Below are 56,685 nucleotides of genomic sequence, written 5' to 3' on the forward strand. Positions count from 1 at the left end.
ACGGCCTGGTGTTCGGCAACCGGCTCGGCACGATGCTGGCCTGGACCGGAGTACTGGCGGTGCAGACCGTCTGTGCCGTCTACGCGTTCCACCTCGACGGCGAACGACTCCGGCCGCTGTGGGCGCTTCCGCTGCAGCAGGTCGTCTACCGTCAGCTGATGTACCTGGTGCTCACCCAGGCCTGCCTCACCGCGGTCAACGGATACCGACTGCCCTGGCAGCGACTCAGGCGCAGCGGAGACGTGATGCTGCCTCCCCAGCCGTCGGCCCGGGAACCGTGACTGTCCGTCGGGCGGTTGTGGTGGGATCATGACAGGCCGACGACCCAGGGGAGCGCGCGTGAGCACAAGCCCGGCCGGCAGAACGGTCCTGGTCACGGGAGGCAGCGGGTTCGTGGCCGCGCACCTCGTGCGGCAGCTCCTGGAACGCGGCCACCAGGTGCGCACGACCGTGCGCAGCACGGCGAACACGGCGAAGGTCGCCCCCCTGCGCGCCCTTCAGGACGAACACCCCGGTCGGCTCGACCTCTTCGAGGCGGACCTGCTGAAGGAGGGCTCCTTCGACGAGGCGATGAAGGGCTGCGCGGTCGTCTTCCACGTGGCCTCGCCCTTCCTGATGCCCGAGCGGATCAAGGACGGGCAGCGGGACGTCGTCGACCCGGCCCTGAGGGGCACCCGCAACGTCGTCGCGTCCGTCGACCGCACAGAGAGCGTCGAGCGCCTGGTCTTCACCTCCACGGTCGGCGCGATCTTCGGCGACTACGCGGACGTCGACCACATGGACGACCGCGTCCTGTCGGAGAAGTACGTCAACACCACCAGCACGGTGGAGAACAACCCGTACCACTACGCCAAGACGGTCGCCGAGAAGGCCGCCTGGGACGCCGAGGCCGCGCAGAGCCGCTGGCGCATGGTCTCCCTCAACCCCGGCCTGATCCTGGGCCCCTCCCTCACCCCGGCCTCCGACTCGGGCAGCCTGTTCCTCCTCGACGAGCTGTTCAAGGGCTACTTCTTCTACGGCGCCCCCGACTTCAGCTTCACCACGGTCGACGTACGGGACGTGGCCGCGGCCCACATCGCCGCCGCCGAACACCCCGAGGCCCACGGCCGGTACATCCTCGCGGCCGAGGAGATGACCTCCTTCCACCAGATGGCCACCCTCCTGCGCAAGCACCACCCCCGAAGCCTGCGGCTGCCCCGCACGGCCCTCCCGCACTGGCCGGTCCGCATCCTGGGCCCCGCCTTCGGCCTCTCCCAGGACTACATCCGCCACCACCTCGGCATCCGCTTCCGCGTCGACAACAGCAGAAGCACCGGCGAACTGGGCCTCACCTACCGCCCGATCGAGGAGACCCTGGTGGACCACTACCGCTCCTGGCAGGAGCAGCGCCGCTAGCCGGGACCGAACGTCCACACATTGCCCGCCGGGCGGCCGTCGCGCCGCAGGACCGTGCCGAGCAGCTCGGTGAGCTGCTCCTCGACCTCGGCGACGAGGTCCGCGCCGAAGACGCAGAGGGACTCCTCCCGGAAGTTCCCGTAGGTGCCCATGCGGAGATCGGCGGTGACCTGGACGACGTTCTCGTCGATCAGGTAGGAGCAGCCCAGCCACGGGGGCCGGCCCGGACCGCCGACCCGCGTGGGGTCGTACCGGGCGCCGCCGATGTACCACTTCAGGCGGTACAGCCGGTCGCCGGGCCGCCCGCAGGCCCGCAGCCCGCGCGCGATCACCTTCTCCACCTCGGCGAGCAGCGGGTCCCGCCTGGTGTGGTCGACGGCCGCCATGTGCCAGGTGACCGACCCCGGGGGCTCGGCGATGCCGTCGTAGGCGGTCGCGTACGTGACCTCGAAGTGATTCTCGAACCGCTTCCAGATCTCGTCGTGCTCCGGGTCGTCCAGCAACTGCTTCGCGGGCCGCTCCCGGGCCGGTTCACCGGGCGGTGCCCAGCGGTACGTCGTGACCTCGGCGGTCCGATGGAAGCCGGCCCCGAGATGGACGTCGACCAGCTCGCCGCCCGCCTCGGCCACCAGGTACCGGGCCGGGTACCGGCCCCACTGCCCCCGCCCGGCCCACCGAGCCGCCGCGTGCAGCAGCTCGGGGCGGGGTCCGGTGATCCCGCCGATCGACGCGAAGTCCGTACCCGGGACCCGCTCCAGCCAGACCTCGTCGACGGGCCGCCCGTGCCGTTCCACGACCAGGACCTCCATCTCGGCCTCGGCCGCCCGCGCGATCCCGTCGGCCTCCAGCTCCCTCAGCGGCCTGCGCTGCCCGGGCGCGGCGGCGGCCGACGACCGGACGGGTTCGCGCTCGGCGTGGGTGAGGCCCAGCCAGCGGGAGCGTACGGCCGAGGGGTCCTCCGGTGCCGGTACGTCCGCGATGTCGGCCACCAGCAGGCAGCGCGCCGGGCCCGCGGTGAACCCGGCCTCGACCAAGGCCCGCGCGAGCGCCGGGGTGTCGTGGGAGTACACCTTCCACTCCACCGGCTCCACCCGCGCCGCGCACACCTCCTGCTGCCGGCGGACCAGGTCCGGCAGGTCCACCCCGGACAGGTCCCGGTGCTCCACGACCGCGTGTGTGCCGTAGTGCACCCGCACGACCGGCCCGTCCTCCTCGGCGACCGCACCCCAGGGACCCCAGGGCAGTTCCCGGGGCACCCGGCCGCGCAGTCGGTCGTCGTGGACGGACAGCAGCTCTTCCGCGGTCACTCGGTGTTCTTCCCCCGGTTCACGATCCCGGCCAGCCGCCGGTAGGAGTCCAGCAGCGCCTCACGGTCGTACGTGCTGGTCGTGACGAGGATCTCCTGCGCGCCGGTCTCCTTCAACAGGGTTTCCAGCTCGTCGGCCACCTGCTCCTCGGTGCCCGCGACATGGCCGGTCAGGCCGGACTCGTAGACGCCGCGCTCCTTCGCGGTCATCGCGCGGGCCTCGACCCGCTCGGCGGGCGGCAGCGGTGGGAAGGTGCCGTGGGTGCGGGAGTACGCCATCGACCAGGCCTCCGGCAGCAGCAGGCGGCGGGCCTCCTCGGGGGTGGCGGCCACCGCGACCGTGCCCGAGACGACGACGTAGGGCTCCGGCGCCCAGGGGGAGGGGCGGAAGTGGCCGCGGTAGTGGTCGATGCCGCGCCGCATCCGCTCCCGGTCGCGCAGGTCCCCGATCACCATCGGCAGGCCCGCCCGGGCGGCGATCGCCGCGCCCTCGCCCATCGCCAGCACGAACGGCGGCACGGTCAGCCCCTCCGCCGGGTACGCGTGCACCCGGGTCGGTGAGGTGCCCCGGAACCAGCCGAGGAGTTCGTCCAGCTGGGCCGCGAAGTCGCCGGCGTCGTCCTTGTCGCGGCCGAGCGCCTTGCGCACCCCGTCGGTGAAGCCCACCGAGCGGCCCAGCCCCATGTCGATCCGGCCGGGGAAGAGGGACTCCAGCACGCCGAACTGCTCGGCCACGACCAGGGGCCGGTGGTTGGGCAGCATCACCCCGCCGGTGCCGACCCGGATCGTGCGGGTCGCGCCGGCCACGGCGGCCGCGAGGACGGTGGGTGCCGACCCCGCGACCCCGGGGACACCGTGGTGCTCCGAGACCCAGAACCGGTGGTAGCCGAGCCGCTCGGCCTCCCGCGCCAGCGCCACCGTGTCCCGCAGTGCCTTTGTCGCCGTGTGCCCCTCGCGGACGCGGGAGCGGTCGAGGACGGAGAAGCGGGCCGAGGCGATCACGGAGCTCATGACTCGTTCAACACCCGCCGGCCCGCGGGATTCCCGGGAGTCCCCTCAAGGCGCGATGTTGTGGTTCAGCCGGAACAGGTTCCCCGGGTCGTAACGCCGCTTCAGCTCCCTCAGCCGGGTGAAGTTGTCGCGGTAGTTGGCGCGGACGCGGTCCTGGTCGTCGCCGTCCATGAAGTTCACGTAGCCGCCGTCCATGGCGTGCGGTACGAGCGCCCCGTGGAAGGCGCGCACCCAGTCCTTCTGCGCCTCGCACTCCTCCCGGGTGGCCAGGGTGGGGCTGAGCGCGATCGAGAAGTCGGCGTCCCGGTAGGAGAACGCGGTGTCCCGCGGGCCGACGCGGTGGCAGGCGCCGTCCACGGGGAAGACGACCGTCACGCTCTGGATGGACGGGGTCGTGGCGCCGTACTCGACGAACGCGTCGATCACGCCGTCCGGCAGGCTTTGGGTGAAGGCGCCCTTCCAGTAGTGGAAGAGACCGGCGGGGACCAGGTCGTCGAAGAGGGTGTTGATCACCGGGTAGGGCATCCGCTCGAGATGACGTCCCACCACCGGCCCCAGCGCGGCGAGCCGGTCGCGGACCCGGTCGTCCTCGTCCTCCGGCCCGGTCCAGCAGGCGACGACCCCGCACAGCGGCCGCCCGTGCCAGCGCTCGGGCAGGAACGGCACCGGCGGGCCGAGCCCCACGACGAGCACCGCGCCGAGCTTCTCGTCGCCCTCCGCGACCAGCTCGCGGTAACGGCGCAGCACATCCGGGTCGAGCGGGTAGAACGTCGGCCCGCCCAGGACGTCGGCGATCGGGTGCAGCCGGTACGAGAAGGACGTGACGACCCCGAAGTTGCCGCCGCCCCCGCGCACGGCCCACATCAGCGCGCCGTTCTCGTCGGCCCGCTCGTCGGTGCAGGTCAGAAAGGAGCCGTCGGCCGTCACCAGGTCGACCGAGGCGAGGTTGTCGCAGGCCAGACCGCAGCGCCGGGCCAGATGCCCCATGCCTCCGCCGGTCGTGAGACCGCCCACGCCGGTGGTGGAGACGATTCCGCCGGTGGTGGCGAGACCGAAGGCGTACGTGGCGTGGTTGACGTCCGCCCAGGTGCAGCCGCCCTCCACCCGGGCCCGGCGGTGGTCGGGGTCGACGCGGATCCCGCGCATCCGCCCGAGGTCGAGGACGACCCCGCCGTCGCAGGTGCCGTAGCCGGGGACGCTGTGGCTGCCGCCGCGCACCGCGAGCGTCAGACCCTGGTCGCGGGCGAAGTCCACCGTGGCGATCACGTCGCCCGCGTCGACGGCCCGGACGACGAGCGCGGGCCGTTTGTCGTGCATCGCGTTGTAGACCCTCCGGGCCTCGTCGTAGTCCGGGTCCCCGGGCTCGACGACCTCGCCGCGCACGGCCCCGCGGAGCCGTTCGAGCAGCCGGTGGTCCAGGGTGGGTGTGTAGGTGCTCATGGCCGCCACCCGCTCTCTCGATGAGGTGCGTACCCCTCCGGTCTAGACCCCCGATGGGGCGCCCTCATCGCCGGAACCACCCATTCCGAGCGGGCGTGGCATGGGCAGAACGGCCCATGCCGTGCCCCTCATGCCAGCCCGTGCGTGCACGCGTACGCGGTCGCCGCCGCCCGTGAGGACACGCCGAGCTTGGCGAAGATGTTGTTGAGGTGCCGGGCGACAGTGTGCTCGCTGATCACCAGCTCCGCGGCGACGGCCCGGTTCGTGTGGCCCGCGGCCACCAGCCGCAGCACCTGGACCTCGCGCTCGGTGAGCCCGCCCGGCGGCCGTTCGCGCATCGCGCCGAGCAGCGCCGCCGCCCGGCGCTCGTCCGGTACGGCGCCCAGCTCCTCGAACACCCGATGGGCCGCCCGCAGCTCCAGCCGGGCACCCTCCTCGTCCCCGGCGGCGCGCTCGGCGGCGGCCAGCGTCATCCGCGTCTGGGCCGCCTCGTACGGCACCCCGAGCTCCAGCCAGAGCGCCAGCGCCCGGTGCAGCCGGTCCCGGGCACGGTCGAGGTCACCGGCCGCCAGCGCCACCGCGCCCTCCGCCGACGCGGCGCCCGCGTGCGGCAGCGTCACCGTCGAGCCGCTCAGCCGCTGCCACTCCAGGGCGAGCTCCCGCAGCTCCCCGGCCGCCGCACCCGCCTCGTCCGTCCGGCCGAGGGCGAGGGACACCTCCACCCGGGCGGCGAGCAGCCGGCACCGCTCCAGCCGGCCCCGCTGCGCCGGAGGGTGCGCGAGGGCCGCCGCCGAAGCCTCCGCCCTGCCCTGGGCCAGCCGCAGCAGCGCGAGACCGGGCTGCGGATCAAGCCCCAGCTCGTGTGCCCTTGCGTACGCCTCCTCGGCCGCGTCCGCCTCGCCGCGCCGCCGCCTGACCTCCCCGACCAGGTAGAACACCTCGGCGGCCGGCCATCGCTCGTACGGCAGCAGCTCCTCGCAGGTGCGTACGGCCTCGTCGAGCGCCCGCGACCAGTCGCCCCGCAGCTCCAGCACCTCCACCCGGTGGATCCGGCACAGCCCCCGGAAGTTGTTCTCGGCGGGCATCGACGCGCACCACCGCATGGCGGCGTCGGTCCACTCGACGGCGCGGTGCAGGTCGACGCAGGCCATGCACTGCTGCAGGCCCAGGCAGTAGATCCAGCCGGTGAAGAAGGCGCTCAGCTCGCCCGCCGCCGCCGAACACATCGCTTCGTCGAGCACGTCGAGGCCCTCGGCGATCCGCCCCCGCGCGACCAGCACGGACGCCCGCGCCTGCACGCTCATCGCGTGCAGGTCCGGGCTGTCGCAGCGCCGGGCGATCGCGGCCATCCGGCGCGCCGAGGCCATCGCCTCGTCGAACGCGCCGCGCGCCTGCGCCGCCTCGGTGTCGACCCAGGCCAGATAGCACTGCTCCGCGCACTCGGGTTCGCCGCCGAGGTGCTCCCGGGCCCGGTGCAGCCAGCCGGCGGCCACCGCCGGGCGTCCGGCCAGCTGGTGCTCGTAGTGCAGAAGCCAGGCCATGAGCCCGGCCTGCCGGCCGGCGCCCGCCGCCGTGTAGCCGGAGTAGGCCCGCGTCCGCTGCTCGATCGACTCGTCGATCCGGCTCGTCCACCAGGCGGCGTCCGCGAAGCCGGCGTGGTCGTCGGGGGTGAGCCGGGCACCGTCCAGCGCGGACAACAGACGGTAGGCATCGGCCCACGCCTCCCGGGACACGGCGTCCCGGGCCTGCCGCAGAGGGTCCGTGGCCGTCGCCGTGTCCATGGGCGTCGGCGTGTCCGCGGTCGTGGCCGTCACCGTGTCCGTGGCCCGGGCCGTCCGCCCGGCCCTCCGCTCCCTCACACGCGGCTCCCTTCTCGCTCGGCGCGAGCAGGACCGTCCTCCTCAGGATAGGCGGATCCGCACGCGGTGAGCGGGGGCCCGCGCAGTCCGTCGCGGCCCGCCGGGAGCTCCGGCTCAGCCGCCGGGGCGCAGCAGTCCGCGCTCGTAGGCCCTCACCAGGTGGGACAGCTTCCGCTTGGGCACGGCCATTTAGGGTGGGGGTGTGACCGACAGCAGCAGGCGGCCGCTCGCCGTGTTCGATCTGGACAACACGCTGGCCGACACGGCCCACCGGCAGCGGTTCCTGGAGCGCAGGCCGCGCGACTGGGACGCGTTCTTCGCGGCCGCGCCGCAGGACCCGCCGATCCCGCAGGGCGTCGCGCTGGTGCTGGAGAGCGCCGAGGCGTGCGAGATCGTCTACCTCACCGGCCGGCCCGAGCGCTGCCGGCGGGACACGAAGGAGTGGCTCGCCGCGCAGGGACTGCCCGAGGGGCGTATCCACATGCGGCGCGACGCCGATCGGCGGCCCGCCCGGCGCACCAAGCTGGAGATCCTGCGCCGCCTCGCCCGGGACCGGGAGGTGCGGGTCCTGGTGGACGACGACGAGCTGGTGTGCGAGGACGCCGAACGGGCCGGTTTCACCGTCGTCCGGGCGCGCTGGACGGCCCCGGCGCCCGAACTGCGCGAGGCGCAGGAGCGGGAGGGGCGTACCTAGGGCTGTCCCCGGGGTCGGGCGGTCAGTCCGAGTCCTCCAGGCGGAAGCCCACCTTCAGTCCCACCTGCCAGTGCGCGATGTCGCCGTTCTCGATCTGTCCGCGCACCTGGGTCACCTCGAACCAGTCCAGGTTGCGCAAGGTCTGCGAGGCGCGGCCGATGCCGTTGCGGATGGCCTGGTTGATGCCCTCCGGCGAGGTGCCGACGATCTCCGTGACCCGGTAGGTGTGGTTCGACATCAGGTGCTCCTCTCGGCCGTGACGGCGGCGTCACGTCTGTCACGCGTCACTCCACCGTGCCCCAACCCGCGCCGCCCCGCCATGCCACACCGGGACCGAAAAGCCTATTTTCTTACCCTTGTGGTGATATAAGGATCATGTGAGGAATGTGATCTGTGAGTGGGGGTTTGAAGGAGACCATGCGCCGCTTCAGAATCGCGATGTCCCGACAGGCGCCGGTTCCCGTGGCGCGCCAACCCGTCCATCGCGAAGAGACACGGGCACTCTGGTACGGCCCCTTCTCGGTCTGTGTGGACCTGCTGGCCGCGGCCCTGCCGGTCGCGGCGACGATCGTGGAGGTCCATGAACCCCACCCCCTGCGCCTGGCGGCCGCCGCCGCGCTGCTGTGGCCGCTGATCGGCGTGGTGAGCAAGCGTTACACACCCCTGGCCTGGGGCGACGGAGGCGGACTGCGAGCCGTCGCACGGGACTGGCTGGTCCTGGTCGGCGCCCTGGCGACGCTGCGTGTGATCTGCGGACTGGACAGCGTGCCCGACGAGGCGTTCACGGCGCTCATCCCCGCACTGGTGTGCACGGGCGTCTGCCAGAAGGTGATCCACCGTCATCTGCTGGCCGCCCGCCGCAACGCCCGCGCCCTGCGCCACGTCCTGGTCGTCGGCGAGGCCTCGGCACTCGACGCCGTCGTCGGACAGCTCGCCCAGCGCACCGACCACGAGTACGTCATCGTCGGCGCCTGCCCGGTGGGCGAGGACGAGGTGACCTCCGGGGTGCCGGTGTGCGTACGGCTGCCCCGCGAGGCGCCCGAGGCACCCGAGTCGGACGCCGCCGTCGTCCTCGGCGCGGCCGACGAACTCGGCGCCGACCTGGTCTTCGTGGCGCCGGGCCCCCACCTGTCCGGCGAACGGATGCGCCGGCTGTCCTGGGCGCTGTACGACCGGGGCCGTTCGCTCATGGTGCTGCCCGGCATCACCGACGTGTCCCGCCGGCGGGTGCGGCTGACCTCGGCGGCGGGCCTCACCCTGCTGCACATCGCCCCGCCGCTGCAGCGCGGTGCGCACAGCGTCACGAAGGCGCTGGTGGACCGGGTGGGCGCCCTGCTGCTGATCCTGCTGCTCTCACCGCTGCTGCTCGTGCTGGCACTGGCCGTCCGGCTCGGCTCACCGGGCCCGGTCCTCTACCGCCAGACCCGGGTCGGCCGGCACGGAATGCGGTTCGCCATGTGGAAGTTCCGCACCATGGTGGTCGACGCGGACCGCCTCAAGAGCGGGCTGGAGGGGGAGAACGAGAACGACGGGCACATGTTCAAGATGCGGCACGATCCCCGGGTCACCCGGGTGGGGCGCGTCCTGCGCCGCTACTCGCTGGACGAGCTGCCCCAGTTGTTCAACATCGTCTTCGGCCACATGTCCCTGGTGGGTCCCCGGCCGCCGCTGCCCGAGGAGGTCGTGAAGTACAACGGCATCGAGATGCGCCGGCTCAACGTACGGCCGGGCCTGACCGGCCTGTGGCAGATCAGCGGACGCTCGGACCTGTCCTGGCGCGAGACGGTCGCCCTCGACCTGCGCTACGTCGACAACTGGTCGCTGTCCGGGGACGTGAACGTCATGGCCCGCACCGTACGCGCGGTGCTCAACGGCCAGGGCGCGTACTGACGCCGGGCGTGGCCTCCCCCGGGGGCCACGTCCGCCATCCGGGCAGGTCTGCCGCCAACACGCGGTTCACCGGAGGTGATCCGTCCCCGGGGCCGTGAAGGATCGCGTCATGGTACAGACCACATCCGTCCGGGACGCGACGCACCGGCCCGCCGTGGCGCGGCACCTGCGCGGCTTCACGGGCGCCGGATACGACAAGGGGCGCCCGCTGCCGACGCAGGCCGCCTGGTTCGCCGTCCAGCATCTGCTCTTCGCCAAGTGGTGGTTCCCCGCCCGCTGGCGGCCACCGCTGTTGCGCGCCTTCGGCGCCCGCGTCGGACAGCGGGTGCTGATCCGGCGCGGGGTGCGCGTCCACTGGCCGTGGAAGCTGGACGTCGGTGACGACGTCTGGATCGGCGAGGACGCCTGGATCCTCAACCTCGAACCGGTCGTCATCGGCCACGACTGCTGCGTCTCCCAGAGCGCGCTGCTGTGCACCGGCAGCCACCGCCGGCGCAGCGCCACCTTCGAGTTCGACAACGGCCCCATCAGGCTGGAGCCGGGCAGCTGGGTCGCGGCCCGGGCGGTCGTGCTGCGCGGGGTCACCGTCGGCCGGGACGCCGTGGTCGGGGCCGGCGCCATCGCCCACCGGAACGTACCGGCGGACTCGGTCCTGACGGCGGGAGGCGCCGTATGAGACTGGTCCACGTGGTCACGCTCGTCAGCGACGACGGGGCCTTTGGCGGTCCTACGAGCGTGGCGGCCGCCCAGCTCGAGGAGTGCGCCGCGCGCGGTCACGACGTGACGCTGGTGGCGCTGTGGCGGGCCAAGGGTACGGCCCGGGCCCCGGAACGGGTCGGAGCCGGGGGAGTCGTTCCCTTCGTCTCCCGCCCGGCCTGGCGCGTCGTCCCCGGCCGGGGCTGCCTCGGACTCATGCACCCCCTGCTGCTGTGGGACCTGTGGCGCACCCTGGGCCGCGCCGACGCCGTCCACCTCCACGCGGGCCGCGACCTGGTCTCCCTCGCCGGGCTGGCCATGGCCCGGCTGCGGCGCAAGGACTACGTCACCCAGACCCACGGCATGGTCGAGCCCCGTACGGCCCCCGTGGCGCGGATCTTCGACCGGCTGTTCGTGCCCCTGCTGCGCGGCGCCCGCGGCTGTCTCGTGCTCACCGAGCGCGAGCGGCGCGAGCTGGCGGAGGTACTGGGCCCGGACGGGCCACCGTTGCTCTCCCTGCCCAACGGCCTGCGCGTGTCCGCCGGACGGGACACCGACCGGCCGCGCGCCGGCCATGAGGTGATCTTTCTGGCCAGGCTGCACCCGCGCAAACGCCCCGAGGCGTTCGTCGAGATGGCCGCCCTGGTCCACAAGGAGTTCTCCGACGCGCGCTTCACTCTCTACGGAGCCGACGAGGGGTCACTCCCGGGTGTACGGCGGCTCATCGGAGACCGGGGGATCGGCGACGTGGTCTCCTACGGCGGCGCGCTGGACCACTCGGCCGCACTGGAGGCCTACCGAAGGGCCGCCGTGTACGTCCTGCCCAGCGTGCAGGAGCCGTTCCCGATGACGGTCCTGGAGGCCCTGGCCGAGGGAACTCCCGTCGTCTGCACGGACAGCAGCGGCATCGCGGCCGAACTGGCCCGCAGGGAGGCCGCCCTGGTCACCGACGGCAGCCCGGAGGCCCTGGCCGACGCGGTGTCCCGGCTGCTCGCCGACGCGGAGCTGCGCCACCGGCTGGCCGAGGCCGGCCGACGGGCGATCGACGAGGTCTTCTCCATCCGCGCGGTCGTCGACCGGCTGGAGCACCTCTACCGGAACCGTCCAGGACGGACATGACAAAGCGGTTCGGCCGCACGAAGCGGCCGAACCGCCTCCGGTCCAGCACGACGATGGTCGGTCGAACCGCGGCGGGACGGTGCCGCGGGGGTCGGTCGAACCGTGGCCGGATGAGTGCCACGGGGTTGGTCGAACCGTGGCCGGAAAAGCGCCACGGGGTCCGCCGAACCGCAACACGGATCAACGCCACGGCGGTCGGCCGAACCGCTTCCAGTTCAGCACGACGATGGTCGGTCGAACCGCGACGGGACGGTGCCGCGGGGGTCGGCCGACCGTGGCCGGACGAGTGCCACGGGATCGGCCGAACCGCCGTACGGATCGACGCCGCGGCGGTCGGCCGATCCACCGTCGGTTCAGCGCCACGAGGAGCGGCCGACCCGCCGCACGGTTCAGCGCCACGGGCTCGGCCGTATCGCCCCCGGTTCAGCGTCGCGGGGCGCTGGTCCTGCTCGCTCTGCGGAGGATGGCCTCGAAGCGGGAGGCGCAGTCCTCCAGGGCGAACTCCCGTTCCGCCAGGGCACGGCTCTCCTTGCCCAGCGACTCGGCCCGTGCCGGGTCGGACAGGATCTCCCGTGCCCAGGCGACCGCCTCGTCGAGCGCGGACTCCTCCGGCGGGAACACCGCCGACCCCGCCCGGCGCAGCAGCTGCGCGGCCAGGTTGGCCGCGGGCATCAGACCGAGCACCGGGCGCCCGGCACACAGGTACGACAGCGTCTTGGACGGCACCGAGAACTCCCCGGCGTCCGCGCCCAGCAGCACGACGAGGAGGTCGCCCGAGCCCAGGACCTCGGGCAGCCGCTCGTACGGCTGGAAGGGCAGCAGGGTCAGCTCGACCCCCCGCGCGGCCGCCTCCTTCCTGAGGACGGGTACGGCCGGGCCGTCGTTGACGACGACCAGCCGCACCGGGGTGCCCTTCTCGCACAGCCGCTCGGCCAGCCGCACCAGCAGGGCCGGGTTGTGCTTCAGGCCCAGCGTGCCCGAGTACAGCACGGTCCGTACGCCGTCCAGACCCTGCTCGGCCGACCAGGCGTTGGCCCGGGCCACCGGCACGATCTCGTCCAGCGGCGCCCAGTTGGGAATGACGGTGACCTTGCCGGCCGTACCCCACTCGCGGTGGATGCGCACGAACGACTCGGCGATCACCACGACGGCCGCGGCCTGCCGCGCCGACCACTTCTCGCCGGCCCCGAAGACCTTGGCGGCGACGCCCATGGACCTCGCGACACCCTCGGCGGCGAAGCTCTTCAGCGCCACGGCCGTCACGTCCTGGTGCCACAGCACCCACGGGATGCCCATCCGCCGCAGTACGCCCGCCGCCACCACCAGCACCGGGATCGGCAGGTTGGACAGCAGGGCCACGTCGGGCCGCTCCTGCCGTACCTGCCGGGCCAGTTCGAGGCCCAGCAGCGTCTCCTGGCGCAGCCGGCGGACGTAGGCGTCCTTCTTCAGCGCGGTGCCGTCCCCGATGGTGACGAAGCGCAGCCCGGGGGTGTCCCCGCCGAGATTGCCCTTGCCGGAGACGTAGGCCGTGCAGGTCGAGTGGACGACGTCGTGACCGCGGCGCGCCAACTCACGGCTCAGCTGGGCCTGGAAGGGATGGCCGCTGTAGTCGTGGACGAGGATCCTCATGCGTTCTCCGTCCCCTCGTGCTCGGTCGGGCGTCACTGCTGGGAGCGCTTGACCTGGTCGTAGACCCAGGCGTAGGTCGTCTCCAGGCCGTCGAGCAGGGTCACCGACGGCTCCCAGCCGTGGATCTCACGGATCAGGTCGTTGTCGGAGTTGCGGCCGCGCACGCCCTGCGGGGCGTCGAGGCGGTAGGCGCGCTCGCAGCGCACACCGGCGATCTCCTCGACGATGTCGACCAGCTGGTTGATGGTGACCAGCTCCGACGACCCGAGGTTGACCGGGACACCGCTGTCCCCGTTCATGATCATCTGGCTGCCGTGCAGGCAGTCGTCGATGTACATGAACGAGCGGCTCTGCAGTCCGTCGCCCCAGATCTCGATCCGGTGGTCGCCGCTCAGGGCCGCCTCGGCCACCTTCCGGCACACCGCGGCCGGTGCCTTCTCCCGGCCGCCGGTCCAGGTGCCCTGCGGGCCGTACACGTTGTGGTAGCGGGCGACGCGGGTGACGAAGCCGTAGTCCTCGGCGTAGTGCCGGCACATGCGCTCGGAGAAGAGCTTCTCCCAGCCGTAGCCGTCCTCCGGCTGCGCCGGGTAGGCGTCCTCCTCCCTGAGCGCGGTGACGTCCGGGTCGGTCTGCTTGGCGGCGGCGTACACGCAGGCGGAGGAGGAGTAGAAGTAGCGCTCCACACCGGCCTCGTGCGCCGCCTGCAGCATGTGGGTGCTGGTCAGCACGGACATCATGCAGGCGGCCTTGTTGTTCTCGATGAAGCCCATGCCGCCCATGTCGGCGGCCAGCATGTACACCTGCCGCGCGTCCCGCACGCCCGCGCGGGCGCTGTCCAGGAGCGACAGGTCGGCGACCACGTTCTCGGCGTCCGGGTGGACCTGGTACCACTCCTGGCGCGGCTTGATGTCGATGGAGCGGACGGTCAGGCCCTGGGCGAGAAGGTCGCCCACCAGGTGACCGCCGATGAATCCCCCGCCCCCGGCGACGACGACGTCTACCTGCTGGCTCATGCACAACTCCTCTGAGATTCGGGAGATCTGAGAGATCTGTTGGCCGATAAGCTATGCAGACTTGTCATGATTTGGGGTAATTGGCACGCCGAGAATTTAGCGATTTCTGCGCGCCTGGGCTGATTAGCGCGATGTAAGCGCTATATATCCTTCAGTGATGTTTCAGCCTAAATATTCGCTCGACGGAGAGGCCGGGATGCAGGACGCTCGCGTCCGCAGTGTGGCTGCGGTCTCCCTCTGGGCCGTGGTGCTGACGGTCCTGCTGCCGGGGCTGATCCTCCAGTCGCACGGTGTGCACGTGTCGGCCGCACTCGCTCTGCAAGGCGTGGTCGTGGCGCACGCCGGTGGTGCGCTCGCCCGGGTGCTCACCTCGTCCCGGGTGCGGTTCGTGGCGCTGGGCTTCTGGGTCTTCGCCTACGTCTGGCTGGGCCTGGCGGCCCTCGCGATGCTCGCCGTCGACGCGTATCCCTGGCCGTACCGGACCGACGAGGTGACCACCCTCGGGGCCGTGGCCCTCGTCGAGCTGGGGCTCCTCGCCTACAGCGCGGGAACGGCCCTCGCCGCCCGCCGGGAACGCGCTCTCCCGGACACCCGCCCACCGGGGCTCCTCGAACGCGTCCTCTCCCGTCGGCTCACGCCCTGGCGCCTGCTCGCCATGTGCGCGCTCGCCCTCGGCTTCGCCGCCGCCCTGATCGTCGACCAACCCGACCGACTGGGCGCGTACTTCACCAGCCGTCAGGCCATCACCGAGGCCGGCGGCGAGGACGCCTCCCTGCGGTCCCTGCTCAGCTGGTCGCTGTCGGTGCCCGCGTTCTGGGCGCTGCTCGGCCTGCTGCGGATTCCGCGCCGGCCCGGCGGCGACCGCTGGCTGCGCGCGGTGCGCTGGCTGCTTCTGCCGGTGCTGCTCGCGCTCAACGTCGTCGTCAACAACCCGATCAGCAAGCCGCGGTTCTGGGCCGGCATGGTCCTGCTGACCCTGCTGTTCTCGGTGCCCCGGCTGTGCCGGCCCCGCGCCTTCCGGATCACGGCCGCCGCGATCCTCGCGGCGCTGCTGTTCGTCTTCCCCTACAGCGACTACTTCCGCTACAGCGACCGGGAGGACGTCGCCGTCGTCTCCCTCGCCGACCAGTTCACCGCCAACGGCGACTTCGACGCCTTCCAGCAGGTGCAGACCGGGGTCGACTACGTGCACGACCACGGCTTCGCCCCGGGGAACGTGCTCGGCCCGCCGCTGTTCATGGTGCCGCGCTCGATCTGGCCGGAGAAGCCCTCCGACACCGGCATCGCCCTGGCCGAGTACGCCGGATACGAGTTCCACAACCTCTCCGCGCCCCTGTGGATCGAGAGTTACCTGTGGGCCGGCCCCTTCGCCGTGATCCTCGTGTTCGGTCTGCTGGGCGCACTCGGCCGACGGGTGGACGACGTCCGCCACCGGCTGCGCGAGAACCCGGGGGCCCTCGCGGCCCTGCTCGTCCCGGCCTTCGCCTTCTACCAGATGGTCTTCCTGCGCGGCAGCCTGCTCGCGATCGCGGGCCCGCTGACCCTGCTGCTGGCCGTCCCGCTGCTCATCACCACCCCCATCGCCGGGGCATCCCGGTTCCGCTCATCGGCGATGCCGACCGCACCCCCTCGTCATGCATCGATCCCCGGAACAGGAGGGCACCCGTGACCGGCCCCATCCACCTCGACGACCGGTACGAAGAGCCGGACCAACTACGCGACCAACTGCGCCGCATCCTGCGCCACCGCACCCTGATCGCGCTGGGCCTCCTCCTGGGACTGCTCGGCGGGCTGGCGCTGGCCCAGTACCGCGCGCACACCTTCGCCGCCACCAGCGAGGTCCTGGTGCGCTCCACCACCGACCCGTTCGGCGCGGTGGGTGTCTCCGCTGACAACCAGGTCAGTATGACCACCGAGCAGCAGATCGCCACCAGCGCGGAGGTCGCCCGCCGCGTGGCTCACATCCTGGGCCGGCCCGAGAGCCAGGCGAACGGGCTCGCCGCCCGGCTGCGCGTCACCAACCCGATGAAGTCCCGGGTGCTGCGCTTCGAGTTCACCGCCGGGACCCCGCAGCGCGCGGCGCGCGGCGCCAACGCCTTCGCCGAGGCCTACCTCGCCGACCGCAAGGGCCGCAACGACGCCGCGGTGGAGCGTGCCACCGACGCCCTGGACGAGCAGATCCTCGTCCTCAACCAGCAGCTGGCCAAGGACCAGCTGGAGCGGCCGGACTCCAAGACCGCCGCGCAGAGTCAGCTCTACAACCTGCAGAAGCGCGTCCTGGACATCAAGTCCCGTGACACCGACGCCGGTGACGTCGTCCGCCGTGCCTCCGCCCCGACCATGCCGGTCGGTCCCGGCCTGCGGATGCTGCTCGCCCTCGGCCTGGTGTGCGGTCTCCTGCTCGGCGTGGTGCTGGCCTGGCTGCGCTCCACGATGGACTCCCGGATCCGGTCGGTCGGCGAGCTGCGCGCCGCGCTGAACTCGCCGGTGCTCGGCATCCTGCCCGACGACGAGGAGGCGGGCGAGGATCTGCTGAAGGTCGGCCGCTCGGGCGGGGCCCGCGCCGAGGCGTTCCGCGCCCTGGCCTTCCGCCTGCGCAGGAACGCCGGCTCGTCGGGCCCCGGCCAGCTCCTCGTCGTCGCCCCGCGCGACGCCGAGGCCGCCGAGGAGGTCGGTGCCAACCTGGCCGCCGCCCTCGCCGAGTACGGCGGAGAGGTGCTGCTGGTCGACGCCGACCCCGACGCCTCCGAGCTCTCGGACCGCCTGCCGCTGATGCCGTACGAGGCGCCCACCCTGGAGGAGGCGTTCCTGCCGAGCGGGAGCGTCCTCGTCGACATCGACGTGTCCGGACGGTTCGCCTTCCGCTCCGGCGGCGGCGCCGCCGCGCTGTCCCGGCTGGGTGTTCCCTCCGAGGTCAACCGGGCGCTTCCGGGCGCCGATTCCTCCACCGTCGTCGTCACCGGGCCCTTCCTCACGCACGCCGACGCGCTCGCCGCCGCCCAGCGCGTCGACGGCGTCCTGCTGGTCGTCGGCCTGGGCACCACCCGGCACGACGAGCTGAAGCAGGTGCAGGAGCTGATCGACTGCTCCGGCGGACGCCTCCTCGGCACCGTGCTCGACACGGCACGCCCCCGCCGGCGTCTGCTCCTGCCGCGCCGCCGCCCGAAGTACCGTCCGGCGACCCACGCCACGGCGCCGATGGAGCTTCCCGCGCAGGACAGCACCTTCACGGTCGCCCGCCGGTGACCGCTCCCGAAGCGACCGCTCCCCCCCGCGCCGAGGCCCCGGCCCCGCGCGGGGTGGCGGCGGTCGCCCGGGGAGGATGGTGGGGGATGGCGGGTTCCGCCGCGAACGCCGTGTTCTCCTTCCTCCTGGTCGGCCTGGTCACCCGAGCCGTGGGAGCGGACGGGTCGGGCGTGATCTTCACCGGCGTCGCCCTGTTCACCATCCTCAGCAACACCTGCAAGCTCGGCGCCGACGCCGGGCTCATTCGTTTCGTGCCCCGGGACCTCGCCCTGCACGACGGCCGCTCGGTGCGCGCCCTGCTGCACATGGCCGTCCTGCCCGCGGCCGTGGCCTCCACCGCGGCCGCCCTGCCGCTGCTGCTGTCGCCCACCGTGGCCACCGTGCTGCTGCCCCAACTGCCCCCGGCCGACGCCGTCGCGCTGGTCCGGCTCTTCGGGCTCTTCCTGCCCGTCGCCACGGTGGGCATGGTCCTGCTCGGCGGCACCCGGGGATACGGCACGGTGGTGCCGTTCGTGGGCGTGGAGCAGATCGGAAAGCCGCTGCTGCGCCTGCTGATCGCCCTTCCCGTGGCCTTCTTCCTGCCCAGCCTGACGGCCCTGGCCTCGGCGTGGCTGCTGCCGGCGCTGGCCGGTTCCGTCGCCGCCTGGTTCGCCCTGCGGCGCTGCCGGGCCGGCCGGAGCGCGACACCCCCCGCTCCCGGCGAGTCCGTGTCCTGGCGGACGTTCTGGGCCTTCGCCGCGCCCCGCGCGGTCTCCTCCGTCTTCGACATCAGCGCGGTCTGGGTCGGTGTCATCCTGCTGTCGGCCCTGGCCACGGCCTCGGAAGCGGGCGTCTACACGGCCATCGGCCGGGTCGTCACCGCGGGCACCCTCCTCCAACTCGCCGTCCGGCTCGCCGTCGCCCCGGAGATCAGCCGGCTGCTCGCCCTCGGCCAGGACGGCGAGGCACACTCCCTGCACCGCGTGTCGACCTGCTGGATCGTGCTCTTCTCCTGGCCGCTGTTCGTCCTCGTCGCGGGCTTCCCCCACACCTTCCTGTCCGCCTTCGGACCGGAGTTCGTCCGGGGCGCGCCCGCCCTGGTCGTGCTGTGCGCCGCCTCCATGGTCAACGTCGCCGTCGGCAACGCCCAGACCGTGCTCCTCATGGCCGGCCGCAGTTCCTGGCATCTGGCCATCACCGCCGTCGCGTTCACGGTCCAGCTGACCGTCGGCCTGCTCGCCGTCCCGGCCTGGGGCGTGCTCGGTGCCGCCGCGTCCTGGGGCGCGGCCATCGTCGTGGAGAACCTCGCCGCGGCCCTGCTCATCCGGCTGCGCCTCGGCTTCACGACCGTGGACCGCGGCTACTGGACCGCCCTCGCCGTCGGACTGACCGTCTCCGTGGTGCTGGGGGCCGCCCGTACGAGGGGAGGTGACACTCCGTCAGGACTCGCCGTAGGGATGGTCTTGGGAATGTGTGTATTTGCTATTAGTTTGTGGAGATATCGGACATCGCTGAGGGTGAGCGAACTGGTCGGAGTGCTGCGCCGCCGCGCCGCATGAGACCGGCCACGGCCGCAGCGTTCCGCCCCACCCGGCGGGCGTCCCTCCCTCCGCACCACTCCCAACCACTGTCACCCGGGGTTCCCTTGCACCTGAGAAAGCTCCGCTCGAAGCCGGTCACCAGGGTCGCCGTCACCGCCCTCGTGTGCACCACCGCCCTGCTCGACGCCTCCCTCGCCGCGGCCGCCGACGGCCCGAAGACGCTCGCCGCCGACGCCCTGCCCACCTACCAGACCGAGGGCATCGTCTGGTCGCTGGCCGCCGCGAACGGCGTCGTCTACGTCGGAGGAACCTTCGACGCGGTCCGACCGCCGGGTGCCGCACCCGGCCAACGCCTGGTGGGGCGCCACAACTTCGCCGCGTTCGACGCCGTGACCGGCAAACTCCTGCCCTGTGCCCCGTCCTTCACCGGGCACAACCACACCGTGCGGGCCATGAAGGCCTCGGCCGACGGGCGGGTGCTGTACGTCGGCGGTTCCTTCGAAAGCGTCGGATCCGAGAAGGCGGCCAACGTGGTCGCGATCAACACCTCCGACTGCTCCGTGCGCAAGGAGTTCAAGCCGGCGGTCTCGTCGACCGTCCGGGCCATCGAGACCACGGACCGGGCCGTCTACCTGGGCGGCGACTTCGGCCGGGTCTCCGGCCAGCAGAGGAACCGCATCGCCGCCGTCTCGCCCCAGGGCGCGCTGCTGCCCTTCAAGGCGGACCTCGACCAGCCGGTGCGCTCGATGTCGGCCGCGCTTCCCTACGGACGCCTCTTCGTCGGCGGTGACTTCGAGCGGGTCAACGGACAGCCCGCCCGCTCCCTGGTCGCCCTCAACCCCGTCACCGGCAACACGGTCCTCACGTATCCGGGCTGGTTCCCGAACCAGTCGTCGGTGAAGACGATCGCCCAGGACAAGTCCCGCTTCTTCGTCGGCGCCGAGGGCCACGGGCCGGGCATCTACGACGGCCGGATCGCGGGTCGGCTCGCCAACGGGACCATGGTGTGGAACGACACCTGCCGCGGCGCCACCCAGTCCCTCGTGGTCTTCAACGGCGTCCTCTACAGCGCCTCGCACGCCCACAACTGCAACGAGACACCCGGCGGCTTCCCCGAGCGGGGCGACCGCCAGCACTTCCTGGCCCAGCGGGTCGAGGACCGCAGGATCCTGCACTGGTTCCCCGACACCGACGGTGGCCTCGGGGAGCAGGTCGGTCCCCGCACCCTGGCGGTGTCGAAGGGCGTCCTGTGGGCGGGCGGTGAGTTCACCGAGGTCAACGGCGCGCCCCAGCAGGGCCTCACGCGCTTCGGGAGCAAGGACACCGGAGCACCCGAGGTGCCCGCCCTGTCCCTGGCCACGTCCGAGCCCGGCAGGGTGACCCTCGCCTGGCGAGCCTCCTGGGACCGCGACGACGCCTCCCTGACGTACCGGATCTACCGGGACGGGAAGCAGGTGGCGCGGCAGACCAAGTCCTCCACCTACTGGGACCGTCCGAGGATCACCTGGACCGACTCGGTGCCCGCCGGTTCGAAGCACACCTACGCCATCGAGGTGACGGACGGAACGAACACCTCGTCCAAGTCCCGTTCCCTGACCGTCAACGTGCCGAAGAAGCCCGCGCAGCAGACGGCCGCCGCCCCGACGGAGACCACGCAGCGAGAGGTGGGTGACGGGCGATGACCCGCATCGGATTCGCGCCCGGCGTCTACGACCTGTTCCACATCGGCCACCTCAACATCCTGCGCGAGGCCCGCCGGCACTGCGACCGGCTCGTCGCCGGAGTGGCCTCCGACGACCTGACGGCACGGCTGAAGGGAAAGGTCCCGGTCGTACCGATCGCCGAGCGGCTCGACATCGTCCGCAGTCTGCGCTTCGTCGACGACGCCATCGTGGAGACGGAGCTCGACAAGCTGATCACCTGGAAGCGTGTCGGCTTCCACGTCATCTTCAAGGGCGACGACTGGCGGGGGACGCCCAAGTGGGAGGAGTACGAGCGGCGGTTCGGGCAGGTCGGCGTCGAGGTCGTCTACTTCCCCTACACCATGCACACCTCCAGCACCCTGCTGCGCAGTGCCCTGCGGATGCTGGCCGCGCACGAGCCGCCGGCGATCCCGTCAGCGCAGCTCGCGGAACCACTTCACCAGGAAAGCGGCCAGGAAGACGACGTGTGCCAGCAGCAGCGCGCAGTACACCGCAAGGAAGACGTCCTGACTGCCCAGGAATAGGAAACTGAGGCAGGTCAGGCCGTAGTCGACCGGCAGCAGCAGGACGGAACGCAGTGCCGGGGGCGACCCGGGCGGAACCTCGCCCGGGGTCCGCCGCTTGAGCTTCTCCGTCAGGATCCCGGCGAAGAAGATCACCACGGCGGCGAGCTGGAAGACCATGGGCGCCAGCAGCCAGACCGGGCTGGGCAGGGTGAAGAACCGGTAGAACGACACCAGCACCACCAGGTGCAGGGCGACGATCTTGACGCAGTCCAGGACATGGTCGAGCCACTCGCCCGACGGGCTCCCGGAGCGTTGCCCCCGCGCCAGCTGACCGTCCGCCGAATCCAGGACGAACCCCACGGCCAGGGCCGCGCCCACGCAGACGGCCATCCTCGGCGAGGGCGGCAGCAGGGCCACCGCCGCCAGGGCCGGGAAGGTGAACAGGGCGCCGAGGACGGTCAGCTGATTCGGCGTCGCCCCCATCTGATAGGCCAGCGCCGCAAGGACCCGGCCGGCCGGACGGTTGACGAACCGGGTGTAGAGCGAGACCCCCTTCGCGGGCTTCTGTGCCGCTGACAGATGCCTGAGAACCTCGACGAACTCGGCCATTTTCCTCCTTATTTGATGAAATTTAATGAAAACGCTGGAAAGAAGGCAATTATGGCAGAACGGGGAGGCGGGATGTCCCGTGTCAGCCGTCGGCAGCTTCTGCGTGGCGGAGTGAGCCTGCTGGGCGCGACGGCCCTCACCGCCCACAGCGCGTCCGCCGCGTCGGGACCGGGAGTGGGCCCGGCCGGTCCCGGGCAGGGACCGGCCGCCGCCGGCCTGCTGTCGCGCGTGATCAACGTCCGCGACCTCGGAGCGGTGGGCGACGGACGCGCCGACGACAGCGCCGCGTTCGAGTACGCCTACCAGCTCGCCGCCGACCGGGTCTCCCGAGGCGTCGGCCGCACCGTGATCGAGATCCCGCCCGGCGAGTTCCTCATCACCCGCCCGCGCGCCCTGCTGAACGGAGCCGCCCCGCTGCGCCCGGTCAACGGCCTGCGCTTCGCCGGCGCGGGCAAGCGCATGACCACCCTCGTCTTCCGCCCGCCCGTCGGACCCGGCTCCTATCTGTGCCGCAACGAGGACATCTGGTCCAACCTCTCCTTCGAGCGCATCCAGTTCCGCTCGGCCACCCCGGGCGCCTCCTTCCTCAGCTCGTACTCCACCGGACAGGCGCAGGACTACCGGTTCTCCGAGTGCGAGTGGATGGGGGAGTGGGAGTACGGCGTCTCCCTGGACGGCACGGACACCAACTCCGAGATGCGCTGGGAGGCGTGCCGGGTCGGCGGCGCGTACCGCAGGGCGTTCCTCTACTCGGGCCTCACCGGCCGCGAACAGGACCCCAACGACCAGGACCAGTTCCTCAACTACTGGTTCACCGACATGAAGGTCGAGTACGAGTGGGGCAACTTCCTCGAGTTCCCCTATGGAGGCTCCATCACCTGCCGGGGCGGCTCGTACATCGTCACCGGCACCCGGCCGCAGAGCCCGGAGTACGGCACCACGAGCACGTTCTTCCGGTTCCCCGTCGCCCAGCACCACGACTCGGTGCAGCGCTTCCACGCCCAGGACATCCGGTTCGAGGTGCGCAACCCGGACGTACGGATCATCGACAGCACCTGGAAGAGCGGCACGATCCACTTCAGCGACTGCGACGACACCGGACAGGCCTTCAAGGACTTCGCGGCCGAGGCCCGGCCCCACCGCTACGTCGTCGGGCCGCGCGGCCCGCTGGTCCGGTACGACTCCTGCCAGCTGGTCGGCCGCCACGAGTACCGGACGGACGGCGCGCGCGACTCCCTGCCGACCCTCGCCCGCTACGACATGTGTCTGCTGCGCAGCCACCCGGAGGACGAGTTCGCCGTCACCGACGGCGCGGGCAGGCCCGGCTTCGTCACCTTCGTCGACTGCCTGGACGGGCCCGGCACCGTCGACCCGGCCGCCCCCGGGACACCGGAGACGGCGAACGGCGGCGCGACGGCCCCGGCCGACCCCCAGGCGCCGCCCGCCGATCCGGTCACGTCCGAGAGCCAGGCACCCGCCGATCCGGTCAGGTCCGCGCCCCCGGCGCCGGTCCCCGCCCAGACACCGCCGCCCGCGACGACTCCCTCAACGGGCTGACGGGCCCAAGGCCGGCGGTGTGGTCACCGCCGGCCTCGGCGTACCGGCTCCGTGGGACAGGGGCGGCAGGACGGCGGCGAGTCGTAGCCCTCACAGCCGGAACAGCTCCGCGGCGTTGTCGTGGCACACGGACCGCAGCCAGTCCTCTCCGAGCTCCAGCCGCTCCAGCGCCTGGAGCTGTCGCACGTACGGGTAGGGGATGTTGGGGAAGTCGGAGCCGAGCAGGATGCGGTCGCCGAGCGCGGACAGCCGGGGCAGGGCCCGGCGGGGGAACGGCATCAGCGCCTCGGCGAAGTCGGTGAACGCCATCGTCGTGTCCAGCCGCACCTCGTCGTACCGCTCGGCGAGGCCGAGGAACTCCTCGTACTCGGGCATCCCCATGTGCGCGACGACCAGCCGCAGCCGGGGATGGCGCGCCAGCACCCGAGCGATCGGCTCGGGGCCGGTGTGCTTGCCCGGCGCGGGCCCGGAGCCGCAGTGGATCACCACGGGGATCCCGGCCTCGGCCAGCGACCCCCATGCCCGGTCGAGGAGTTCGTCGGCCGGGTCGTACGCCCCCACCTGCACGTGCGCCTTGAAGACGCGCGCACCGGCGTCGACGGCCTCCCGGACGTACGCCTCGACGCCCGGCTCCGGGTAGAGGGTGGCGGTGTGCAGACAGTCGGGGTTGCGGCGGGCGAAGTCGGCCGCCCAGCCGTTCAGCCACCGGGCCATGCCCGGCTTGTGCGGGTAGAGCATCGCGGTGAAGGCCCGTACGCCGAACTCCCGCAGCAGGGCGGTGCGTTCGGCCTCCTCCTTCCGGTAGGTGATCGGCCACTCGAGCCCGCCGGTCAGCGTTCCGAGCGCGTCGAAGTAGTCCCAGACCTTGCGCAGGACGCGCTCGGGCATGAAGTGCGTGTGGACGTCGACCAGCCCGGGAAGACCGAGCCGGCCCCAGAAGCGGCGGACCTCACCGCTCTCCATGGCGTGGGCGGGGTCTGCGGCGTCGCCAGGCGTCACGCGGTGATCGTTCATGGCGCCCACGATCGGCGCTCGTGACGCGGCGGGTCCACTCCCTTGCGCGAAAGATCGGTGAGGAATCCGTCACCGGCGCTCCGGGTGTCGTACCGGAGCAGGACCGGCGGCCCGGACATGTACTGCGGTTTCAGTAGGTGGTCCTCCGGATGCGGGAGGCGGCAGTGCCAGTAGCCGCACGACGACGACAGGGCCTTGGCCACGACAGCCTGATCCGGGTAAGCGAGAGCGGATGTGGGGTTCCCTGACGTGGCTACTTTTCTGTATCGACTGGGCCGTCTGGCCTTCCGGCGGCGCGGTGGGGTCGCCTTGATGTGGTTGGCCGTGCTGGCCGCCGTCGGACTGGGTGCCCTGCGGGCGCCGGGAGCATCCGACGAGGAGTTCTCGATGCCGGGCATCGAGTCCCAGAAGGCGTACGACCTGATGCAGGAGCGCTTCCCCGGCGCCGCCGCCGACGGCGCAACCGCCAGGATCGTGTTCGTCGCCCCTGACGGACAGAAGGTCACCGCGACCGCCCACAAGAAGGCGATCGAGGAGGCGGTGGACGCCCTGGGCGACGGCTCGCAGGTGGCAGGTGTCGCGGATCCCTTCACGGCGAAGGCGGTCAGCGAGGACGGCTCCACCGCGTACGCCACCGTCACCTACAAGGTGAAGTCGTCCGAGGTCACCGACGCCAGCCGTACCGCGCTGGAGAAGGCCGCCGACCAGGCACGGGAGGCCGGCCTGACCGTGGAGGCGGGCGGCTCGGCCATGGACAGCGGCGGCGGACCCGGTGGCGTCGCCGAGATCATTGGCATCTCGGTGGCGGCCCTCGTCCTGCTGGTCACCTTCGGCTCACTGGCCGCCGCCGGGCTGCCCCTGCTGACGGCGATCCTCGGCGTCGGCGTGAGCATGTTCACGATCGCGGTGCTGGCGGATACCCTCGGGCTGTCCACGAGCACCGGCACCCTGGCCATGATGCTGGGCCTGGCCGTCGGCATCGACTACGCGCTGTTCGTGGTCTCCCGCTACCGCGAGGAGCGCGCCAAGGGGCATGCCCCGGAGGAGGCTGCCGGTCTCGCCGTCGGCACGGCCGGGTCGGCGGTCGTCTTCGCGGGCCTGACCGTGGTCATCGCGCTGGCCGGGCTGACGGTCGTCGGCATTCCGATGCTGACCAAGATGGGCCTGACCGCCGCCGGCGCGGTCGTCGTCGCCGTGGTCATCGCCCTGACCGTCGTGCCCGCTCTGCTCGGCTTCTGGCCGAACGCCGTGCTGTCGGGCGCCGTACGCAAACAGGGCCGGTTCCGCTTCAAGAAGGCGGCAGGCCGGAGCGGGGACGACAACCGCGGAACCCGCTGGGCCCGCTTCGTGCTGCGCCGCCCGATCCCCGTCCTGCTGCTGGGCGTCGTGGGCCTCGGCGCCCTCGCGATCCCGATGACCCAGCTGGAGCTCGGCATGCCGGGCGACGAGGCCAAGTCCACCTCCACGACCGAGCGCCGCGCCTACGACGCCCTCGCGGAGGGCTTCGGTCCCGGCTTCAACGGGCCGCTCACCATCGTCGTGGACGCCAAGGGGGCCGGCGACGCCAAGGCCGCGGTGAACACGATCAACCGGAGGATCGCCGACACGAAGGGCATCGTCTCGGTCGCCACCCCCCACTTCGACGACGCCGGGGACACGGCCGTGTTCACCGCGACACCGTCCACCAGCCCGACCGACGAGCAGACCAAGACCCTCGTCAAGACCATCCGCGGCGAACGTCCCGCCATCGAGACCGCGGCCGGTGCGTCGTACGAGGTCACGGGCACCACGGCGCTGAACATCGACATCGCTGCGAAGGTCCAGGGCGCGCTGGTGCCGTATCTGATCACCGTCGTCGGTCTGGCCGTCGTCCTGCTGCTGGTGGTCTTCCGGTCCGTGCTCGTCCCCCTGAAGGCGGCGCTCGGCTTCCTGCTCTCGGTGCTCGCGGCCCTCGGCGCGGTCGTCCTGGTCTTCCAGCAGGGCCACGGGGCGGGCGTGTTCGGGGTGGAGCAGACCGGGCCGATCATGAGCCTGATGCCGATCTTCCTCGTGGGCATCGTCTTCGGCCTCGCCATGGACTACGAGGTCTTCCTCGTGTCGCGCATGCGGGAGGCGTACGTCCACGGCGAGCCGGCCGAGCGGGCGGTCGTCTCGGGCTTCCGGCACAGCGCCCGGGTCGTCGTGGCCGCCGCACTCATCATGATCGCCGTCTTCGCGGGCTTCATCGGCGAGAGCGACTCCATGATCAAGATGATCGGCTTCGGCATGGCCACCGCCGTGCTCCTCGACGCCTTCGTCGTCCGGATGGCGCTCGTGCCCGCCGTCCTCGCCCTGCTGGGGGACCGGGCCTGGTGGCTGCCGAAGTGGCTGGACCGGCTGCTGCCCCGGGTCGACGTGGAGGGCGAGGCCCTCACCCGGCGCCCGGCCGACGCCACGGACCGCCCCTCCGACCCCGACCCGACCCCGGACGAGCCGGTCGAGGCACGCGTCTGAGAGGCACGCTTCCGACCGGGCCCCTCCCGGCCGCTCCAGGGCCGCCCGTGGCGAAGACCACGGGCGGCCCGTGCGGCGCCGAGCGCCGTACGTCGTCCACCATGGGCTCAACGCCCTTCCCCCGGAGAGACAGATGACCACCAGCCCGGAGCGTCCATCGGGACGCAGGTTCACCGTTACGGACATGGTCCTGGTCCTGGGCCTGCTCGGCTGTGTGACCCTCGGTGCCTCGATCACCATCCCCGGCATCAGCCAGCCGGACCAGGAGTGGCCCGCCGAGGTCCTGGCGGTCGTCGCCTGTCTCGCTCAGCTGAAGGCACGCGATCACCCGCGCACCGCGGTCGTCGTGGCCACGGTCTGCACGGTGATCACCCTGGGCCTGGGCTATCTGCTGACACCCCTGCTGCTCGCCCCCCTGATGATCGCCCTGTACCGGCTGGCCGCCATCACCGACCCCAGGACCTCGTGCGTGTTCGGTGCCGTGACCATGGCCGTGGTGGTCGCCGCGGCCGTGTCCGACAGACCCACGACCGAGATGATCCTGCTGCGCACCGTCGGCCCCGTGCTGTGGCTGATGCTGCCGCTGGTCGGCGGCAGCCGGGACCGCCTGCGCCGTGACTACGTGGATTCCGTGCAGGCGCGCGCCGCGTACGCCGAGCGCACCCGTGAGGAGGAGGCGCGACTACGGGTCGCCGAGGAGCGGATGCGGATCGCCCGCGAGCTCCACGACGCCGTGGCCCACCACATGGCCGTCGCCAACGCGCAGGCCGGCACCGCCCGCCACCTCACCCCCACCCACCCCGAGCAGGCACAGAAGCTGCTCGACGATCTGACCGCCACCACGTCCTCCGCGCTGCTCGAACTCCGTGCCACCGTCGGGGTGCTGCGCCAGAACGGCGACCCCGACACCGACCCCCTCGAACCCGCCCCCGGCCTGGACCGCCTCCCCGAGCTGATCGCGACGTGCGAAACCGCCGGCGTCGAGGTCACGGTCACCACCGAGGGCGAACCCCGGCCCCTGTCGCCCGGGGTGGACCTGACGGCGTACCGGATCATCCAGGAAGCCCTCACCAACGTCACCAAGCACGGCGCGGGCACCGGGGCGAGGGTCCGGCTGGCGTACTCCGAGTCCCGCCTGCTCATCTCGGTCACCAATGACGGAACCGCCGCCGCGTCCGTCCCGGGCGGCGGTTACGGTCTGATGGGCATGCGTGAGCGTGCCCACTCCGTCGGTGGCGACCTGCGCGCCGGTCCTCGCCCGGAGGGCGGCTTCGAAGTCACCACCGCGCTGCCGCTGCACCCCCTCGCCCTGGAAGAAGACAAGGCAACCCTGTGAGCATCCGCGTTCTGCTCGCCGACGACCAGGCCCTGCTGCGGGGCACGTTCCGGCTGCTGATCGACTCCTGCGCCGACATGGAGGTGGTCGGTGAGGCCGCCAACGGACAGGAGGCGGTGGACCTCGCTCGCGTCCATCACCCCGACATCGTCCTGATGGACATCCGTATGCCCGGCACCGACGGTCTCGCCGCCACCGCCGCCATCTGCGAGGACCCCGCACTGGCGGGCACCCGGGTGCTCGTCCTCACCATGTTCGAGACCGACGAGTACGTGGCCAAAGCACTGCGCGTCGGCGCCAGCGGCTTTCTCGGCAAGTACGTCACCACCGACGCCCTGCTGGCCGGCATCCGCACGGTGGCCGCCGGCGAGGCCCTCCTCTCGCCGGGCGCCACCCGAGCCCTCATCACCCGCTTCCTCACCGCCCCGGCCCCCGGCGCCCTCCTGGCACCCCCGGAACGCCTGAAGGAGCTCACTCCCCGGGAACGCGAGGTCACCGCACTCGCCGCCCGGGGCAAATCCAACGACGAGATCGCCCGGGAACTCGTCCTGAGCGTCCTGACCGTACGCAGTCACATCCAGCGCGCCCTGACCAAGCTCGGCGCCCGCGACCGCGCCCAGCTCGTCGTCATCGCCTACCAGACCGGACTCGTGCGGCCCGCGTCGCCGCGGCCCTGAAACGGCCGCCGCCGCCCATCGACGGCGACGGCCGGCGGCGTCAGCGGACGGTGCTCAGCGACAGCGCGAAACGGCCCTCACGGTCGGTCCACCAGTGGGTCAGCTCCAGCCCCGCGTCGGCCAGTTCGGCCCGTACCCCCTCCTCACGGAACTTCGCCGACACCTCGGTGCGCAGCTCCTCGCCGGAGGCGAAGTCCACGGCCAGGTCCAGCGCGGGGATCTTCACGGTCTGATCCGTGCGCGAGCGCAGCCGCATCTCGATCCACTCGTCGCGCGCGTCCCAGAGAGCCACGTGGTCGAAGGCGCCCGGATCGAAGTCGGCGCCCAGCTCACGGTTGACGACGGCCAGGACGTTCTTGTTGAAGGCGGCCGTCACCCCGGCCGCGTCGTCGTACGCCCGGACCAGCACCCCCTCGTCCTTGACCAGGTCCGTGCCGAGCAGCAGCGCGTCACCCGGGGCCAGCAGGGCGCGCAGCGCGCCCAGGAAGACCGAGCGCTCGGCCGGGAGCAGGTTGCCGATCGTGCCGCCGAGGAACGCCAGCAGGCGCGGCCCCGGAGTGTCGGGCAGGGCCAGCGCCTTGGTGAAGTCGGCGATGAGGGCATGCACCCGCAGCCCGGGCCGCTCTGCGATCAGGGCGTGTCCGGCCTGGGTGAGGGCGCTCTCGCTGACGTCGACGGGCACATAGGTGTGCAGGCCGGTCAGCGCGTCGAGAAGATGGCGGGTCTTGTCGGAGGAGCCCGAGCCGAGTTCGACGAGCGTGCGGGCGCCGGCCGCGGCGGCGATCTCACCGGCGCGGTCCAGGAGGATCTCACGCTCGGCGCGCGTCGGGTAGTACTCGGGCAGTTCGGTGATCCGCTCGAAGAGCTCGCTGCCGTGGGCGTCGTAGAACCACTTCGGCGGGAGCGTCTTCGGGGTGCCGGTGAGGCCCTGCAGGACGTCGGCCCGCAGGGCGGCGTCCGTGGCGTCCTCGGGGAGGGTGCGGGTGATCTGGAACGGGCTCACGTGCGGGTCTCCTTGGGGGGTACGGGTGCCGCCTCCGTGCTGGGGTCCTTCAGCGGGGTGAGCAGGACGTCGGTGCGGCTCGCCGCGAGCAGGGTGCGGTCGGGAACCTCCTGCCAGCGCGGATCGTCGTCGTACGGTTCCGAGGCCACGACCGTGCGGCCGCCGGGTTCCGTCAGGTACCAGAGGGTGTCGCCCCAGGCGGTCGCGGTGATCGCCTCGCCGTTGGTGAGCAGCAGATTGAGCCGGGAGCCGGGGGCCGCCGCGGCGACCTCCAGCACGGTGTCCGCCAGCGCCTGGCTCTCGGTGTCCCCGGCCCGCAGCCGGGCCAGCACCAGCGCCCACACGAACGCGGAGTCGTTGCGCGCCTCCATCGACAGCAGGGCGGCCGGGGGCAGGGAGGCGGCGAGGGACTCCAGGGAGCCCGGCCAGCCCGCCACCGCCCCGTTGTGGCTGAACAGCCAGGTGCCCGTGGCGAACGGGGCCGCGGCGGCCTCCGCGTCGGCCCCGGCGAGCGTCGCGTCCCGTACGGCGGCCAGCAGCGCGCCGGAGCGCACGACCCGCGCCAGGTCGGCGAAGGACAGGTCCGCCCAGATCGGCCCGGCCCGGCGGTAGCGGGCCGGTACCGGATCGTCCTCGGCGTACCAACCGACGCCGAAACCATCGGCGTTGACCGTCCCGTACCGCTGCCGGCGGGGCGCCCACGACTGGCGGTACAGGGCGTGCGGGGGATCCACCAGGACGCGGCCGAGCGGCTCCCGCGGTCCCAGGCAGGCGATATGACGGCACATCAGACGGACCCCGAGCGGGCGGTGCGGAAGCCGGAGAAGATCTGCCGCCGGATCGGGTAGTCCCAGTTGCGGAACGTGCCCCGGCAGGCCACCGGGTCCACCGCGAACGAACCGCCGCGCAGCACCTTGTACTCGGGGCCGAAGAACACCTCCGAGTACTCCTTGTACGGGAACGCCCGGAAGCCGGGGTAGGGCAGGAAGTCGCTCGCCGTCCACTCCCACACGTCACCGATCAACTGGCGTACCCCGAGCGGGGATTCACCGGCCGGGTAGCTCCCGGCGGGGGCGGGGCGCAGATGGCGCTGGCCCAGGTTGGCGTGTTCGGGGGCGGGGTCGGCGTCGCCCCAGGGGTAGCGCATCGAGCCGCCCGTCGCCGGGTCGAAGCGGGCCGCCTTCTCCCACTCGGCCTCGGTGGGCAGCCGGCGCCCGGCCCAGCGGGCGTAGGCGTCGGCCTCGTACCAGCACACGTGCAGCACCGGCTCGTCGGGCGGTACGACCTCGGTGATCCCGAAGCGGCGCCGCAGCCACTGTCCGCCGTCACGGTGCCAGAACAGCGGGGCGTGGATGCCGCTCGCGCGGACGTGCGCCCAGCCCTCCCTCGTCCACCAGCGCTCGTCGTCGTAGCCGCCGTCGTCGATGAACGCCTGGTAGGCGGCGTTCGTGACCGGGGTGGTGTCGATGTGGAAGGGCGCCACCTCGCGCCGGTGCGCGGGGCGTTCGTTGTCCAGCGCCCAGGGCTCGCCGGAGGTGCCCATGGTGAACGGGCCGCCGGGGACCAGGACCTCGGCCGGGCCGGTGAACAGCGGGGCCGGCTCCGGGTCGGGGGCGAGGAGGGCCTGCGGTCCCCGCCGGAGCTGATGGGTGATCAGCATCGTCTCGTCGTGCTGCTGTTCGTGCTGGGCGATCATCCCGAAGGCGAAGCCGGCCTCGGTGAGGCGGGTGCCCTGGAAATCGGCCGCCTCCAGCACGTCCAGCACCCTCCCGCGCACCTCCGCCGCGTACCGGCGGGCCTCGACGGGCGGCAGCAGCGGCAGCGAGGGCCGCTCGGAGCGAGGGTGTTCGAAGGCGTCGTAGATGCCGTCGATCTCGGGGCGCATCGCCTCACGGCCGGCCACCGTGCGCAGCAGCCACAGCTCCTCCTGGTTGCCTATGTGCGCGAGGTCCCACACCAGCGGGGACATCAGCGGGGAGTGCTGGGCGGTGAGATCGAGGTCCTCGACACAGGTCGTCAGGAGGGTGGTGCGCTCACGGGCGGTCGTCAGGGTGGTCAGCGCGCGCTCGCGCAGCGTGTCGGCGTCCAGGACGGGCTCGGTGGTCATCGGCGGAGGTCCTTCCCGTACGCGCGGGTGTCCGTGCCGCGCAGGCGGTCGAGCTGGTCGTCGGCGGGAGTGCGGCCCTTGAGCACATAGCGGTCCCGGTACGCCGCGACGGCGTCCAGGACGCCGGTGGAGGCGCCGAGCCGGGGCAGGGCCCGCAGGGCCGTCGTGAAGCAGGCGACGGCGGTCTCGTGCAGTTCGGGGTCGGCCAGGCCGTAGCGGGCCGCCTCGACCCACAGCGGGTTGTGCGGGGCGGGCTGCGGCAGCGCCCGCTCGGCCAGGGGCTTCACGGCGCGGTAGGCGTCCTCGGCGGCCTCCGGGTCGTCGAACAGCGCCGTCGTCACGGCGACCGGCACGATCCAGCCGTCGTCGCCGGGCTGCGCGTCGATCATGCGCAGCTCCAGGTGACCGCGCGGTCTGACCGGCGGGAACAGTGTGGTCAGGTGGTAGTCGAGGTCCGCCCGGGTGGGCCGGCCGGTCCGGGTCCACTCGCGGAACGTCAGCCGCTCGGGCACGTCCCAGGGCCCGCTGTCGCGCCGTACGCACATCACCGGCGCGTCCAGGACGTGCCGGGCCCAGGTGTCGCGCGGCTCGCCGTCCAGGGCGGGGGCGCCCGCGCGGCCGGCGCCGATCTCCATCCACAGCAGTTGCCGGGTGGAGCGCCAGCCGGTGGGGTCGCCGCGCAGCAGGGGCGAGTTGGCGAAGGCCGCCACCAGCACCGCGCCCAGGGTGTGCGCCAGCCACCAGCGGCGCCCGTGACCCAGGGGCCCGGGCTCCTCGTACCCGGCGTCCAGGCAGACCTGCACGGAGGCCGAGGTGCACATCATGGCGCGGCCGGCCGGGCCGGTGCGGTCGAGGCAGGTCTCCATGGCGTCGTAGCGCGGCTCGTGCAGGAACCGGCGGGGGGTGTGCCAGGGGTCCGTGCCGAGGCCGGCGAGGACGAGATCGTGCTCGCGCAGGACCGCGCGGACCGCGTCCAGATCGGCGGAGAGGGTGTCCACGCACTCCATCAGGGAGGCGGCGGGCGGCGAGCTGAGCTCCAGCTGGCCGCCGGGTTCGACGGTGAGAGCGGACCGCACGGTCACGCCCTCCAGCGCGGCGTAGGCCGCCGCGAGTCGTTCGGGTGTCACGGGGAGCTGCGGCCGGCGCAGCTCGTGGACCAGCCATTCCAGTTCGACGCCCACGGTGCGGGGCGGGCCCGTCTTGAAGCAGATGCCCCTCACCAGGGCTTCCACCTCGGCTTCGGAGAGGGTGTCGCGGTGCTCCGTACAGTCGGTGGGGCTGTCGGTACAGTCGCTGACCGAATCGGACATGTCGGGATCCTCCTGAGGTTCCACCATGCCACCGGACCGGCTTCGGGGCCGCCGGACCGGCATCACATCTGTCCCACCCAAGACCCTCGATTCGAAACACACAAGGGTGCAAATCCGGGTGAAAGGGTCCGGGAGCCTTCGATTCCGTACCGATCGCGCGCTGTTGTCCGGAGGTTTCCTGTGCGTTCCCGGTGCCGGAAAATTTCGTTGCACGGCCTGTCCGGCATCGCTCACGATGCGTGCATGAGTACGGCAACGGGGGAGATCCGCCCGCTCATGGAACCCACGGGGGTGGCGCCATGAGCGCACGGCTGCGCGGCATCGCGCGCGAGACGGAGGAGATCGTCGCGGCGGGTGCCTACCGCGCGCCCGACGGGCGTGAGGTGTCCCTGGCCGCGGCGGTCGAGGCCGCCCGGGCGGGCACGAGGATGGTGGGGCCGGGGCCGGTCCCGGTGCCGCAGGCACCCCCGGTCACCTCGGTCGTCGAGGTCACCGGCGAGAGCAGCCTGGAGGCCGCCCGCCGGCTCGTCGGCGCCCCGGTCGCCGTCCTGAACTTCGCCTCCGCCCTCCCCCAGCTCTCGGCTCCGCTCGAGCCGGGGGGACCCCCATCCCCGGCGGCGGCTTCCTGAACGGCGCACAGGCGCAGGAGGAGGCCCTGTGCCGCGCCTCGGCGCTGTACATCTACACCGACCGGGTCATCCACTCACCGGCCGTGCCCGTCTTCCGCGACGACCGGGGCCGCCTGCTGGACGAGCCGTACACGCCCGGCTTCCTGACCGCCGCCGCGCCGAACGCGGGCGTGGTGCTGCGTACGGCGCCCGAGCGTGCCCCCGAACTGCCGGGCGCCCTCGCGGTCCGCGCCGAGCGGGTCCTGGAGACGGCCGCCGCGCACGGCTACCGGCGGCTGGTGCTGGGCGCGTGGGGCTGCGGAGTCTTCCGCAACGACCCGGTGCGGGTGGCGGAGGCGTTCCGAGCGCTCCTCACTCCCGGCGGGCGGTTCGGGCACACCTTCGAGCACGTGGTCTTCGGGGTGCTGGACCGGACGCCGGGGAGCGTGGTCCGCGGCGCCTTCGAGCGGGTGTTCGACGGTGTGCGGGCTGGGGCTCAGGTCCAGCCGTAGCGCTCGTGCAGCCGGTGCCGGACCCGGTTGAACCGCATCCGGTCCAGCGCGCACGCCTCCCGGCGCATGCCGTCCTCGTGCAGCCGCAGGACGCGGTCGACGTCCACCCAGGAGTCCCGCCCGGAGCGGTCCCAGGGGCCGCTGCCGATCGCGACCCACTCCCGGTCGTTGTCATGGCGCTTGCTGGACAGCTGGACGGCGAGGAAGGTGCCGCCCGGCTCACGGGCGACGACCAGGACCGGGCGGTCCTTGCCCCGGCCGTCGTTCTCCTCGAAGGGCACCCAGGTCCAGACGATCTCACCGGGGTCCGGGTCGCCGTCGTGCGCCGGCGAGTACTCCGTACGGACCCGGCCCACCTCGCGCGGGTCGGCCTCGGTGGTGGCGGAGGGGCCGAAGCGGCCCGGGACGTATCCATCGGTAGACGTGCTCACGGGGGCACCTTAAGGGGTGCCCCCGTGAGCGTCTCACCTGTGTGTCACTTCCCTTCGACCGGCACCTTCTGTGACGGCGGCGCGGCCACTCCGTTCAGCGGTGAAGTACCGCCCGGGGTCTGTCCGTTCTGGTTCATGGACGCCAGCAGCTGACGCGCCAGACCCAGTCCGGTCCCGCCCATGGTGAGCGCCTTCGCGAACACATCGGCCATGCCGTCGGCGCCGTTGAGCAGCACCATGTTGTCGACGTTGCCGAACGCGGACGCGCCCGCCTGGACGATCTCCGGCCACTTCTCCGCGAGTTGCTGGGCGACGACGGCCTCTTGGTTCTCGGCGAGGGCGGCGGCCCGCGCCTTGATGGCCTCCGCCTCCGCGAGACCCTGTGCCTTCGTGGCCTCGGCCTCCGCCAGACCCCTGGCCTGCGCGGCGGCGGCCTCCGCCTCACCGGTGGCCCGGGTCGCCGCCGCGGTGGCGGCACCCCGGGTCTTGGTGGCCTCGGCCTCGGCACCGGCGGCGGTCTTCACCCGGGTCGCCTCGGCGGCGGCCGCGAGTTCCGTCTCCTTCGCCTTGGCTTGCGCCGCCGAGATCCGCGCGTCACGCTCGGCCTCGGCCAGCGTGCGCTTCTCGTAGGCCTTGGCGTCCGCCGGCTTGCGGACATCGGCCTGGAGCTGCTGCTCGCGCCGGTGCGCCTCCAGCTCGGCGACCCGGGTCTCCTGGACGACGACCTCCTGCCGGGCCCCCGCGTCGGCCAGCGGACCGGCCTGACGGGCGGCGGCCGCCGCCTTGTCCCGCTCGGCCTGGTAACCGGCCTGGAGGATCTCGCTGTCCCGGGTGGCCTCCGCCATCCGGGCGAACGACTGCTGCTCGGCCTCCGTGGCGAGCCGGTTCGCCTCCGCCTGCGCGATGCGGGCGTCCCGCTGCACGGCCGCCGCGTGCGGCATCGCCAGGTTCTGGATGTATCCGGTCGGGTCCTCGATCTCGTGGATCTGCAGCGAGTCCACGATCAGGCCGAGCTTCTCCATCTCCGTACCGCAGGCGGCACGGGTCTGCCCCGTGAGCTTCTCCCGGTCCCGGATCATGTCCTCGACCGTCAGCCCGCCCACGATGGACCGGAGATGGCCGGCGAACACGTTGTGCACCCGCTCCGACATCATCTTCTGCTGGTCGAGGAAACGGCGGGCCGCGTTGGCGATCGACACGAAGTCGTCGCCGACCTTGAAGATGACCACGCCCCGCACCTTGAGCGGAATGCCCTGGTGCGTCACGCAGTCCACATGCAGTTCGGTCTCGTTCAGGTCGAGCGACAGCTTGCGCACCACCTGCACACCGGGCAGCACCAGCGTGCCGCGCCCCGTGACGATGCGGAAGCCCATGCCCTCCTCCAGCCCCTCCGTACGGTGCTTGGAGCCGGAGATGACGAGTGCCTCGTTGGGTTCCGCCACCCGCCACATCAACTTGAACAGACCGATCAGAACGAGGACGGCGGCTACCGCCACCCCCGCAACGACGCCGACAACCATCGGCATACGCCCCCTTTGGATGGTGCCCTTTCGGCACCGAACGAAGGGAGTGTGCGCCTGTGCGCGCCCGGGGTGAAGACGCTGACGAATCCTTGTTGCAATCTTGACGCACACATGGCCGACACCGCTCTCACCTGCGCCGCAGCGGGCTCACCTGCGCCGTGACGGGGGGTCAGTCGTCGTACGCCCGCGTGACGTAGACCGTTCTCGGCGGGAGGTACTCCACCACCATCACGACCGTGCCGCGCTCGATCCGGCCGGTGCCGTTCGCCGCGTAGGCCAGGAAGTGCTCGGCGCCGCCGCGCACCCGGACGATCACCTCGCCGACGAGCCCGGGCCCGACCGTCCCGGTGACCCGCCCCATCAGCCCGACCATCGACGCATCGTCCATGGTCACAGCGTACGGGCGGAAGGACCGCAGGTCAGGAGGAATGACGCGGTCAGGCGTCCGGGGAGTCCGCGACGAGCGGCCGGGCGTCCGGGGAGCCGGCGACCGGCGACGGCGGCCAGTGCTCGTGCCAGCGCAGCTCCGCCTCCAGCTGGGCGGCGAGCGAGAGCAGCAGCGGCTCGCTGTGGGCGGGGCCGAGCAGCTGCGCCCCGACCGGCAGACCGCCGGGCGTGAAGCCGGCGGGGACGTTGACGCCCGGCCAGCCCAGCACGTTCCACGGCCAGGCGTAGGGGCAGGCGGCGATCATCGCCCGGTCGGTGGCGAACCCGCTCAGGTGCAGCATGGCGCCGACCAGGGGCGGGGGAGCGGCGGTGGTCGGCGCGAGGACGACGTCGTACGACGTGAAGAAGCCGCCGATACGACGGTGCAGGACCGCCTCCGCGCGCCGCGCCGCCCGCAGCGGGGCGCCGCCGAGCAGCCGGCCCAGCCGGGCGGCGCCCCGGGTGCGGGGGTCGAGGAGCGCGGGGAACGGCGCCTCGGCCACCCACTCGGCGATGCCCGCGGTCGCCCGGGGCACGAAGGTGAGGCCGATCTGTCCGTACGGCGGGTCGGCCTCCTCGACCTCGTGGCCCAGGGCGGCGAGCCGTTCGGCCAGTGCGACGACCCGGGCGCGCACCTGGGGCGTCAGGCGTGCGGGCACCGCGGTGAACGGTGGCTTCAGCGAGAGCGCGATCCGCAGCCGGCCGGGGTCGCGGCCCACCGCCGCCGAGGCCTCGATGGCGGGCGGCCGGTGCGGGTCGAGGTCGTGGTTGCCGCTCGCCGCGTCGAGGAGCAGGGCCGCGTCGCCCACCGTCCGGGCGAGGGTGCCGTTGACGGTGATGCCCTGGAAGGACTCTCCGCGCGGCCAGGTCGAGACGCGGCCGCGCTGCGGCTTGACGCCGACGAGATGCGTCCAGGAGGCCGGGATGCGGACCGAACCGGCGCCGTCCGAGCCGAGCGCGGCCGGCACCAGGCCCGCCGCCACCGCGGCCGCCGAGCCGCCGGAGGAGCCGCCCGGGGTGTGCTCGTGGTTCCACGGGTTGCGGGTCGCGCCGAAGGCCGGGCCCTCGGTGAACGGCCACTGCCCGAGCTCGCAGGTGTTGGTCTTGCCGACGACGACGGCCCCGGCCGCGCGCAGACGCCGTACCGCCTCCCCGTCCCGGGCGGCCGCCGGGTGCGCGCCCGCGCAGCCGAAGGCGGTCGGCTCACCGGCCACGTCCATGTCGTCCTTGACGGCGACGGGCACGCCCAGCAGCGGCCTGCGCGTCCCCGCCGCCAACTCCCGGTCCGCGGCGTCGGCTTCGGCGAGCGCGGCCTCGGCCCGGACGAGCCGGAAGGCGTTGAGGGTGCCCTGGGTCGCCGCGATGCGGGCCAGGGCCTGCTCGACGAGCCGGCGGGAGGTGACCTCCCCGGCGGACAGGGCACGGGCGGACTCGGCCAGGCCTTGGGCACGGTCGAGCGTCATTGCGGGACCACCTCCGGTTGCACGGCGTCTACCGGAGAGTAACTCCCGAACCCGCGGGACCGTACAGGTTTCGCACAGGTGACGGCCGGGCGTGTTGAAACCATTGACGTGCACCTGCCTCCCCTCTACCTTCTGCACGACTTCTCGAACTTTGTTCGACATGTCGGACACGCATGTCGACGCTCGAGTCTGCACGAGCCTGCACGAGTCCCAGGGAGAGCCGCCCGTGACCACACGTCCCCCCACCCCTTCGCGCCGCGCCCTGCTCCGGGCGATGGCCGCCCTTCCCGCGTCGGCCCTCGTCCTGGGCGAACTGCCGGGCCTGGTCGGCACGGCCGCGGCCGCCGCCCCCGCGAGCGGCTACGCCACCCGGTACACCATCGTGCCCTTCCTCAACAGCAACGACGGCACGGTGAACGTCTACCAGTCCGACGACGCCACCGACTTCCGGCTGGTGCAGTCCTCCGCGTACACCCCGCCCGCCAACCGCATCCGCGACGCGAGCATCTTCAAGCACACCAACGGCTACTACTACCTCACCTACACCACCCACACCTGGCAGGACGTCAGTACCACGATCGGCTTCGCTCGCAGCTCCGACCGGGTCAACTGGACGTTCCTGTACGACTACACGGTCCCGATCACCAACCTCTCCCGCGCCTGGGCGCCGGAGTGGTTCGTCGACAGCGACGGCAGCGTCAACGTCATCGTGTCCTGCTCGCTGACCAGCGACGAGTGGATCTTCACGCCGTATCTGCTGAAGGCCACCAACACGGCGCTGACCGCCTGGAGTTCACCGGTCGCCCTGTCCGGCATCGGCTCGAACCACATCGACACCTACATCGTGAAGTCCGGCTCGACGTACCACGCCTTCACCAAGAACGAGACGACGAAGTACATCGAGTACGCCACCGCGAGCAGCCTCACCGGCCCCTACACGATCTCGAAGACCGGCGACTGGGCCGGCTGGGGCAGCTACCGCGAGGGCCCGTCCGTCATCCAGCTGGACAACGGCGCCTGGCGGATCTTCTTCGACGGCTACGGCGACGGAAACTACTACTACAGCGACAGCTACGACACCTTCGCCACCTGGAGCGCGCCCAAGGCCCTGCCGGCCGTCTCGGGCACGGCCCGCCACTTCACCGTCATCAAGGAGACGGTGTCCGGCGGCGTCAGCATCACGAAGAACGCCACCCGTTCCTTCCAGTCCGCCAACTACTCCACGCGGTATTGGCAGGTGCAGTCCTCCCTCCTCAACCTCCCGGTGGTCACCAGCTCCAGCACCAGCAGCGAGAAGCAGGCGTCCACCTTCACGGTCGTGGCGGGCCTCGCCGACGCGAACGGCTACTCCTTCCGCGACGCCTCCGGCAACTACCTGCGCCACTACAACTACCGCGCCCGCTTCGACGCCAACGACGGCACGTCCACCTTCGCCAAGGACGCCACCTTCGTCGCCCGCACGGGCACGACGAGCGGCTCGGTGCGCTTCGAGTCGTACAACTATCCGGGTTACTACCTGCGGCACTACAACTACCAGCTGCGGGTCGAGATATCGGACGGGACGGATCTGTTCCGGCAGGACAGCTCGTTCACACCGGTGACGGCCTGGGCCTGAGCCGCGCCCCTGCCGGCCGGCCTCGAGATGCTCGGGGAGCAGGGCCATCACTCTCTCCTCGGGCATCTCGGCGAGCAGCAGCTTGCCGGTGGAACCGGCGTGCAGCGGCCGGCGCTGTCCGATCATGCGCTGGGGCCCTGACGCCGACCACCCGGCCCCCGCTCAGGTCCGCACCAGGCTCTCGCGAACCAGTGCACGACACCCGTGCCCGCCGACTTCGAGGACCTCCACTCAGCGCGCAGACACTTCCCGATGTCATTCGTTGGAGGGGTGGTCCGGCAAGACTGCCCCTGACATGCCAGCAGCCAACTACACTCCCGACGATGCCTCTGATCAGGCCAGATAGCGAAACGTTGCTGGAGTGCTAGACGCTCCCGGCGACGGCCTGGCGTTCGGCGGCCTCGACGATGTTCGTGATCAGCATGGCGCGAGTCATCGGTCCCACGCCGCCGATCGGAGGAGCGACGGTGCCGGCCACCCGCTCGACGTCGGGGTGGACATCGCCGAGGATGCCCTCCACGGTCCGGGTGAGCCCCACGGACAACACCGTCGCGCCGGGTTTGATCCAGTCGGGTCGGACCAGATGCGCCACACCGGCCGCGGCGACGACGACGTCCGCCTCACGTGTGTGGGCGGCGATGTCGCGGGTGGCCTCATGACACAGGGTGACGGTGGCGTGTTCCGTGCGCCGGGTGAGCATCAGCCCGAGCGGTCGGCCGACGGTCACACCACAGCCGATGACACAGAACTGGGCCCCCGTGATGGGGACTTGGTGGCGCCGCAGGAGATCGAGGATGCCCCGAGGAGTGCACGGCTCAGGCGCGGGGATCCCCAGCACGAGACGGCCGAGATTGGTCGGATGCAGCCCGTCGGCGTCCTTGGCCGGGGCGACGAGCTCCAGCACGGCATGCATGTCGAGATGGTCGGGTAGGGGCAGTTGCACGATGAAGCCGGTGCACGCCGGATCGGCGTTGAGCCGCAGGACGGCGGCCTCGACATCGGCCTGGGTGGCGGTGGCCGGCAGATCGACGCGCAGTGAGGCGATGCCGACCTCGGCGCAGTCCCGGTGCTTGCCGCCCACGTACGAGCGGCTGGCGGGGTCGTCCCCGACGAGGATCGTGCCCAGTCCGGGGACGATGCCTCGGTCCCGCAAAGCGGAGACGCGGGCGGCGAGTTCACGCTTGATGTCTGCTGCGGCTGCGGAGCCGGACAGCACGGTCGCGGTGGTCACGGTGCACACGTTCCGTTTCAGTAGGGGGCCGGCGGAGTCAGCTGAAGATGACCGTGCGGTTGCCGTGCAGCAGGATGCGGTTCTGGCAGTGCCAGTTGACCGCGCGGGCGAGGGCCGCCCGTTCGGCGTCCCGGCCGACGAGGACGAGCTGCTCCGCGGAGAGCCGGTGGTCGACGCGGATGACCTCCTGCTCGATGATCGGTCCTTCGTCCAGGTCGGCCGTGACGTAGTGCGCGGTCGCGCCGACATGCTTCACACCGCGCTGGTACGCCTGGTGGTAGGGCTTGGCGCCCACGAAACTCGGCAGGAACGAGTGGTGGATGTTGATCGCGCGGCCTTCCAGCCTCTTGCACAGGTCGTCCGAGAGGATCTGCATGTAGCGGGCCAGCACCACCAGATCGATGTCGTACCGGTCCACCAGTTCCAGCAGACGGGCTTCGGAGCGCGGCTTGGTCGCGGCGGTGACCGGGATGTGCTCGAAGGGGATGCCGGCCGCCTCCGCCAGGGGCCGCAGATCCGGGTGGTTCGAGACGACGAGCGCGACGTCCGCGTCCAGCGTGCCGCTCCGCCAGCGGTAGAGCAGGTCCGCCAGGCAGTGGTCGAACTTCGACACCATCACCAGGACACGGGGCTTCACCGACGCGTCCCGCAGCTCCCACCGCATTCCGTAGATGTCCGCGATCGCCGCGAAGGCCTCCCTCAGGCCGCCCAGAGTGATCGTCTCGTCGGTCGTCGTGAATCCGGTGCGCAGGAAGACACGCTCGTGGTCGGGGTCGTCGAACTGCTGGTGCTCGGTGATGTCGCAGCTGTGCCGGACGAGGAAGCTCGTCACGGCGTTGACGATGCCGGGGCGCTCGGGGCAGCTCAGGGTCAGTACGAACCGGTTGCTCATGGCTGTCTCCTCAGCACTCGACCACGTTGAGAGCGAGACCGCCGCGCGCGGTCTCCTTGTACTTGTCCTTCATGTCGGCCCCGGTCTCCCGCATGGTCTTGATCGCCTTGTCGAGGGAGACGTGATGGATGCCGTCGCCGTGGAGGGCCATCCGCGCGGCGGTGATCGCCTTCAGGGAGGCGACGGCGTTGCGCTCGATGCAGGGGATCTGCACGAGCCCGCCGACGGGATCGCAGGTGAGGCCGAGATTGTGCTCGATGCCGATCTCGGCGGCGTTCTCCACCTGTTCCGGAGTGCCGCCGATGACCTCGGCCAGCCCGGCGGCGGCCATCGAGCAGGCCGAACCGACCTCGCCCTGGCAGCCGACCTCGGCTCCGGAGATCGACGCGTTCTCCTTGAACAACACGCCGACGGCGGCGGCGGTGAGCAGGAAACGCACGATGCCGTCCTGGTTCGCGCCGCGCACGAACCGCTCGTAGTAGTGCAGTACGGCGGGGATGATCCCGGCGGCGCCGTTGGTCGGGGCGGTGACGATCCGCCCACCCGCCGCGTTCTCCTCGTTCACGGCCAACGCGTACAGCGTCACCCACTCCATCGCGTGCAGGGAGTCGGTCTCGGCCTCCTCGTCCGCGGTCAGGAGTCTGCGGTGCAGCGCGGCGGCCCTGCGCCGTACCTTCAGACCGCCGGGAAGCACGCCGTCGGTGGCGCACCCCCGCAGGACGCATTCCTGCATGACGGACCAGATGTGCAGCAGCCCGGCCCGGACCTCGGCCTCGGTGCGCCGGACCGTCTCGTTCGCCATCATGATCGAACTGATCGACAGACCGGTGGCCTCGGCGTGCGCCAGCAACTGCGCGCCGGTGGTGAACGGGTAGGGCACCGGCGTGGTGTCCGGCACGATCCGCGGGCCGTGCGCCTGGTCGTCGTCCAGGACGAAACCGCCGCCGACGGAGTAGTAGGTCCGCAGCGACAGACTCCGGCCGGCGGAGTCGAACGCCTCGAACGTCATGGCGTTGGAGTGGAACGGCAGCCGCTTGCCGCGGTGCAGGACGATGTCGTCGTCGGCCCGGAAGGCGAGGGGATGCTTGTCGAGCAGGCGCAGGCTTCCCGTCGTACGGACCCGCTGCATGGTCGGTTCGGCCACGGCGGGGTCCACGAGGTCGGGCGCGTGGCCCTCCAGACCCAGAACGACAGCCTTGACGCTTCCGTGGCCGTGGCCCGTGGCGCCCAGCGAGCCGAACAGCTCGACATGGACGCCGTGCGTGTCCTCCAGCAGTCCTTCCTGCTCCAAGGCGTGCACGAAGGAGTTCGCGGCGCGCATCGGACCGACCGTGTGCGAACTGGACGGCCCGATGCCCACCTTGAACATGTCGAAGACACTGAGCGTCATCCGGTCCCTCCGCCGTACTCCGTGGCCGCGTCGACCAGCCACGCCGCCGCGTAGGGGGCGAAGGAGGAACGGACCAGCAGCCACGCGCTGGAGGCCGCCTCCGCCCGGACGACCAGCGTGATCCCCGTCTGGGCGAGCAGGGTGGTGTAGCAGGCTCCGACCGGGGCCACCCGGGGGTCCAGGTCGATCGCGCAGCCCTGGGCCAGGACCTCGCGGGTGAGGTTCCCCCGCAGGGACAGCACCGTGCGCTGTGCGGAGACATCGGTGACGGTGGCGAACTCCTCGCCGATCGCCGACCTCAGCTTCTCGACCAGCGGGGCACCGGTGTCCGCCGGCGCCACGAGCAGCCATTCGTCGGGGCCCAGCCACAGGGCCTTCACCTCACCGGACAACTCCGCGCGCGAGGCGGACGGCAGTTCGAGGCCCAGCACCGATTCGACCGCCTTGGCCGCGGGGCTGTCCGCGGTCACCCGCAGGGTGAGCTGGGTGAGGAAGGGCAGTTCCCGGACCTGGAAGCCGGCGGGCAGCCGGTCGAAGGCCTCCTGCCATTCACCGAGCGGGCTGAATCGGGCGGGGGCGCTGGGCGCGCCGGGGGCGTCAACCGTCACGGCGGCTTCCCTCCTTGTCGAAGACCACGGGGTCGGTCACGGTCACCGCGACGGTGCGGCCCTCCAGCGGGACGTAGAGGGTCTCGCCGATGCGCCCGGTGCCCCCGCGCAGCAGGGCGAGGGCGAAGGTGCGCCGCAGGGCGTCGCTCCGGTAGCTGGAGGTGACGTGCCCGAGCATGGGAACCGGCGGTGCGGGCACGGTCTCGGTCGCGATGATCTGGGCACCCTCGGGCAACAGGGTGCGTTCGTCGACGGGCAGCAGCCCGACCAGCTGCTTGCGGTCGGCGCGCTGGTTCTCGGCGCGGGCGAAGGACCGCTTGCCCACGAAGTCGTCCTTCTTCTTGGACACCACCCAGGACATGCCGAGGTCCTGCGGTGTGACCGTGCCGTCGGTGTCCTGCCCGATGATCGGGTACGCCTTCTCCGCGCGCAGCACGTGCATGGTCTCCGTGCCGTACGGAGTGATCCCGAACGGGCCGCCCGCGGCGTACAGGGCCTCCCACACGCCGACGGCGTACCAGGCGGGGACATTGACCTCGTAGGCGAGTTCACCGGAGAAGCTGATCCGGGCCACCCGGGCCGGCACGCCCGCCACGACGGTGTCCTGCCAGGTCATGAACCCGAAGGCCGCGTTGCTCACGTCGAGCGTGGGCGCGACCAGGGCCAGTACGTCGCGCGAGCGGGGTCCGACCAACGGGATCGTCGCCCAGTGCTCGGTGACGGAGGTGAGATGGACCCGCAGGTCGGGCCACTCCGTCTGGAGCCACTCCTCCATCCAGTCGAGGACCTTGGCGGCGTTGCCCGTGGTCGTCGTGACCAGGAACTCCTCCTCGGCCACCCGGAACACGGTTCCGTCGTCCAGCGCCATGCCGTCGGCGCCGCACATCACGCCGTAGCGGACCCGGCCGACCTTCAGCGAGCTCATCACGTTGGTGTAGAGCCGGTCCAGCAGCACGCCGGAGTCCGGGCCCTGGACGCTGATCTTGCCGAGGGTGGAGCCGTCCATCATGCCGACGCCCTCACGGACCGCCCGGCACTCCCGCAGCACGGCCTCCTCGATCGTCTCCCCGCCGACGGGGTAGTACCAGGGCCGCTTCCACTGGCCCACGTTCTCGAAGAGGGCGCCGTGCTCGACGTGCCACCGGTGCAGGGCGGTGACGCGGACGGGATCGAACAGCTCGCCGCGGTTGCGGCCGGCGAACGCGGCGAACGCCACGGGCACCGCGGGCGGACGGAGCCGGGGGGTGCCCAGCTCGGCGATGTCCACGCCCAGCGCCTCGGCGACGATTCCGGAGGTGAGGACGCCCGAGGTGCGGCCCTGGTCGTGGGCGGTCCCGATGGTGGTGTACCGCTTGACGTGCTCCACCGAGGTCAGGCCGGCTCCGGTGGCCCGCAGGACGTCCGTGACCGTCCCGTCGCGCTGCAGGTCGACGAACTGGGCGTCGCCGTCGCCGGGGACGCGCCACAGCACCGCGCTCTGTGAGCCGATGGGCTCGTCGCCGCCGGCCGGCAGAGCCACAGGCTGTGCGGTCCTCCCGAGCGCCGCCAGCGCCCCGAGGGCCGCCTCCACACCGTCCGACAGGGCCTCGGCCGACCCGAGAACTCCACTGGCGGCACCAGCAGTTCGTACGGTGTCCAGCGCGGCCGCCGGGACGAAGCTGCCCAACACGCTGTCGTACCGAAGCGTGCCCCGCGCCTGACTGAACAGGGCCACCGCCGGGTTCCATCCCCCCGACACCAGCAGCAGATCGCAGCCGATCTCCTCGTCCCCGACCCGCACCCCGGTGATCCGCTCGACGCCGCTCGTCCCCGACACCACCTGCCCGGCGCGCACCTCGATCCCGCGCGCGGCGCAGGCGTCCCGCCAATGGGACGGCACCTCGCTCCGGGCGTCGATCACCGTGTGGACCCGGGCACCGGCGTCGGCCAGTTCGGTCGCCGCGAGGTAGGCGCTGTCGTTCGTGGTGAACACGACGACCTCACGGCCCGCGAGCACCCCGAAGCGGTGGAGGTAGGTCCGGGCCGACCCCGCGAGCATGATGCCGGGACGGTCGTTGTCGTCGAACGCGACGGTCCGCTCGTAGGCGCCGGTGGCGAAGACGACCTGCTTGGCCCGGATGCGCCAGACCCGCTGCCGGGAGACATGGGCGGGCGCGTGGGCGCCGAGGTGGTCGGTGCGCTTCTCCAGGGCGAGGACGAGACCGTCGTCGTAGTAGCCGATCGCCGTGGTCCGCCGGAGGAGCCGGACATCGGCGTTCGCCGAGAGCTCGTCCGTGACGTCGGCGACCCACTCGGAGGCGGCCGACGAGCCCCCGAAAGACGGTAGTTCGTCGACCACGACGATACGCGCACCGGCCCGCGAGGCGGTCAGGGCGGCCGCCAGCCCGGCCGGACCGGCGCCGACGACCAGCACGTCGCAGTGGGCGTGCACGGTGTCGTAACGGGCCTGGTCGGGCTCGGTGCCGAGCCGGCCCTGGCCGCTGAGGCCCCGGGCGACGAGACCGTCGTACAACTCGACGGTCGTGGCCGTGAGCATGGGTTCGGGGAAGGGGAACTCGAGCTGTACGAGGGCGTTGGGCTCCTCGACGCCCGCGGTCATGATGCCGCGCGGCCGGCCGTACTTGATGCTGGTGGCCACGTGGTGGACCCCGTTGGCCAGCAGGGCCGAGGCGAGGGTGTCGCCGGGGTGGCCGGTGTACTCGGAGCCGTCGAAGGTGAAGGACAGGGTCTTCGTACGATCCACGGAGCCGAGGCCGTCGATACGGAACGGGTTGCTCATGCGCCGGCCTCCCGACCGTCGTCGCCCGGGCGGTGGACCCCGAGGAACTGGTGGGTGACGGTGTCGCGCACGGCGTTGAACCAGCGGCGGCATCCCGCGGCGTGCATCCACCGCTCCGCGAACGGGCCCTTGGGGTTGTCGCGGAAGAAGACGTAGTGGGCCCACTGCTCGTCGTCGAGTTCGGCGGGCTTCGCGGGGTACTGGACGTGCGCCTGTCCGCCGTAGTGGAACTCGGCTTCCTCGCGCTCGCCGCACCACGGGCAGGCGATGAGTTGCATCGGAGTCTCCCAGAGGGTTTTCAGTGGGCGACGGCGGCCGCGCCGTGCTCGTCGACCAGCGCGCCGGTGACGAACCTGGCCAGGCTGAAGGGCGCGTTGTACGGGTGGGGTTCGCCGGTGGCGATGGTGTGCGCGTAGCACCAGCCGACGCCGGGGGTGGCCTTGAACCCGCCCGTTCCCCAGCCGCAGTTGAGGTAGAGGTTCTCGACCGGGGTGAGGCCGACGATGGGGGAGGCGTCCGGGGTGGTGTCGACGATGCCGGCCCAGGTGCGCAGCATGTGGGCGCGGGCGAACACCGGGAAGAGCTCCAGGGCGGCCGCCATCTGACGCTCGATGATGTGGAAGGCGCCGCGCTGGCCGTAGCCGTTGTAGCTGTCGATGCCGGCGCCCATGACGAGTTCGCCCTTGTGCGCCTGGGACACGTACACATGGACGGCGTTGGACATCACGACCGTCGGGTGCACCGGTTCCAGGAGCTCGGAGACCAGAGCCTGCAACGGGTGGCTCTGCAACGGCAGTCGGAGGCCGACCATCTCGGCGAGCACGGAGGTGTGTCCGGCCCCGGCGAGCGCCACCTTTCCGGCGGCTATACGGCCACGGGTGGTCCGTACGCCCGTCACCCGGCCGTCGGTCACGTCGATGCCGGTGACCTCGCAGTTCTGGATGAGGTCGATGCCGTACGCGTCGGCCCGCCGCGCGAAGCCCCAGGCGACGTAGTCGTGCTTGGCGATGCCGGCGCGGGGCTGGTAGGTCGCGCCGAGCACCGGATAGCGCACGTCGGGGGAGATGTTGACGATGGGGCAGACCTTGGCGACCTCGTCCGGCTCCAGCCACTCCGCGTCGATGCCGTTGAGCTGGTTGGCGTGGACGCGGCGCTTGCTGTCGCGGATGTCCTGGAGGGTGTGCGCGAGGTTCAGCACACCGCGCTGGCTGAACAGGATGGGGTAGTCGAGGTCCTCCTCGAGGGTCTCCCAGAGCTTGAGGGAGTGCTCGTAGATGCCGGAGCTCTCGTCCCACAGGTAGTTGGAGCGGATGATGGTGGTGTTGCGGGCCATGTTCCCGCCGGCCAGCCAGCCCTTCTCCAGTACGGCGATGTTGGTGATGCCGTGGTTCCTGGCCAGGTAGTAGGCGGTGGCCAGGCCGTGTCCGCCGCCACCGACGATCACCACGTCGTAGGACGGCTTGGGATCGGGGTTGCGCCAGAGGAAGTCCGGGTGGTCCGGAAGCGGCGTGCCGGTCATGCCGCGGCTCCGTTCAGCTCGGGGTACAGGGGGAACGCGGCGGCGAGCTTGGCGACGCGGCCTCGCAGCAGGTCGGCCAGTTCGTCGCCGAGGTGTTCGGGCTTCAGCGTCTGGGCGATGATGTCGGCGACCTCACGGAACTCCGTGTCGCCGAAGCCCCGGGTGGCCAGGGCCGGGGTGCCGATACGAAGACCGGAGGAGACCATGGGCGGCCGCGGGTCGAAGGGGACGGCATTGCGGTTGACGGTGATGCCGACCGCGTGCAGCCGGTCCTCGGCCTGCCGGCCGTCGAGCGGGCTGTTGCGCAGGTCCACCAGGACGAGATGGACCTCCGTGCCCCCGGTCAGCACCGTGATGCCCGCCTCGGCCACGTCGTCGGCCAGCAGGCGCCCGGCGAGGATCTTCGCGCCCTTCAGCGTGCGCCGCTGACGCTCGCGGAACTCCTCGCTCGCGGCCATCTTGAAGGCGACCGCCTTGGCGGCGATCACATGCTCCAGCGGACCGCCCTGCTGCCCCGGGAACACCGCCGAGTTGATCTTCTTGGCCAGCTCCGCCCTGCTGAGGATCACACCGCCGCGGGGTCCGCCCAGGGTCTTGTGGGTGGTGGTGGTCACGACGTCGGCGTACGGCACCGGGCTGGGGTGCAGACCCGCGGCCACCAGGCCGGCGAAGTGCGCCATGTCCACCATCAGATAGGCGCCGACGCTGTCGGCGATCCGGCGGAACGCGGCGAAGTCCAGCTGCCGGGAGTAGGCCGACCAGCCCGCCACGATCAGCTTCGGCCGGTGGGCGAGAGCGAGTTGCTCGACCTCGTCCATGTCGATGCGCAGGTCGGATTCGCGCACGTGGTACGGGACGACGTTGTACAGCTTGCCGGAGTAGTTCAGCCGCATGCCGTGGGTGAGATGGCCGCCGTGTGCCAGGTCCAGGCCGAGGATCGTGTCTCCCGGCTGGAGGAGGGCGAACATCGCGGCGGCGTTGGCCTGGGCGCCGGAGTGCGGCTGGACGTTGGCCGCCTCGGCGCCGAAGAGGGCGGTGATGCGGTCGATGGCCAACTGCTCGATGGTGTCGACGTGTTCGCAGCCGCCGTAGTAGCGCTTTCCCGGGTAGCCCTCGGCGTACTTGTTGGTCAGTACCGAGCCCTGGGTCTGCATCACCGCCGGCGGCGCGAAGTTCTCGCTCGCGATCATCTCCAGCGTCGACTGCTGGCGGTCCAGTTCCGCGTCGACGGCCGAGGCCACCTCCGGGTCGAACAGAGCCAGCGGTTGGGAGAAGGCGCTCATGCGGTCCCCTTGGAAGACTAGAAGTCCACGACTGGTATATCAGTTGTAGGGGTAGCTGGGGCCACCCGTCAAGAGGCCTTGGTGATTAATGTTTAAGTGTATATGTTAAAGCGCGTGGTGCGAACCGCGGCCGCTGAACCGCCGCTCGCGAAGGCGATGCCGGAGTTCGCCTGCTGCACGGTGTGGAAGTACACCGAACTCCGCGAGCACGTGGACCGTATCGGCATCGGTTCCTACGCGCACCGGCCGATGCCGGTGCGTGTGGACGACGTCGAGCATCCCCGCGACTCGGCGTCTCATGGGCGAGGCCTCCGGACTGAAGGGCTTCTGGGGCGCCGAGGCGGTGTGGGTGACCCACTCCGCCGGGGTGGCGCGGGCGATGGCCGAGTGGCTGATCGAGGGCACCCCGCGCCCCGACGTGCACGAATGCGACCTCAACCGGTTCGAGGAGCACCAACTGGCCCCGTCCTACGTGGAACAGCGCTCGTGCCGGAACTTCGTCGAGGTCTACGACATCCTCCACCCCCTCCAGCCGGCCGAGGCACCGCGGGTGCCGTCTGCCGAGGGGGCGGCGGCACCGGGACCATTCATCGGTCGGTCTGGTTCGTCAGTACGAGTTCCAGGTGGGCGTCGACGACGGCCTCGGCGTCCCGCTCACTGTGCGCGATGGCCAGGGCCTGGGCGCGTTCGGCGTCGCCCGCGGCGATGGCCTCCACGATCTGCAGGTGTTCGTCGGCGGCCCTTTCCGCATGCGCGAGACGCGTGGCGGGAGCCCACAGCAGGGGCGCGAACTCGCCCTGGACCTGTACAGTCGCCGCGATGAGCCGACGCGAGTGCGCGGCGACACCGAGATCGATGTGGAAGCGGCTGTCGGTCCGTCGCAGGGCGTCGAGGTCCGAGGCGTTGCTGAACTCCTCGGCAAGGCTGTGCAGGCGCTGCACATCCTGGTCGTCCGCCCGCCGGGCGGCGAGCCGGGCGGCGGCCGACGCCGCGGCGGTGGAGAGGTCACCGAGGTCGCGCAGCTCTGCGGTGCTCGTCTCCCGCAGGCGGCGCGCGAGGTCCTGGGGCGACCGGACGGCGCGGTCGGAGACGATGCTCCCGCCGCCGCGACCGCGCTTGGTCGTGATGATGCCCCGGGAGCGCAACGAGGCCAGCGCCTGCCGCAGCGTGAGGGTGGAGATCCCGAGCCGGCTCGCGAGCTCGGGTTCCGACGGCAGGCGTTCGCCGTCCCTGAGCAGGCCGACCGTGATGGCCGTCTCCAGCTGATGTGCCGCCTGGTCGGCACGGCTGAACCCCTCTGCCTCGGCGGAGCCCAGGAGCGCGACGAACCCGATGGAGCCCGTGCTCGGAACGGTCTCCGCGTCTTCGGTTCCTTGCATCACGCCCCAAGGCTACGGGGTGGAACGACGCTTGACAGGCAGGTTCGACCTCTCCAAACTATAAAAATTAAGTGTAAACTTTTAGTGCTTGCGAAGACGCCGTCCTTTCAGGCCCGGCAAGTCGGGGCGGATGATGGATGTCGTCGACCCGGGACGACGTTGCGCAGAGCGTCGACACGTTCCGCTTCATGGCGGGCGCGTGTCGCGCCACCACCGCCGCCGCGTCCGGGGACTACGCCTGCCGTACTGCTCGTCGGTGAGCTTGAAGTTCTTGATCACGTCGGCGACTTCCGGGAAGTCCTCGGAGAACCCGTCGCGAGCGAGGCTGTGCAGGCCCTCCGGCTTGCCGAACGCCCCCTTCGGATCCTCCAGGGCCCGGACGGGGAAGGCCCGCCATGTCACGGGCAGCCGGGTGCGCGTCGACGACGGCCGGAACGTCATCGAGCGCAGCCACCCGCTGCCGTCGGCGGATTCCGGGCGCGTTCCGTGGGGCCTGGTCACCCTTCGCGAGGCCTGATCACAGGGGCCCATGCACAGCGCCGCACCGCGCCCGCGATTGATATATCAATTGTTGCGCTAGCGTGGGTGCTGCTGGATCTCGACGAGGAGAATGTGCATGTCGGTCGCGATGGCGGAAGGTCGCCCCTCCCTGGCCGAGCAGGCCTATCAGGTGCTGTGCGACCGCTTGGTGACTCTGCGGATCGCGCCCGGTACGCCCATCAACGACGAGCAGGTGGCGGCGGAGCTGGGGGTGGGCCGCACGCCGGTGCGTGAGGCACTCAAGCGTCTGGAGGCCGACCGGCTGGTCGTGGCCTTCCCCCGGCGCGGCACCTTCGCCTCCGAAGTGCAGATCACGGACCTGGGACACCTCACCGAGGTGCGCCTCCGGCTGGAGCCGCTGGCGGCCGACTGCGCCGCACGCAGGGCGAAAGCGCAGGACCGTGCCGTACTGACCGGACTGCTCACGGAGTTGGACGCGGCCGCCGGGGGACAGGTCGGGGAGCTCATCGACCTGGACCTCCGGCTGCACCGGGCGCTATACACCGCCACGGGGAATCCCTATCTCCGTGACACGCTGGTGCGTTACGACAACCTGGCCACGCGTGTCTGGTGTCTGTTCCTCGATCGTTTGCCGGGGCTGGCGGGTCACGTGGGCGAGCACGGTCCGCTCGTTCGTGCCGTGCTGGCGGGAGACGGAGAGCGTGCCGCGAGCCTGGCCGCGGAGCACGTGGCCGGGTTCGAGAGCGCGATTCGTGCCCTGCTCTGAGGTCTGTCCTCGCCGTGACGTCTGTCCCCGGACGGGTCAGTCGGCGATGTCGACGCCGTAGCCGCGGGCCAGGGCGGCGAGGCCGTGGTCGTAGCCCTGGCCGACGGCCCGCAGGCGCCAGAGGGGGCCGCGGCGGTAGAGCTCGGCCAGGATCAGCGTGCGTTCGGTGGTGGCGGCGTCCAAGGTGGCCTGGACCAGGGGTGCCGCGCTGGTCCCGGGGCCGGAGCTGATCTGGATGGCGCCGACGTCGCCGAAGGCGGGCGTGCCGTCGATGGCCGCCGCGACGACGACCTTGCGGGCCGAGGGCGGCAGCGTGGCGAGTCCGACGCTGACGGTCTGCTCGGTGGGCCCGTCGCTGAGGAGCCGTACGGTCCCGCCGGGGTTCTCCGGGGCGCCGTAGAAGACGAAGTCCTCGTCGAAGGCGACCTGGTCGTCCTCGTCCACCACGAAGGCGACCACGTCGATCTCGCACACCGTCTGCGCCGCCCAGGAGGCGGTGACGGTCCACCGGGCGGTCGCCGCCGGCCCGTCCGAGTACGGCAGGTCGACGACCCCGCCCCGCGGCAGGACGTGCGCGGCCGTGCGCCGTTCACCGGCGCTCGCCTCGTCCGCCACCACCGGCGCGTCCAGCCAGCCCGGCGCGCGGGTGGGCAGGGCGAGCGAGATGATGCGGCACATCCGGCGGTCGCTGTCGCCGCCGGCCAGCAGCACGACGTCGGTGACGCTCGCGGACAGGTTGATCGCGGCGGCGCCGCCGAGCTCCACGACGCGGGTACGCGCGGCGACGGCCTCGGGGTGCGTGCCGCCGAGCACGAGGACGCGCCGGCCGGCCAGCGGCCCGGCAGGCTTGGCCGCACGCCGGGACGGTGCCGGCGTGCCGAGGGGCCCGGACGGTTCGGTGTGCGGCTCCGGGGGCGTGGCAGAGCCGGACGGCGCGAAGGACGTGGATGGTTCGGGTACCGGCCTCGGTTGCGCGGCCGGGGCGGGTGGCGCCGGGGACGCGGCGGGTTCGGGTGCCGGCTCCGGTCGCGCGGCCGGTGCGGGGTGGAGGGTGTCGCCCGGGGCCGGTCTCCGGGGGGTGGGTACGGCCTCCAGGGTGGGGGTGGGCGGGGCTGCCGGTGCGGGCGCCGCTCCCTCGTGGGGGGTTCCGGGGCGTACGTCGTCCAGGAGGCGCAGGAAGGTGTGTTCGTCGACGACGGGTACGCCCTCGGCGAGGGCCCGGCGGACCTTGGCGGTGCCGGAGGCGGTGTCGTTGGCGACCAGGACGCTGGTGTGCCGGCTGACCGAACCCACCATGTTCAGCCCTGCCGCTGCGGCCCGCGCCACCAGTTCGGCCCGCGCGGTCCGCGTCTCGCCCGTGACGGCGACCTTCATGCCCTGCACCAGCGCACCGCTCGCCGCGAGTCGCCCCGGATTGCGGTAGGCGCAGGCGGCCTTGGGCGGCTTGGGCGCGAACCGCGGGTCCTGCCGGGGCGGACAGGCCACGAGCGGCAGCGGAAGATCGAGCCGCGCCGCCTCCCGCAGGGACGCGCGCAGCACCCCGGCCAGGACGCGCGTGTCGTCGAGCGCGTCATGCGCCTTGGTCTGCGGAACGCCGTAGTGCGCGGCCAGCGTGCCCAGTCGGAGGTCGTCGACGGGCGGATCGACCCGTCGGTTCAGCGCGAGCGTGCACAGCCGCTGGGAGACCGGCAGCCACAGCCCCGCCCGCGCGAACTCGTGCGCGAGGAAGTCGTAGTCGAACTGCGCGTTGTGCGCGACCATCACCCGGTCCTGCAGCAGGGCGCCGATCCGCCCGGCCACCTGGTCGAACGTGGGCGCCCCGCACAGCCGTTGAGCCGTCAGCCCGTGCACATGGACCGGCCCCGGATCGCAGCCCGGGTCGAGCAGCGTGGAGAACTCGCCGGTCTGCTCCCCGTCCGGCCCCAGCGTCACCACGGCCACGGACAACACCCGGTCGCGGCGCGGTGTCAGCCCGGAGGTCTCCACGTCCACCAGCGCCCAGTCGACGGCGTAGCCGCGCAGGTCGGACAGGTCGGGGGCGGGGGCCGAGAGAGACATGAGGGAAGGATGGTGGACATAGTCCCGTCCTTCAACCCGGATGCCCCTTCATCCCCATTCATCCTCTTCGGGACGAGGCTTCCCCGGGGGCGGGCTGACGGTTCGGCGGGCTGACGGCTCGACAGGCTGACGGTCAGTCGGTTCGGCGCAGTCCCGAGACGAGGACGTCGATCAGCCGGCGTGCGTCGTAGAGGGGGTTGTTCTCCGCGCCGATGCAGAGGTTTCCGATGCCGCGCATGAGTTCGAGGGCGCCGATGTCGGAGCGGATCTCACCGGCGGTGGCCGAGGCCCCGAGCAGATCGGCGCACACGGGCACGAGGCGGTCGATGAAATAGGCGTGCAGGTTCTCGAAGCCGGCGTTGTCGGACTGCAGGACGGCGGCGAGTCCGTGCTTGGTGACCAGGAAGTCGGCGAAGAGACTGATCCATCGGCGCAGGGCGACGTAGGGGCTCGGACTGCCGGCCAGCAGGGCCGGGCCGGCCTCGGCGCAGGCTTCGACCTGGTGCCGGTAGACGGCGATGATCAGATCCGCCCGGGTCGGGAAGTGGCGGTAGATCGTGGCCGTCCCGACGCCGGCCCGGGCCGCGATGTCGCGCACCGGCGCCTCCACGCCCGACTCGACGAAGAGCGCGGCGGCCGCGTCGAGCAGGGTCTCCTTGTTGCGCCGGGCGTCCGCCCGCTTGGGCCGTGCCGTGGGCCCGGTGCCACCGTCGCTGTCGTTCACCGCGCGTTCCCTCCACTACCGGGTTGCTAAACGGGACACCGCTCCGTATCGTCGAAACGGGACGTCGTTCCGTTTGCTCATGATGCCAGAGCAAAGGGCCGACGGCCAAGTCGTGCCCTGGCGTCCCCTCATCCGCAACGGAGGAACACGGTCATGCAGTACCGCACCTTGGGCCGCACCGGTGTGCAGGTCAGCTCCCTCGCGCTCGGCGCGATGAACTTCGGCAGGATCGGGCGGACCACCCAGGCCGAGGCCACCGCCCTCGTCGACGCGGCCCTCGAAGCCGGGATCAACCTCATCGACACCGCCGACATGTACGGCGACGGCGAGTCGGAGGAGATGGTCGGCAAGGCCGTCGCCGGCCGCCGTGACGACATCGTGCTGGCCACGAAGGCGGGCATGCCCATGGGGGACGAGCGCAACCACCGGGGCGGTTCGCGCCGCTGGCTGGTCACCGCACTGGACGACAGCCTGCGCCGGCTCGGCGTCGACCATGTCGACCTCTACCAGATCCACCGCTGGGACCCGAGCACCAGTGACGAGGAGACCCTGTCCGCGCTGACCGACCTGCAGCGCGCGGGGAAGATCCGCTACTTCGGCTCCTCGACCTTCCCCGCCCACCGGATCGTGCAGGCCGAGTGGGCCGCCCGTGAGTATCGCCTGAGCCGTTACGTCACCGAACAGCCCAGCTACTCCGTCCTGCAGCGCGGCATCGAGGCCCATGTCCTGCCCGTGACCGAGCAGTACGGCCTCGGTGTGCTGGTGTGGAGCCCGCTGGCCTCGGGCTGGCTGTCCGGCGCGGTCCGCGAGGGCCGGGAGATCGCCACCAGCCGCTCGGCGTTCATGCCGGAACGCTTCGACCTCGCCGTCCCCGCCAACCGGGCCAGGCTCGACGCCGTGGAGCGGCTGGCCGAGGTCGCCGACGAGGCGGGCCTGACCCTGATCCAGCTCGCGCTCGGATTCGTCACCGCGCACCCCGCCGTGACCAGCGCGCTCATCGGCCCCCGCACCCTCGACCACCTGCACGCGGGGCTCGCCGCCGCCGACACCGTGCTCTCCGCCGACGTGCTCGACGCCATCGACGCGATCGTCGCCCCCGGCACCGACCTCGCGGCGCACGAGAAGTACGACACCCCGCCGGCGCTGCTCGACCCGGCGCTGCGACGCCGCTGACCGGCGGAGAGAAGGCCGAGAGGCCCGGAAGCCGCTCGCCGAGAACGACCTCGCCCTGGGCGACAGGAGCGAGACGGAGAGCGGCGCCGAGCCCGGGACCGTCGTCGGGCGACTCGTGAGCACGCACCCGATCGGGCCCTGCCGCTACTGTCGCAGCAGGTAGTGCGTGAGCAGCGACTCGGCCCGGTCCGGGCTCAGGCCGAGGGCCGTGCCGATCCGTTCCCACGGCACCTCGTCCTCCTGGATCGCGTACGCCGCCTCCTGCGCGATGTCGGCGGTGAGGCGTTCCAGCGCGGTCGCGGCGCGGAGGGCGGCGACCGGGGCCTGCTCGGCCAGGGCGGCCAGCTGGTCCTCCAACCGGTCCATCAGATCGGTGAGTTCGTCCGGCAGGGGCACGGTACGGCGTTCCACGGCCCGGATGTGCTCGCTCCAGTCGCGGTACGCCTCGCCGGTGTCCGGTTCGGGCCTGCTGCCGTCCACCCGCTCCTCCCAGTCGACCGGATACGACTCGCCCCGCCAGCCGCAGGCGCACGCCGCGCGGAGTGCGGCGGCCCTCGGACGGCCCGACCGGCCGTCGTAGGCCCACCATTCGCCGGTCTCCACACCGCGGCCGGTGCCGCTGCCGAAGTCCAGGTACACCGGCTTGGGTTCCTCGCCCCCGGCGAGAACCG

General features: G+C 71.9%; 46 protein-coding genes and 3 pseudogenes (2 of these 49 only partly in view). 20 read left to right on the forward strand and 29 right to left on the reverse strand.

Features of this window, described 5'->3' with window-relative positions:
- Both ACIRF9_RS09285 and ACIRF9_RS09290 read left to right on the forward strand, forming a co-directional pair.
- Nucleotides 1-281, forward strand: the 3' end of a protein-coding gene (locus tag ACIRF9_RS09285; protein ID WP_403818538.1) for a bifunctional polysaccharide deacetylase/glycosyltransferase family 2 protein. The gene continues 1,906 nt to the left of window position 1, outside the view; 281 of the gene's 2,187 nt are visible here — the last part of the coding sequence; its start codon lies off the left edge, out of view; its stop codon occupies nt 279-281.
- 58 nt (nt 282-339) lie between these two features.
- On the forward strand, nt 340-1,395 hold the full coding sequence (locus ACIRF9_RS09290; protein ID WP_403818539.1) for an NAD-dependent epimerase/dehydratase family protein: 1,056 nt from the start codon (nt 340-342) through the stop codon (nt 1,393-1,395).
- Here the strand turns inward: ACIRF9_RS09290 and ACIRF9_RS09295 are convergent.
- From ACIRF9_RS09295 to ACIRF9_RS09310, 4 genes are all read right to left on the reverse strand, one after another.
- Nucleotides 1,392-2,702, reverse strand: a complete 1,311-nt coding sequence (locus ACIRF9_RS09295) for a DUF2716 domain-containing protein (RefSeq protein ID WP_403818540.1) — start codon at nt 2,700-2,702, stop codon at nt 1,392-1,394. The genes ACIRF9_RS09290 and ACIRF9_RS09295 overlap by 4 nt on opposite strands.
- Nucleotides 2,699-3,712 (reverse strand): LLM class flavin-dependent oxidoreductase, encoded by a 1,014-nt coding sequence (locus tag ACIRF9_RS09300; RefSeq protein WP_403818541.1) that lies wholly within the window; start codon nt 3,710-3,712, stop codon nt 2,699-2,701. The genes ACIRF9_RS09295 and ACIRF9_RS09300 overlap by 4 nt, the downstream gene beginning before the upstream one ends.
- A 45-nt stretch (nt 3,713-3,757) precedes the next feature.
- A complete protein-coding gene (locus ACIRF9_RS09305; protein ID WP_403818543.1) occupies nt 3,758-5,152 on the reverse strand; it encodes an FAD-binding oxidoreductase in 1,395 nt (464 codons plus the stop codon).
- Between the two features lie 128 nt (nt 5,153-5,280).
- Nucleotides 5,281-6,933 carry a LuxR C-terminal-related transcriptional regulator gene (locus tag ACIRF9_RS09310; protein WP_403819025.1) on the reverse strand — a complete coding sequence of 551 codons (1,653 nt, stop codon included), beginning with the start codon at nt 6,931-6,933 and terminating at the stop codon, nt 5,281-5,283.
- Nucleotides 6,934-7,213: 280 nt separating this feature from the next.
- On the opposite strand from ACIRF9_RS09310, the gene ACIRF9_RS09315 reads away from it, so the two are divergent.
- Nucleotides 7,214-7,705, forward strand: coding sequence for a hypothetical protein (locus ACIRF9_RS09315; protein ID WP_403818544.1), 492 nt, complete (start codon nt 7,214-7,216; stop codon nt 7,703-7,705).
- A 22-nt stretch (nt 7,706-7,727) separates the two neighbouring features.
- On the opposite strand, the gene ACIRF9_RS09320 is transcribed toward ACIRF9_RS09315, so the two are convergent.
- Nucleotides 7,728-7,943, reverse strand: a complete 216-nt coding sequence (locus ACIRF9_RS09320) for a dodecin (RefSeq protein ID WP_403818546.1) — start codon at nt 7,941-7,943, stop codon at nt 7,728-7,730.
- 290 nt (nt 7,944-8,233) lie between these two features.
- Here ACIRF9_RS09320 and ACIRF9_RS09325 point away from each other — a divergent pair, with 290 nt between their 5' ends.
- The 3 genes from ACIRF9_RS09325 (at nt 8,234) to ACIRF9_RS09335 (ending at nt 11,410) form a co-directional block, all read left to right on the forward strand.
- Entirely contained in the window at nt 8,234-9,595 is a 1,362-nt protein-coding gene (locus tag ACIRF9_RS09325) for an exopolysaccharide biosynthesis polyprenyl glycosylphosphotransferase (RefSeq protein WP_403819027.1), read from the forward strand.
- 109 nt (nt 9,596-9,704) lie between these two features.
- A complete protein-coding gene (locus ACIRF9_RS09330) occupies nt 9,705-10,271 on the forward strand; it encodes a putative colanic acid biosynthesis acetyltransferase (protein WP_403818547.1) in 567 nt (188 codons plus the stop codon).
- Nucleotides 10,268-11,410 (forward strand): glycosyltransferase, encoded by a 1,143-nt coding sequence (locus tag ACIRF9_RS09335; RefSeq protein WP_403818549.1) that lies wholly within the window; start codon nt 10,268-10,270, stop codon nt 11,408-11,410. Before ACIRF9_RS09330 ends, ACIRF9_RS09335 begins: the two co-directional genes overlap by 4 nt.
- Before the next feature lie 423 nt (nt 11,411-11,833).
- Here ACIRF9_RS09335 and ACIRF9_RS09340 read toward each other — a convergent pair whose 3' ends face one another.
- Together ACIRF9_RS09340 and ACIRF9_RS09345 are read right to left on the reverse strand one after the other, a co-directional pair.
- Nucleotides 11,834-13,039 (reverse strand): glycosyltransferase family 4 protein, encoded by a 1,206-nt coding sequence (locus ACIRF9_RS09340; RefSeq protein WP_403818551.1) that lies wholly within the window; start codon nt 13,037-13,039, stop codon nt 11,834-11,836.
- 32 nt (nt 13,040-13,071) lie between these two features.
- On the reverse strand, nt 13,072-14,052 hold the full coding sequence (locus ACIRF9_RS09345; protein WP_403818553.1) for an NAD-dependent epimerase/dehydratase family protein: 981 nt from the start codon (nt 14,050-14,052) through the stop codon (nt 13,072-13,074).
- A gap of 196 nt (nt 14,053-14,248) precedes the next feature.
- Between ACIRF9_RS09345 and ACIRF9_RS09350 the strand changes: the two genes are divergently transcribed.
- The 5 genes from ACIRF9_RS09350 (at nt 14,249) to ACIRF9_RS09370 (ending at nt 21,045) form a co-directional block, all read left to right on the forward strand.
- Nucleotides 14,249-15,721 carry a hypothetical protein gene (locus tag ACIRF9_RS09350; protein ID WP_403818555.1) on the forward strand — a complete coding sequence of 491 codons (1,473 nt, stop codon included), beginning with the start codon at nt 14,249-14,251 and terminating at the stop codon, nt 15,719-15,721.
- Nucleotides 15,718-17,298, forward strand: a complete 1,581-nt coding sequence (locus ACIRF9_RS09355) for a hypothetical protein (protein ID WP_403818556.1) — start codon at nt 15,718-15,720, stop codon at nt 17,296-17,298. Before ACIRF9_RS09350 ends, ACIRF9_RS09355 begins: the two co-directional genes overlap by 4 nt.
- Before the next feature lie 53 nt (nt 17,299-17,351).
- On the forward strand, nt 17,352-18,836 hold the full coding sequence (locus ACIRF9_RS09360; RefSeq protein WP_403819029.1) for an oligosaccharide flippase family protein: 1,485 nt from the start codon (nt 17,352-17,354) through the stop codon (nt 18,834-18,836).
- 86 nt (nt 18,837-18,922) lie between these two features.
- Nucleotides 18,923-20,500 carry a fibronectin type III domain-containing protein gene (locus ACIRF9_RS09365; RefSeq protein WP_403818558.1) on the forward strand — a complete coding sequence of 526 codons (1,578 nt, stop codon included), beginning with the start codon at nt 18,923-18,925 and terminating at the stop codon, nt 20,498-20,500.
- A complete protein-coding gene (locus tag ACIRF9_RS09370; RefSeq protein WP_403818559.1) occupies nt 20,497-21,045 on the forward strand; it encodes an adenylyltransferase/cytidyltransferase family protein in 549 nt (182 codons plus the stop codon). The genes ACIRF9_RS09365 and ACIRF9_RS09370 overlap by 4 nt, the downstream gene beginning before the upstream one ends.
- On the opposite strand, the gene ACIRF9_RS09375 is transcribed toward ACIRF9_RS09370, so the two are convergent.
- The gene (locus ACIRF9_RS09375) at nt 20,935-21,636 is read right to left on the reverse strand and encodes a CDP-alcohol phosphatidyltransferase family protein (RefSeq protein WP_403818561.1); all 702 of its coding nucleotides are present in this window, start codon (nt 21,634-21,636) and stop codon (nt 20,935-20,937) included. The two genes, ACIRF9_RS09370 and ACIRF9_RS09375, sit on opposite strands and share 111 nt — an antisense overlap.
- Nucleotides 21,637-21,708: 72 nt before the next feature.
- Here ACIRF9_RS09375 and ACIRF9_RS09380 point away from each other — a divergent pair, with 72 nt between their 5' ends.
- Complete coding sequence (locus ACIRF9_RS09380; RefSeq protein ID WP_403818562.1) at nt 21,709-23,193, forward strand: glycosyl hydrolase family 28-related protein; 1,485 nt, start codon at nt 21,709-21,711, stop codon at nt 23,191-23,193.
- 90 nt (nt 23,194-23,283) lie between these two features.
- On the opposite strand, the gene ACIRF9_RS09385 is transcribed toward ACIRF9_RS09380, so the two are convergent.
- Nucleotides 23,284-24,207, reverse strand: coding sequence for an amidohydrolase family protein (locus ACIRF9_RS09385; RefSeq protein WP_403818564.1), 924 nt, complete (start codon nt 24,205-24,207; stop codon nt 23,284-23,286).
- Nucleotides 24,208-24,456: 249 nt separating this feature from the next.
- Between ACIRF9_RS09385 and ACIRF9_RS09390 the strand changes: the two genes are divergently transcribed.
- From ACIRF9_RS09390 to ACIRF9_RS09400, 3 genes are all read left to right on the forward strand, one after another.
- Complete coding sequence (locus ACIRF9_RS09390; protein ID WP_403818566.1) at nt 24,457-26,700, forward strand: MMPL family transporter; 2,244 nt, start codon at nt 24,457-24,459, stop codon at nt 26,698-26,700.
- 133 nt (nt 26,701-26,833) lie between these two features.
- A complete protein-coding gene (locus tag ACIRF9_RS09395) occupies nt 26,834-28,036 on the forward strand; it encodes a sensor histidine kinase (protein ID WP_403818568.1) in 1,203 nt (400 codons plus the stop codon).
- The gene (locus tag ACIRF9_RS09400) at nt 28,033-28,713 is read left to right on the forward strand and encodes a response regulator (protein WP_403818570.1); all 681 of its coding nucleotides are present in this window, start codon (nt 28,033-28,035) and stop codon (nt 28,711-28,713) included. Before ACIRF9_RS09395 ends, ACIRF9_RS09400 begins: the two co-directional genes overlap by 4 nt.
- Nucleotides 28,714-28,753: 40 nt before the next feature.
- On the opposite strand, the gene egtD is transcribed toward ACIRF9_RS09400, so the two are convergent.
- From egtD to egtA, 4 genes are read right to left on the reverse strand one after another with little or no spacing between them, the layout of a single operon-like run.
- The gene (gene egtD, locus ACIRF9_RS09405; protein WP_403818572.1) at nt 28,754-29,716 is read right to left on the reverse strand and encodes an L-histidine N(alpha)-methyltransferase; all 963 of its coding nucleotides are present in this window, start codon (nt 29,714-29,716) and stop codon (nt 28,754-28,756) included.
- Entirely contained in the window at nt 29,713-30,504 is a 792-nt protein-coding gene (gene egtC, locus ACIRF9_RS09410; protein ID WP_403818574.1) for an ergothioneine biosynthesis protein EgtC, read from the reverse strand. The genes egtD and egtC overlap by 4 nt, the downstream gene beginning before the upstream one ends.
- Nucleotides 30,504-31,823: an ergothioneine biosynthesis protein EgtB gene (gene egtB / locus ACIRF9_RS09415; RefSeq protein ID WP_403818576.1), complete on the reverse strand. Its 1,320-nt coding sequence runs from the start codon at nt 31,821-31,823 to the stop codon at nt 30,504-30,506. The genes egtC and egtB overlap by 1 nt, the downstream gene beginning before the upstream one ends.
- Entirely contained in the window at nt 31,820-33,133 is a 1,314-nt protein-coding gene (egtA, locus tag ACIRF9_RS09420) for an ergothioneine biosynthesis glutamate--cysteine ligase EgtA (protein ID WP_403818578.1), read from the reverse strand. Before egtA ends, egtB begins: the two co-directional genes overlap by 4 nt.
- 299 nt (nt 33,134-33,432) lie before the next feature.
- Between egtA and ACIRF9_RS09425 the strand changes: the two are divergent.
- Nucleotides 33,433-34,253: pseudogene (locus ACIRF9_RS09425) on the forward strand (TIGR02452 family protein).
- Here ACIRF9_RS09425 and ACIRF9_RS09430 read toward each other — a convergent pair.
- From ACIRF9_RS09430 to ACIRF9_RS09445, 4 genes are all read right to left on the reverse strand, one after another.
- Entirely contained in the window at nt 34,238-34,684 is a 447-nt protein-coding gene (locus ACIRF9_RS09430) for a type II toxin-antitoxin system PemK/MazF family toxin (protein ID WP_403818580.1), read from the reverse strand. The pseudogene ACIRF9_RS09425 and the gene ACIRF9_RS09430 overlap by 16 nt on opposite strands.
- A gap of 44 nt (nt 34,685-34,728) precedes the next feature.
- Nucleotides 34,729-36,210, reverse strand: a complete 1,482-nt coding sequence (locus ACIRF9_RS09435) for an SPFH domain-containing protein (protein WP_403818582.1) — start codon at nt 36,208-36,210, stop codon at nt 34,729-34,731.
- A gap of 166 nt (nt 36,211-36,376) precedes the next feature.
- A complete protein-coding gene (locus ACIRF9_RS09440) occupies nt 36,377-36,595 on the reverse strand; it encodes a hypothetical protein (RefSeq protein WP_403818584.1) in 219 nt (72 codons plus the stop codon).
- A 49-nt stretch (nt 36,596-36,644) separates the two neighbouring features.
- Nucleotides 36,645-38,096 carry an amidase gene (locus ACIRF9_RS09445; RefSeq protein WP_403818586.1) on the reverse strand — a complete coding sequence of 484 codons (1,452 nt, stop codon included), beginning with the start codon at nt 38,094-38,096 and terminating at the stop codon, nt 36,645-36,647.
- 226 nt (nt 38,097-38,322) lie between these two features.
- Here ACIRF9_RS09445 and ACIRF9_RS09450 point away from each other — a divergent pair, with 226 nt between their 5' ends.
- Nucleotides 38,323-39,711, forward strand: a complete 1,389-nt coding sequence (locus ACIRF9_RS09450; RefSeq protein WP_403818588.1) for a glycoside hydrolase family 43 protein — start codon at nt 38,323-38,325, stop codon at nt 39,709-39,711.
- Between the two features lie 364 nt (nt 39,712-40,075).
- Here the strand turns inward: ACIRF9_RS09450 and ACIRF9_RS09455 are convergent, their stop codons facing one another.
- The 7 genes and pseudogenes from ACIRF9_RS09455 to glyA form a co-directional block, all read right to left on the reverse strand.
- Nucleotides 40,076-40,942 (reverse strand): bifunctional methylenetetrahydrofolate dehydrogenase/methenyltetrahydrofolate cyclohydrolase, encoded by an 867-nt coding sequence (locus ACIRF9_RS09455; protein WP_403818590.1) that lies wholly within the window; start codon nt 40,940-40,942, stop codon nt 40,076-40,078.
- A gap of 37 nt (nt 40,943-40,979) precedes the next feature.
- Nucleotides 40,980-41,834 (reverse strand): formyltetrahydrofolate deformylase, encoded by an 855-nt coding sequence (gene purU, locus ACIRF9_RS09460; RefSeq protein WP_403818591.1) that lies wholly within the window; start codon nt 41,832-41,834, stop codon nt 40,980-40,982.
- 10 nt (nt 41,835-41,844) lie between these two features.
- Complete coding sequence (locus tag ACIRF9_RS09465; protein WP_403818593.1) at nt 41,845-43,224, reverse strand: L-serine ammonia-lyase; 1,380 nt, start codon at nt 43,222-43,224, stop codon at nt 41,845-41,847.
- Nucleotides 43,221-43,832 carry a sarcosine oxidase subunit gamma gene (locus ACIRF9_RS09470; protein ID WP_403818595.1) on the reverse strand — a complete coding sequence of 204 codons (612 nt, stop codon included), beginning with the start codon at nt 43,830-43,832 and terminating at the stop codon, nt 43,221-43,223. The genes ACIRF9_RS09465 and ACIRF9_RS09470 overlap by 4 nt, the downstream gene beginning before the upstream one ends.
- Nucleotides 43,822-46,889: pseudogene (locus ACIRF9_RS09475) on the reverse strand (sarcosine oxidase subunit delta family protein). Before ACIRF9_RS09475 ends, ACIRF9_RS09470 begins: the two are co-directional and overlap by 11 nt.
- 20 nt (nt 46,890-46,909) lie before the next feature.
- Nucleotides 46,910-48,130 (reverse strand): sarcosine oxidase subunit beta family protein, encoded by a 1,221-nt coding sequence (locus ACIRF9_RS09480; protein WP_403818597.1) that lies wholly within the window; start codon nt 48,128-48,130, stop codon nt 46,910-46,912.
- Entirely contained in the window at nt 48,127-49,413 is a 1,287-nt protein-coding gene (gene glyA, locus ACIRF9_RS09485; RefSeq protein ID WP_403818599.1) for a serine hydroxymethyltransferase, read from the reverse strand. Before glyA ends, ACIRF9_RS09480 begins: the two co-directional genes overlap by 4 nt.
- Nucleotides 49,414-49,614: 201 nt before the next feature.
- Between glyA and ACIRF9_RS09490 the strand changes: the two are divergent.
- Nucleotides 49,615-49,963 (forward strand): annotated as a pseudogene (locus ACIRF9_RS09490) (sarcosine dehydrogenase); the annotation flags it as partial.
- A 37-nt stretch (nt 49,964-50,000) separates the two neighbouring features.
- Here ACIRF9_RS09490 and ACIRF9_RS09495 read toward each other — a convergent pair.
- Nucleotides 50,001-50,792 carry a FadR/GntR family transcriptional regulator gene (locus ACIRF9_RS09495; RefSeq protein ID WP_403819031.1) on the reverse strand — a complete coding sequence of 264 codons (792 nt, stop codon included), beginning with the start codon at nt 50,790-50,792 and terminating at the stop codon, nt 50,001-50,003.
- Between the two features lie 186 nt (nt 50,793-50,978).
- Entirely contained in the window at nt 50,979-51,293 is a 315-nt protein-coding gene (locus ACIRF9_RS09500) for a glycine betaine ABC transporter substrate-binding protein (protein WP_403818601.1), read from the reverse strand.
- Between the two features lie 115 nt (nt 51,294-51,408).
- Here ACIRF9_RS09500 and ACIRF9_RS09505 point away from each other — a divergent pair, with 115 nt between their 5' ends.
- Nucleotides 51,409-52,059, forward strand: coding sequence for a GntR family transcriptional regulator (locus tag ACIRF9_RS09505; RefSeq protein WP_403818603.1), 651 nt, complete (start codon nt 51,409-51,411; stop codon nt 52,057-52,059).
- Between the two features lie 36 nt (nt 52,060-52,095).
- On the opposite strand, the gene ACIRF9_RS09510 is transcribed toward ACIRF9_RS09505, so the two are convergent.
- Both ACIRF9_RS09510 and ACIRF9_RS09515 read right to left on the reverse strand, forming a co-directional pair.
- Nucleotides 52,096-54,117, reverse strand: a complete 2,022-nt coding sequence (locus ACIRF9_RS09510) for a TerD family protein (protein ID WP_403818605.1) — start codon at nt 54,115-54,117, stop codon at nt 52,096-52,098.
- A gap of 133 nt (nt 54,118-54,250) precedes the next feature.
- Nucleotides 54,251-54,841, reverse strand: a complete 591-nt coding sequence (locus ACIRF9_RS09515; protein WP_403818606.1) for a TetR/AcrR family transcriptional regulator — start codon at nt 54,839-54,841, stop codon at nt 54,251-54,253.
- A gap of 153 nt (nt 54,842-54,994) precedes the next feature.
- Here ACIRF9_RS09515 and ACIRF9_RS09520 point away from each other — a divergent pair, with 153 nt between their 5' ends.
- A complete protein-coding gene (locus ACIRF9_RS09520; protein ID WP_403818608.1) occupies nt 54,995-56,014 on the forward strand; it encodes an aldo/keto reductase in 1,020 nt (339 codons plus the stop codon).
- Nucleotides 56,015-56,158: 144 nt separating this feature from the next.
- On the opposite strand, the gene ACIRF9_RS09525 is transcribed toward ACIRF9_RS09520, so the two are convergent.
- Nucleotides 56,159-56,685, reverse strand: partial view of a hypothetical protein gene (locus tag ACIRF9_RS09525; RefSeq protein ID WP_403818609.1) — the 3' portion only. It continues 43 nt past the right edge of the window; the window shows 527 of its 570 coding nt (coding positions 44-570); its start codon lies off the right edge, out of view; its stop codon occupies nt 56,159-56,161.

Origin of the sequence: Streptomyces sp. NPDC096132 (assembly GCF_044763345.1) — a bacterium.
Lineage (GTDB): Bacteria > Actinomycetota > Actinomycetes > Streptomycetales > Streptomycetaceae > Streptomyces.

What these genes read in the sequence shown, in the direction of transcription:
- ACIRF9_RS09385 (WP_403818564.1), bottom strand. Translation starts at nt 24,207, where the DNA reads ATGAACGATCACCGCGTGACGCCTGGCGACGCCGCAGACCCCGCCCAC.
- ACIRF9_RS09505 (WP_403818603.1), top strand. Translation starts at nt 51,409, where the DNA reads ATGTCGGTCGCGATGGCGGAAGGTCGCCCCTCCCTGGCCGAGCAGGCC.
- ACIRF9_RS09330 (WP_403818547.1), top strand. Translation starts at nt 9,705, where the DNA reads ATGGTACAGACCACATCCGTCCGGGACGCGACGCACCGGCCCGCCGTG.
- glyA (WP_403818599.1), bottom strand. Translation starts at nt 49,413, where the DNA reads ATGAGCGCCTTCTCCCAACCGCTGGCTCTGTTCGACCCGGAGGTGGCC.
- purU (WP_403818591.1), bottom strand. Translation starts at nt 41,834, where the DNA reads ATGAGCAACCGGTTCGTACTGACCCTGAGCTGCCCCGAGCGCCCCGGC.
- ACIRF9_RS09370 (WP_403818559.1), top strand. Translation starts at nt 20,497, where the DNA reads ATGACCCGCATCGGATTCGCGCCCGGCGTCTACGACCTGTTCCACATC.
- ACIRF9_RS09445 (WP_403818586.1), bottom strand. Translation starts at nt 38,096, where the DNA reads ATGACGCTCGACCGTGCCCAAGGCCTGGCCGAGTCCGCCCGTGCCCTG.
- ACIRF9_RS09435 (WP_403818582.1), bottom strand. Translation starts at nt 36,210, where the DNA reads ATGCCGATGGTTGTCGGCGTCGTTGCGGGGGTGGCGGTAGCCGCCGTC.
- ACIRF9_RS09440 (WP_403818584.1), bottom strand. Translation starts at nt 36,595, where the DNA reads ATGGACGATGCGTCGATGGTCGGGCTGATGGGGCGGGTCACCGGGACG.
- ACIRF9_RS09520 (WP_403818608.1), top strand. Translation starts at nt 54,995, where the DNA reads ATGCAGTACCGCACCTTGGGCCGCACCGGTGTGCAGGTCAGCTCCCTC.
- ACIRF9_RS09375 (WP_403818561.1), bottom strand. Translation starts at nt 21,636, where the DNA reads ATGGCCGAGTTCGTCGAGGTTCTCAGGCATCTGTCAGCGGCACAGAAG.
- ACIRF9_RS09380 (WP_403818562.1), top strand. Translation starts at nt 21,709, where the DNA reads ATGTCCCGTGTCAGCCGTCGGCAGCTTCTGCGTGGCGGAGTGAGCCTG.
- ACIRF9_RS09305 (WP_403818543.1), bottom strand. Translation starts at nt 5,152, where the DNA reads ATGAGCACCTACACACCCACCCTGGACCACCGGCTGCTCGAACGGCTC.
- ACIRF9_RS09350 (WP_403818555.1), top strand. Translation starts at nt 14,249, where the DNA reads ATGCAGGACGCTCGCGTCCGCAGTGTGGCTGCGGTCTCCCTCTGGGCC.
- ACIRF9_RS09340 (WP_403818551.1), bottom strand. Translation starts at nt 13,039, where the DNA reads ATGAGGATCCTCGTCCACGACTACAGCGGCCATCCCTTCCAGGCCCAG.
- ACIRF9_RS09320 (WP_403818546.1), bottom strand. Translation starts at nt 7,943, where the DNA reads ATGTCGAACCACACCTACCGGGTCACGGAGATCGTCGGCACCTCGCCG.
- ACIRF9_RS09495 (WP_403819031.1), bottom strand. Translation starts at nt 50,792, where the DNA reads ATGCAAGGAACCGAAGACGCGGAGACCGTTCCGAGCACGGGCTCCATC.
- ACIRF9_RS09335 (WP_403818549.1), top strand. Translation starts at nt 10,268, where the DNA reads ATGAGACTGGTCCACGTGGTCACGCTCGTCAGCGACGACGGGGCCTTT.
- egtC (WP_403818574.1), bottom strand. Translation starts at nt 30,504, where the DNA reads ATGTGCCGTCATATCGCCTGCCTGGGACCGCGGGAGCCGCTCGGCCGC.
- ACIRF9_RS09300 (WP_403818541.1), bottom strand. Translation starts at nt 3,712, where the DNA reads ATGAGCTCCGTGATCGCCTCGGCCCGCTTCTCCGTCCTCGACCGCTCC.
- egtB (WP_403818576.1), bottom strand. Translation starts at nt 31,823, where the DNA reads ATGACCACCGAGCCCGTCCTGGACGCCGACACGCTGCGCGAGCGCGCG.
- egtA (WP_403818578.1), bottom strand. Translation starts at nt 33,133, where the DNA reads ATGTCCGATTCGGTCAGCGACTGTACCGACAGCCCCACCGACTGTACG.
- ACIRF9_RS09310 (WP_403819025.1), bottom strand. Translation starts at nt 6,933, where the DNA reads ATGGACACGGCGACGGCCACGGACCCTCTGCGGCAGGCCCGGGACGCC.
- ACIRF9_RS09480 (WP_403818597.1), bottom strand. Translation starts at nt 48,130, where the DNA reads ATGACCGGCACGCCGCTTCCGGACCACCCGGACTTCCTCTGGCGCAAC.
- ACIRF9_RS09465 (WP_403818593.1), bottom strand. Translation starts at nt 43,224, where the DNA reads ATGACGCTCAGTGTCTTCGACATGTTCAAGGTGGGCATCGGGCCGTCC.
- ACIRF9_RS09510 (WP_403818605.1), bottom strand. Translation starts at nt 54,117, where the DNA reads ATGTCTCTCTCGGCCCCCGCCCCCGACCTGTCCGACCTGCGCGGCTAC.
- ACIRF9_RS09395 (WP_403818568.1), top strand. Translation starts at nt 26,834, where the DNA reads ATGACCACCAGCCCGGAGCGTCCATCGGGACGCAGGTTCACCGTTACG.
- ACIRF9_RS09345 (WP_403818553.1), bottom strand. Translation starts at nt 14,052, where the DNA reads ATGAGCCAGCAGGTAGACGTCGTCGTCGCCGGGGGCGGGGGATTCATC.